Origin of the sequence: Psychrobacter sp. AOP3-A1-26 (assembly GCF_052378235.1) — a bacterium.
Classification (GTDB): Bacteria; Pseudomonadota; Gammaproteobacteria; order Pseudomonadales; family Moraxellaceae; genus Psychrobacter.
Genome location: NZ_JBQSXN010000001.1, coordinates 57,672 through 115,342, shown reverse-complemented (window position 1 = coordinate 115,342; position 57,671 = coordinate 57,672). Strand labels below are relative to the sequence as shown.

47 protein-coding genes and 2 riboswitches (2 of these 49 cut by a window edge) are annotated in these 57,671 nt (G+C 42.9%); of the genes, 22 read left to right on the top strand and 25 right to left on the bottom strand.

The features are described 5' to 3' along the window. Positions 1-335, bottom strand: partial view of a 7-cyano-7-deazaguanine synthase QueC gene (gene queC / locus ACT3TU_RS00465; protein ID WP_225735243.1) — the beginning only. 382 nt of this gene lie to the left of the window's left edge; 335 of the gene's 717 nt are visible here — the first part of the coding sequence; it begins with the start codon at positions 333-335; the stop codon falls past the left edge of the window. Positions 336-686: 351 nt separating this feature from the next. On the opposite strand from queC, the gene ttcA reads away from it, so the two are divergent. Beyond that, positions 687-1,805, top strand: coding sequence for a tRNA 2-thiocytidine(32) synthetase TtcA (gene ttcA / locus ACT3TU_RS00460; RefSeq protein ID WP_192523755.1), 1,119 nt, complete (start codon positions 687-689; stop codon positions 1,803-1,805). 218 nt (positions 1,806-2,023) lie between these two features. On the opposite strand, the gene ACT3TU_RS00455 is transcribed toward ttcA, so the two are convergent. The 6 genes from ACT3TU_RS00455 to ccoN form a co-directional block, all read right to left on the bottom strand. After that, on the bottom strand, positions 2,024-2,605 hold the full coding sequence (locus ACT3TU_RS00455) for a FixH family protein (protein ID WP_192523756.1): 582 nt from the start codon (positions 2,603-2,605) through the stop codon (positions 2,024-2,026). A 198-nt stretch (positions 2,606-2,803) separates the two neighbouring features. Further along, positions 2,804-4,213, bottom strand: a complete 1,410-nt coding sequence (gene ccoG / locus ACT3TU_RS00450) for a cytochrome c oxidase accessory protein CcoG (protein ID WP_192523757.1) — start codon at positions 4,211-4,213, stop codon at positions 2,804-2,806. A gap of 498 nt (positions 4,214-4,711) precedes the next feature. Then, positions 4,712-5,857, bottom strand: coding sequence for a cytochrome-c oxidase, cbb3-type subunit III (gene ccoP / locus ACT3TU_RS00445; protein ID WP_192523758.1), 1,146 nt, complete (start codon positions 5,855-5,857; stop codon positions 4,712-4,714). Further along, the gene (locus tag ACT3TU_RS00440; RefSeq protein WP_192523759.1) at positions 5,854-6,036 is read right to left on the bottom strand and encodes a cbb3-type cytochrome oxidase subunit 3; all 183 of its coding nucleotides are present in this window, start codon (positions 6,034-6,036) and stop codon (positions 5,854-5,856) included. The genes ccoP and ACT3TU_RS00440 overlap by 4 nt, the downstream gene beginning before the upstream one ends. Continuing rightward, positions 6,036-6,674 (bottom strand): cytochrome-c oxidase, cbb3-type subunit II, encoded by a 639-nt coding sequence (gene ccoO / locus ACT3TU_RS00435; RefSeq protein WP_192523760.1) that lies wholly within the window; start codon positions 6,672-6,674, stop codon positions 6,036-6,038. The genes ACT3TU_RS00440 and ccoO overlap by 1 nt, the downstream gene beginning before the upstream one ends. A 9-nt stretch (positions 6,675-6,683) precedes the next feature. Beyond that, the gene (ccoN, locus tag ACT3TU_RS00430; protein WP_192523761.1) at positions 6,684-8,168 is read right to left on the bottom strand and encodes a cytochrome-c oxidase, cbb3-type subunit I; all 1,485 of its coding nucleotides are present in this window, start codon (positions 8,166-8,168) and stop codon (positions 6,684-6,686) included. Between the two features lie 848 nt (positions 8,169-9,016). On the opposite strand from ccoN, the gene ACT3TU_RS00425 reads away from it, so the two are divergent. After that, positions 9,017-9,406 (top strand): SCP-2 sterol transfer family protein, encoded by a 390-nt coding sequence (locus ACT3TU_RS00425; protein WP_192523762.1) that lies wholly within the window; start codon positions 9,017-9,019, stop codon positions 9,404-9,406. 116 nt (positions 9,407-9,522) lie between these two features. Here the strand turns inward: ACT3TU_RS00425 and ACT3TU_RS00420 are convergent, their stop codons facing one another. Beyond that, positions 9,523-10,497 (bottom strand): hypothetical protein, encoded by a 975-nt coding sequence (locus ACT3TU_RS00420; RefSeq protein WP_192529172.1) that lies wholly within the window; start codon positions 10,495-10,497, stop codon positions 9,523-9,525. A gap of 450 nt (positions 10,498-10,947) precedes the next feature. On the opposite strand from ACT3TU_RS00420, the gene ACT3TU_RS00415 reads away from it, so the two are divergent. From ACT3TU_RS00415 to ACT3TU_RS00405, 3 genes are all read left to right on the top strand, one after another. Beyond that, the gene (locus ACT3TU_RS00415) at positions 10,948-12,183 is read left to right on the top strand and encodes a lipoprotein-releasing ABC transporter permease subunit (RefSeq protein WP_192523764.1); all 1,236 of its coding nucleotides are present in this window, start codon (positions 10,948-10,950) and stop codon (positions 12,181-12,183) included. Between the two features lie 43 nt (positions 12,184-12,226). After that, positions 12,227-12,907 carry a lipoprotein-releasing ABC transporter ATP-binding protein LolD gene (gene lolD, locus ACT3TU_RS00410; protein WP_192523765.1) on the top strand — a complete coding sequence of 227 codons (681 nt, stop codon included), beginning with the start codon at positions 12,227-12,229 and terminating at the stop codon, positions 12,905-12,907. A 90-nt stretch (positions 12,908-12,997) separates the two neighbouring features. Further along, the gene (locus ACT3TU_RS00405; protein WP_192523766.1) at positions 12,998-13,306 is read left to right on the top strand and encodes a hypothetical protein; all 309 of its coding nucleotides are present in this window, start codon (positions 12,998-13,000) and stop codon (positions 13,304-13,306) included. Between the two features lie 39 nt (positions 13,307-13,345). On the opposite strand, the gene ACT3TU_RS00400 is transcribed toward ACT3TU_RS00405, so the two are convergent. Then, entirely contained in the window at positions 13,346-13,924 is a 579-nt protein-coding gene (locus ACT3TU_RS00400) for a DUF2062 domain-containing protein (RefSeq protein ID WP_318779301.1), read from the bottom strand. Between the two features lie 189 nt (positions 13,925-14,113). On the opposite strand from ACT3TU_RS00400, the gene ACT3TU_RS00395 reads away from it, so the two are divergent. The 4 genes from ACT3TU_RS00395 (at position 14,114) to ACT3TU_RS00380 (ending at position 20,769) form a co-directional block, all read left to right on the top strand. Further along, on the top strand, positions 14,114-17,161 hold the full coding sequence (locus tag ACT3TU_RS00395; protein WP_444783897.1) for a ComEC/Rec2 family competence protein: 3,048 nt from the start codon (positions 14,114-14,116) through the stop codon (positions 17,159-17,161). A 525-nt stretch (positions 17,162-17,686) separates the two neighbouring features. Next, positions 17,687-18,742 carry a signal peptide peptidase SppA gene (gene sppA, locus ACT3TU_RS00390; protein WP_192524603.1) on the top strand — a complete coding sequence of 352 codons (1,056 nt, stop codon included), beginning with the start codon at positions 17,687-17,689 and terminating at the stop codon, positions 18,740-18,742. 135 nt (positions 18,743-18,877) lie between these two features. Then, positions 18,878-19,768 carry an alpha/beta fold hydrolase gene (locus tag ACT3TU_RS00385; protein WP_192524604.1) on the top strand — a complete coding sequence of 297 codons (891 nt, stop codon included), beginning with the start codon at positions 18,878-18,880 and terminating at the stop codon, positions 19,766-19,768. 188 nt (positions 19,769-19,956) lie between these two features. After that, positions 19,957-20,769 (top strand): CPBP family intramembrane glutamic endopeptidase, encoded by an 813-nt coding sequence (locus ACT3TU_RS00380; protein WP_263973713.1) that lies wholly within the window; start codon positions 19,957-19,959, stop codon positions 20,767-20,769. 95 nt (positions 20,770-20,864) lie between these two features. Here ACT3TU_RS00380 and dusA read toward each other — a convergent pair whose 3' ends face one another. The 3 genes from dusA to ACT3TU_RS00365 form a co-directional block, all read right to left on the bottom strand. Beyond that, positions 20,865-21,836 carry a tRNA dihydrouridine(20/20a) synthase DusA gene (gene dusA / locus ACT3TU_RS00375; protein WP_192529174.1) on the bottom strand — a complete coding sequence of 324 codons (972 nt, stop codon included), beginning with the start codon at positions 21,834-21,836 and terminating at the stop codon, positions 20,865-20,867. Positions 21,837-21,912: 76 nt separating this feature from the next. Further along, positions 21,913-23,091, bottom strand: a complete 1,179-nt coding sequence (locus tag ACT3TU_RS00370) for an MFS transporter (protein ID WP_444783896.1) — start codon at positions 23,089-23,091, stop codon at positions 21,913-21,915. 375 nt (positions 23,092-23,466) lie between these two features. After that, positions 23,467-25,125 (bottom strand): phospholipase D family protein, encoded by a 1,659-nt coding sequence (locus tag ACT3TU_RS00365; RefSeq protein ID WP_192524607.1) that lies wholly within the window; start codon positions 25,123-25,125, stop codon positions 23,467-23,469. A 376-nt stretch (positions 25,126-25,501) separates the two neighbouring features. Between ACT3TU_RS00365 and ACT3TU_RS00360 the strand changes: the two genes are divergently transcribed. From ACT3TU_RS00360 to ACT3TU_RS00340, 5 genes are all read left to right on the top strand, one after another. Then, the gene (locus ACT3TU_RS00360) at positions 25,502-26,152 is read left to right on the top strand and encodes a hypothetical protein (RefSeq protein ID WP_192524608.1); all 651 of its coding nucleotides are present in this window, start codon (positions 25,502-25,504) and stop codon (positions 26,150-26,152) included. A 243-nt stretch (positions 26,153-26,395) separates the two neighbouring features. Further along, positions 26,396-27,661, top strand: coding sequence for an O-succinylhomoserine sulfhydrylase (locus ACT3TU_RS00355; protein ID WP_192523221.1), 1,266 nt, complete (start codon positions 26,396-26,398; stop codon positions 27,659-27,661). An 81-nt stretch (positions 27,662-27,742) separates the two neighbouring features. After that, complete coding sequence (locus ACT3TU_RS00350; protein WP_192523222.1) at positions 27,743-28,072, top strand: YbaB/EbfC family nucleoid-associated protein; 330 nt, start codon at positions 27,743-27,745, stop codon at positions 28,070-28,072. Between the two features lie 263 nt (positions 28,073-28,335). Further along, the gene (recR, locus tag ACT3TU_RS00345; protein ID WP_192523223.1) at positions 28,336-28,929 is read left to right on the top strand and encodes a recombination mediator RecR; all 594 of its coding nucleotides are present in this window, start codon (positions 28,336-28,338) and stop codon (positions 28,927-28,929) included. Between the two features lie 159 nt (positions 28,930-29,088). Beyond that, a complete protein-coding gene (locus ACT3TU_RS00340; protein ID WP_444783895.1) occupies positions 29,089-30,405 on the top strand; it encodes a ribonuclease D in 1,317 nt (438 codons plus the stop codon). A gap of 39 nt (positions 30,406-30,444) precedes the next feature. Here ACT3TU_RS00340 and ACT3TU_RS00335 read toward each other — a convergent pair whose 3' ends face one another. The 5 genes from ACT3TU_RS00335 to gcvT all read right to left on the bottom strand — a co-directional run bounded on the left by ACT3TU_RS00335 (position 30,445) and on the right by gcvT (position 36,963). After that, positions 30,445-31,119 carry a lipase family alpha/beta hydrolase gene (locus tag ACT3TU_RS00335; protein WP_444783894.1) on the bottom strand — a complete coding sequence of 225 codons (675 nt, stop codon included), beginning with the start codon at positions 31,117-31,119 and terminating at the stop codon, positions 30,445-30,447. 230 nt (positions 31,120-31,349) lie between these two features. Further along, complete coding sequence (gene gcvP / locus ACT3TU_RS00330) at positions 31,350-34,247, bottom strand: aminomethyl-transferring glycine dehydrogenase (protein ID WP_192523225.1); 2,898 nt, start codon at positions 34,245-34,247, stop codon at positions 31,350-31,352. Positions 34,248-34,307: 60 nt separating this feature from the next. Then, entirely contained in the window at positions 34,308-35,066 is a 759-nt protein-coding gene (locus tag ACT3TU_RS00325; RefSeq protein ID WP_192523251.1) for a nitroreductase family protein, read from the bottom strand. Between the two features lie 283 nt (positions 35,067-35,349). After that, a complete protein-coding gene (gene gcvH, locus ACT3TU_RS00320) occupies positions 35,350-35,730 on the bottom strand; it encodes a glycine cleavage system protein GcvH (protein ID WP_192523226.1) in 381 nt (126 codons plus the stop codon). Positions 35,731-35,799: 69 nt separating this feature from the next. Next, a complete protein-coding gene (gcvT, locus tag ACT3TU_RS00315; RefSeq protein ID WP_444783893.1) occupies positions 35,800-36,963 on the bottom strand; it encodes a glycine cleavage system aminomethyltransferase GcvT in 1,164 nt (387 codons plus the stop codon). Positions 36,964-37,135: 172 nt separating this feature from the next. Further along, positions 37,136-37,254, bottom strand: a riboswitch (glycine riboswitch). 54 nt (positions 37,255-37,308) lie between these two features. Then, positions 37,309-37,447, bottom strand: a riboswitch (glycine riboswitch). 249 nt (positions 37,448-37,696) lie between these two features. On the opposite strand from gcvT, the gene ACT3TU_RS00310 reads away from it, so the two are divergent. The 6 genes from ACT3TU_RS00310 (at position 37,697) to ACT3TU_RS00285 (ending at position 45,176) form a co-directional block, all read left to right on the top strand. Continuing rightward, positions 37,697-38,017, top strand: a complete 321-nt coding sequence (locus tag ACT3TU_RS00310; RefSeq protein WP_444783892.1) for a YcgL domain-containing protein — start codon at positions 37,697-37,699, stop codon at positions 38,015-38,017. Positions 38,018-38,382: 365 nt separating this feature from the next. Then, complete coding sequence (locus ACT3TU_RS00305; RefSeq protein WP_192523229.1) at positions 38,383-39,060, top strand: hypothetical protein; 678 nt, start codon at positions 38,383-38,385, stop codon at positions 39,058-39,060. Between the two features lie 456 nt (positions 39,061-39,516). After that, positions 39,517-40,386 (top strand): AAA family ATPase, encoded by an 870-nt coding sequence (locus tag ACT3TU_RS00300; protein ID WP_444783891.1) that lies wholly within the window; start codon positions 39,517-39,519, stop codon positions 40,384-40,386. An 87-nt stretch (positions 40,387-40,473) separates the two neighbouring features. Then, a complete protein-coding gene (locus ACT3TU_RS00295) occupies positions 40,474-41,697 on the top strand; it encodes a vWA domain-containing protein (protein ID WP_444783890.1) in 1,224 nt (407 codons plus the stop codon). 339 nt (positions 41,698-42,036) lie between these two features. After that, positions 42,037-43,227, top strand: coding sequence for a globin domain-containing protein (locus ACT3TU_RS00290; protein ID WP_444783889.1), 1,191 nt, complete (start codon positions 42,037-42,039; stop codon positions 43,225-43,227). 179 nt (positions 43,228-43,406) lie between these two features. Continuing rightward, a complete protein-coding gene (locus ACT3TU_RS00285; protein ID WP_444783888.1) occupies positions 43,407-45,176 on the top strand; it encodes an FAD-dependent oxidoreductase in 1,770 nt (589 codons plus the stop codon). Between the two features lie 95 nt (positions 45,177-45,271). Here ACT3TU_RS00285 and ACT3TU_RS00280 read toward each other — a convergent pair whose 3' ends face one another. The 3 genes from ACT3TU_RS00280 to ACT3TU_RS00270 all read right to left on the bottom strand — a co-directional run bounded on the left by ACT3TU_RS00280 (position 45,272) and on the right by ACT3TU_RS00270 (position 49,001). Further along, positions 45,272-46,117, bottom strand: coding sequence for a phosphodiester glycosidase family protein (locus tag ACT3TU_RS00280; RefSeq protein WP_444783887.1), 846 nt, complete (start codon positions 46,115-46,117; stop codon positions 45,272-45,274). 58 nt (positions 46,118-46,175) lie between these two features. Beyond that, positions 46,176-47,978: an FMN-binding glutamate synthase family protein gene (locus tag ACT3TU_RS00275; RefSeq protein ID WP_444783886.1), complete on the bottom strand. Its 1,803-nt coding sequence runs from the start codon at positions 47,976-47,978 to the stop codon at positions 46,176-46,178. A 564-nt stretch (positions 47,979-48,542) separates the two neighbouring features. Beyond that, entirely contained in the window at positions 48,543-49,001 is a 459-nt protein-coding gene (locus tag ACT3TU_RS00270; protein WP_444783885.1) for a DIP1984 family protein, read from the bottom strand. 351 nt (positions 49,002-49,352) lie between these two features. Here ACT3TU_RS00270 and ACT3TU_RS00265 point away from each other — a divergent pair, with 351 nt between their 5' ends. Continuing rightward, positions 49,353-50,537 (top strand): acyl-CoA dehydrogenase, encoded by a 1,185-nt coding sequence (locus ACT3TU_RS00265; protein WP_444783884.1) that lies wholly within the window; start codon positions 49,353-49,355, stop codon positions 50,535-50,537. Between the two features lie 183 nt (positions 50,538-50,720). Next, the gene (locus tag ACT3TU_RS00260) at positions 50,721-52,199 is read left to right on the top strand and encodes an NAD-dependent succinate-semialdehyde dehydrogenase (protein ID WP_444783883.1); all 1,479 of its coding nucleotides are present in this window, start codon (positions 50,721-50,723) and stop codon (positions 52,197-52,199) included. A gap of 120 nt (positions 52,200-52,319) precedes the next feature. On the opposite strand, the gene ACT3TU_RS00255 is transcribed toward ACT3TU_RS00260, so the two are convergent. The 5 genes from ACT3TU_RS00255 to carB all read right to left on the bottom strand — a co-directional run. Then, positions 52,320-53,714 carry a glycosyltransferase gene (locus tag ACT3TU_RS00255; protein ID WP_444783882.1) on the bottom strand — a complete coding sequence of 465 codons (1,395 nt, stop codon included), beginning with the start codon at positions 53,712-53,714 and terminating at the stop codon, positions 52,320-52,322. 359 nt (positions 53,715-54,073) lie between these two features. Then, positions 54,074-54,688, bottom strand: a complete 615-nt coding sequence (locus ACT3TU_RS00250; protein ID WP_444783881.1) for a hypothetical protein — start codon at positions 54,686-54,688, stop codon at positions 54,074-54,076. A gap of 151 nt (positions 54,689-54,839) precedes the next feature. Further along, positions 54,840-55,727 (bottom strand): hypothetical protein, encoded by an 888-nt coding sequence (locus tag ACT3TU_RS00245; RefSeq protein WP_192523240.1) that lies wholly within the window; start codon positions 55,725-55,727, stop codon positions 54,840-54,842. A gap of 513 nt (positions 55,728-56,240) precedes the next feature. Then, positions 56,241-56,717, bottom strand: a complete 477-nt coding sequence (gene greA, locus ACT3TU_RS00240) for a transcription elongation factor GreA (RefSeq protein WP_192523241.1) — start codon at positions 56,715-56,717, stop codon at positions 56,241-56,243. A gap of 359 nt (positions 56,718-57,076) precedes the next feature. Continuing rightward, positions 57,077-57,671, bottom strand: partial view of a carbamoyl-phosphate synthase large subunit gene (gene carB, locus ACT3TU_RS00235; protein ID WP_444783880.1) — the end only. Its footprint extends 2,660 nt past the window's final position; 595 of the gene's 3,255 nt are visible here — the last part of the coding sequence; its start codon lies beyond the right edge, outside the window; its stop codon occupies positions 57,077-57,079.

Here is a 57,671-nt window from a genome sequence, read left to right as displayed (position 1 = left end):
TTACGCGCAGGCACATAAGTATTGGGAATGGCGTCGTTGTCGATCTCGTCACGTTTTTTATTAGGGAATTTATCCGCATCACCATCAGGGACGATCATGCTGTGATCCGTTAGTGAGGAGCCGCCCAACTGGGCAATATCAATATCGATAATTCGATGATTAACATCAGCTGTTTCAGCAATATTTTTTGCCGCGACAAGCTCACTATTGTGACGCTGACCATAATCGAAGCTAACCGCAGTCACAGACGCATAGCGAGCCTTAGCCCAATACAAACAAGTCACTGAATCGAGCCCGCCTGATAACAACACGACAGCATTTTGATTTTTATTCAGTGGGTTTGAGTCGGTATGGTTTGCCTGATTGGCAGAAGTGGGTTGCGGAGCAGTATTTGGCATAGTGTTGTCTATTATTGATTTATGAAAAACGCCTATTTTAACAAAAATATGGCTATTACAAAACTATAGAGACAGTATTAAAATAGTATTCAACTTATCGCTCTTTTATTTAGGATTGGCTATAGCAGAATATCCACTCTCAATCGTTGGTAGTTACTCATATATGGCATGGATTCGGGTGGGCTGTCGCATTTAGGGTGGTAATTTAATCTCATCTTTTCAATCTGTTAGCAAACTTTGTTATAATCGCTGCTTTTAAAGCACCCTTGTAAAGAAATTGAGTAACTTATGACCACCGCGACCGTGTTTACGCCAAAAACCATGCCTGAGTTTGATAATACTAACAATATAAAACATGATGATGTCGATATTGATAGTGAAAACGTCCGTAGTATTACGGGCCAGATTACGGAACAGTCAGCATCTGAAACGACATACCTGCGCAAACTACAGAAAAAGTTACGTAGACAAGTATCTTTGGCGATTCGTGATTTTAATATGATCGAAGATGGTGATGTGGTGATGGTTTGTGTCTCAGGAGGAAAGGACAGTTATACTTTGCTTGATATTTTGCTAGTGTTGAAGCGTATCGCCCCGATTAACTTTGATATCGTCGCGGTTAATCTCGACCAAAAGCAACCAGATTATCCAGAAGATGTGTTACCAGCATATCTAAACGAGCAGGGCATTGCTCACTACATCTTAGAAAAAGACACCTATAGTATTGTTAAAAGCGTGGTGCCAGAAGGTAAGACTTATTGCTCAGCCTGTTCACGTCTGCGCCGCGGCTCATTATACGGGTTTGCCAAGCAAATTGGTGCGACCAAAATTGCGCTTGGACATCACCGCGACGATATGCTGGCAACTTTCTTTTTAAATTTGTTTCATGGCGGCGCACTCAAGTCGATGCCACCTAAGCTACTGAGTGATGACAAGCAAAACCTGCTTATTCGCCCATTAGCATACGTCGAAGAAAAAGACATTATCGAATACGCCCGCTTAAAAAAATTCCCGATCATTCCTTGTAATTTGTGTGGCAGCCAAACCAATCTGCAACGTGCAATTATTAACGATATGTTGCGCGACTGGGATGATGCGCACCCGCAGCGCTTAGCGTCTATCTTTAAAGCCATGCAAAACGTCGCGCCGTCACAATTAGCGGATAGAGAGTTATTTGATTTTGAGACGTTGAGCCTTGATCGTGATAATAACGAACGTTTATTTGAAGGGGATAATATTCAATCTGGTCAAACCGAAAGTTTGGCTGAGATTGGTCTACCAGTATCGCCCAAAACCCAAACTTTTAATCCAGATTTTGCGGCGCAACAGCAAAAAATAGCATCAGATAAAGCGATGGGAAACAGTCGTACAACGCAAAAAATCCCAACGATTAATCCTGTGATTTAATATTAATTGGTATTGTTTCAAGCTTAGCTAAACTTATCACTCAGTTATAAAAAAACCAGCCATTGATTAATCATGGCTGGTTTTTTACTATTTATTCAAAGTTATATCATTCACAAAAATTAGAGTGGCAAGGAAAACGAGTGCAAGTACTACGCCTTGTAGACTAAACGAGTTTGACACAGCTAATCGTACTTTTTGGGTTTGGTATTAGTCAAAAATTAACTTTTAGCAAAGACTGGTAGAGGATCAAAACTCACCTCTGGTCGCGGTAGTTTTGCCACATCCTGCATACGCCAATCATCTTTTCCGTCATAACTGACTTGTAAATAATACTTGCCTTTCACTTCATCCAAATCTACTTGCGCAGTGTACTTATTACCTTGTTGATGCTTGAGCACCGCATCGCGATCTTTTTTGATATCAGTCGCATGTGAGATAGATAAATCTAGCGTATCAGGATAAGTGAGCGCCTCACCATTGAGCAGTGTGCCTGTTTGTAGGCTTTGCTCTGGGTAATTCAAATAAAAGGCAATATCCCCATCGTCTGAAAACTGCATCTTACCGTGCAAGTCCAAATCATAGGTTAGCTTATCACGGCCAACATCATGATATAGCGTTTTGCCATCCATATACCAGTCATCACGTACCACGCTATCGCGGATTTGATAAGAATAATAAACAAACCAAATGCAAGCGATCACAACTACCGCTGGCATGCCAATTACAAAGATAATCACCATATAGTTTTTGTACCATGGTTGACTATCTTGACGTTTAAAGTTTGGGGCTTGATTAGACATAAAATACCTATTAATCAGATATCTATTTGGCAGATATCTATGAACTGTATCAATGGATAAGCTGACGGCTCAATGCTGACAGCTTAATAACAATCAACAACTTGTTAGCTATCTACAATAACTAACAGGTAAAGCATATAACGCTATAATCAATAGTACGGTATCGTTTTTAAAGTGAACCCACTAAAGGGTTAGTTTTTATTGTCCTTGGGTGGTAAAGATATTTTGTTTGCTGACACTGTACTTATCATCTTCACTACGAACATTTAAAACAACGGGCGTTTGACCAAACTCAATCACATCAGGGTCACCATAAATACTGACTGGCATATCAAAGCTTTCACCCGCTTCTAATGGTACATCGTTGAAGCGCAGCTCTAAACTCAAGCCGTCTTGTGGTTCTAGCGTTATTTTATAAGTATGGGCATCTTGTGTTTTATTGGTTAGCTTAACGATATAACTGTTTTCAATCATGCCTTGAGCATTCAGCGAGGACAACTGATTTCGGTCACGGCGAATATCAATCTCCAATGGCACGCGATCGGTCAAGGCGTATATAACACCACCACACAGCACAGCCAGTAAGGTGAGGTAGGCAAAGAACCGCGGACTAAATACTCGCGTATCCTCTTTTTCAACTAACTGTCGTTCTGTGGTATAACGAATCAGTCCACGTGGGTAACCCACTTTATCCATAATGTCATTACAGGCGTCGACACAGGCAGCGCACTGAATACAAGCGACTTGCAAACCATCGCGAATATCAATCCCAGTCGGACAGACCTGCACACACATTTGGCATTCGATGCAATCGCCTAGATGTTCAGGATTGGTACCTTTTTTGCGTGCGCCGCGCGGTTCACCACGTTCATAGTCATAAGAAACAACCAGTGTATCTTTGTCAAACATGACGCTTTGGAAGCGGCCATAAGGACAGATTTGGATACACATCTGCTCACGCATGTAACCAGCATTCACGTAAGTAGAGAAAGCGAAGATAAATATTGATACCCATATCCATGTTGACCAATCAGGAAAAGGTATGAACCCTAGCATTTGCCAACTGCCATATAAGGCTTCTGTCCCTGATACGTAACTGACAAAAGTCGTGGCGGTAATCATCGAGAACACAAACCAAATAAAGTAGATTAAAAAACGCTTAAACGCTTTTTTTGGACCCATTGGTTCTTTATCAAATTTAATGCGTTTATTGCGGTCACCAATCACCAACTTTTCGACATATTGGAACATATGGGTCCAAATAGTCTGTGGGCAGGCATAACCGCACCATACTCGTCCTGCGTACACGGTCACCATAAATAGGGTAAAGGCAGCAATAAGCGCAAAGGCGGCAATAAAGTAAAAGTCTTGCGTTAAAAAGGTGAGACCAAAAATATAATAATGCTGCGAGGGCACATCAAACCATATTGCTTGCCGACCGTTATAACGTAACCACGGTAAAATCAGAAATAACGCCAAAAACGCATACATACTGACAATACGGATATTTTGATAAAATCCTGTGACAAACCTAGGGTGAATACGTTTTTTAGTGGCGTTAAGATCGACCTCAATAACAGGGATTTTATTGGGTTGTTGTGCTGACATAAACGTGCCTCTTTAAAAAAAGAATCAGTCTGCTGGCATGATGAACGAACACCTTGGTTGAAAAGGTGTATGAATGTACGGTGTTATCAATGTCAGTAAGTAGTGAGAGACGTTTGAACATTCAAAACGTATGAACTCGTCTACCAAATGAGCGATTGTAAGTAATTGATTAAAATCGAATAAAGACTGCTTAAATGGGTGGTTTCCAGTATTTCTAATACATTACTATTTTAGCATTCTCCCTCTTATAAATGGGGTAAGAATGTTAAAAAGCAATACTAATATAATATATTATTGTTATATAAACTATGTTATAGCAATCGACAGTGGCTAAAAATAAAACTTAAGTGTTTTTAGTAAAACGACTAAAATTACCATTCTATGTATGATGCATTAGCTTATTTATAAGTTTTAAAAAAGGGAGAACTGCAATAACAGTCCTCCCTTTATCTAACTTTACTTAGTTACGGTATAACTGCAAACCAAATAGCTTCTTGGTTAGTTAACCGTCGTTTCAGTTGTTGTCGCTGCTTTAGGAGCAGTGGCAGAAACAGTGGTTGCTTTAGCAGGCTTCGCGTTTCTATCAGAGAGTGAGTAAACATAGGCTGCAAGCAACATGATGCGCTCGTTACCTAGCTTGGTTTCCCACTCAGGCATTACACCTGCACGACCATAACGCAGGGTCTCACGGATAGTTTCGCGATCACCGCCATATAGCCAGATATTATCCGTCAAGTTTGGTGCGCCAGTCGAAATCATTCCTTTAGCATCTGCACCATGGCAAAGCACACAGTTAGTCGGTTCTTTAAAGATTTCCTCGCCTTTAGCAACCATAACCTTATCAAGATCATAACCTTCTTGGTTGCCAGAAATTGACAGTACATACTCAGATACTGCACGTACGCCATTTTCACCGATTTGGTCACGCCATGCCGCCATGCCACCCACTCGACCATTATGTAGGGTAGTCAAGATGTTTGTAGCTTCTCCACCATATAACCAATCGTTATCAGTCAGGTTAGGGTAGCCTGTCGCCCCTTTAGCATTCGAACCATGACAAACGGCACAGTTCTGTAAGAACAGGCGGCTGCCCACTTTTAATGCATTTGGGTTTTCAGAAAGCTTTTCAACAGCAGGCGAGAGCTCTGCAATTTTTTCATCAATTTGAGTTTGTAACCCTGCTGGCGGTGTTTCACTGCGACGCATAGTGGCCTGCATCTCAGAAAGCGTTGCTAAAGTTTTTGACGCATCGCTGGCATCCGCTTTTGCCAAAATGTTTTGCTCAAAGTTCTTAGTGAATACTTTATCATTCTCTTCAAGCTCACTATAAAGCTCGTTGTGAGAGGTCCAAGGAACGGTTTCACCATCAACTTCTACGGTTGTAATACCTTCCCAATGTTTTGGAAACATAGCAGGGAAGAATACCCAATATGCTACGGCCCAGATAATGGAGCCGAAAAATATCACTAACCACCATTTTGGGAGCGGTTTGTCATATTCTTTGATACCATCATAATCATGGCCTGTTGTGCCGTCTTCTTCAACTTCTGGCTTATATTTTAACACCATTAGTAAGACACCGAGGATACCCGCCCAGCACATAAAGCTCAGTACGGTGATCCAAGTACTCCAAAAAAATGTCATCGTTCATCCTTATTGCGCTGCTCTTCAGACACAGGTTTTTCGATCTCGTCATCGAGCGCAAGTTGTGCATCTTCTTCGAAGCGTTTTTTGTTTTTTGGCGAATACGCCCACCATGCAACGCCTACGAAGGCAATAAAGGCAGAAACGGTCGCAATTGTTTGTAATTCACCAATACCCATTAGCGCTGTCCTTCCATTGCGGTACCTAATTGTTGAAGATAGGCAACGACTGCATCAAGCTCAGTAGCACCAAGCACAGCATCGGGCGCTCCTTCAATATCTTCATCGGTATAAGGCACACCAAATTGATCACGGAATAAACGCATTCTAGTCTGTATGTCGCTACCGTTCACTTCGTTAGTCGCAAGCCAAGGAAAACCAGGCATTACAGACTCAGGTACTAATGAACGTGGATCGATAAGATGTTGCTTTTGCCAATCTTCAGAATAACGACCACCAACACGTGCCAAATCTGGCCCAGTACGCTTTGAACCCCATAAGAAAGGGTGATCCCACGTCGATTCAGCAGCACGTGAATACGGCCCATAACGCTCAACTTCAGCACGTAGTGGACGAATCATTTGAGTATGACAAACATGACACCCTTCACGAATATAGATGTCACGACCTTCAAACTCAAGTGCAGTCCAAGGCTCCATAGCAGGTAGGGGAGCGTTCACCCCACCTTCTTCAGCACCTCTATAATCATATATTAATGGTACGATCTCTACTAGTGTTGCAAAGCTAATAGCAATGACGATACCGATGACTAATAAGCCTGTGTTTTTTTCAATAATCTCATGCGGTGTACCAGCCATGATCGCTCCTTATACGTTAGCAGCTGTCGAGGTTTCATCGACACTAGGTTCATGATCAGTCGGGTCAGCGATATCAACAGGTTTGCCTTCTGGCATTTTAAGTGTTTTATACACGTTATATGCCATGACAAACATACCTGATACATATAGCAGACCACCGAACGCACGACCAATATATGGGAAATGCGAGAACTCAACGGTATCAACGAAACTATATACCAAAGTACCATCAGGGTTAGTGGCTAGCCACATCATACCTTGGCCAATACCTGAGATCCACATAGACACGATATAGAAGATAGTCCCTGCAGTAGCTAACCAGAAATGCGTGGTGATTAAGCTGATAGAATACATTTTTGGTTTATTATAAATACGTGGTAATAACACGTATAGCGAACCAATGGTAATCATACCAACCCAGCCAAGTGCCCCTGAGTGAACGTGACCTACTGTCCAATCCGTGTTATGCGATAGCGCATTCACAGTTTTGATGGACATCATTGGGCCTTCGAACGTCGACATGGCATAGAATGACAGTGCCACAATCATAAAGCGAATGATTGGATCGGTACGTAGTTTATCCCAACTGCCTGACAGTGTTAATACCCCGTTAATCATACCACCCCAAGAAGGTGCGAATAGAATAATAGAGAATACCATCGCCAATGACTGCGTCCAATCTGGAATCGCTGAATAATGCAAATGGTGACCACCAGCCCACATATATGAAGCAATCAATGCCCAAAAGTGAACGATAGACAAACGGTAAGAGTAAATAGGACGCCCAATCTGTACTGGAACGAAGTAATACATCATCCCAAGGAAGGCTGCTGTCAGGTAAAACCCTACTGCGTTATGCCCCCACCACCATTGCACCATCGCATCGGTCGCACCGCCAAATAATGAGTAAGACTTAAAGGCACTAACAGGGATGGCCATACTATTTACGATATGAAGTAGTGCAATCGTAATAATAAAGGCAGCAAAGAACCAGTTGGCCACATAAATATGTGAGGTTTTACGTTTGATGAGTGTACCGAAGAAAACGATGGCATAAGAAACCCATACCAAAGCAATCAAGATATCAATTGGCCACTCAAGCTCAGCGTATTCTTTAGTCGAAGTCAAACCTAAAGGTAGGGTAATAACGGCTGATACAATAACCGCTTGCCAACCCCAAAAGGTAAACCAAGCTAAATAAGGGGCAAATAGCCTTGTCTTACAGGTACGCTGGACAATATAGTAAGACGTTGCGAACAGGGCAGAGCCACCGAAAGCAAAAATAACGGCGTTGGTGTGTAGTGGTCTGAGGCGACCAAATGATAGCCATGCGATGTCAAAGTTCAGAGCTGGCCATGCCAACTGTGAAGCAATGAACACACCAATACTCATGCCGACGATGCCCCATATTACTGCCATGATCGTAAAAAATCGTACGATAGTGATTTCATACTCACGGTCAATTGGGGCGACTGCTGTGTTTTGTAAACTCATTGGATGATTCCTTTACAGCCCGAATTATCAACAGAATTAACTAATTCTCCGCGTCATCTGTATCATTAATTTTGATAAACAGATGGTGGTTGCGGCACATGCTATTTTTGATTTACTTATTACAGTCAGGTTATTAACTATCAATCGAAACTTTTATTGTCTATTAGTTGGTACTAATGAACAGAGAGAAGCGTTTCAAATACACGACACTCATAGCTAATCGATAGTAGGATTGTTAATAACACGTTAAAGTGAATAAGAAGATGCGCCGTTTTCGAGCATCAGACATCTAATGAGGCTAAGTATTTATCTTAATTATTACCAAAAACCCGTACTAATGAAGATAGATACCAATATCCATAGGGTCATAAAAAATACATTGACCATAGATGTATGCTAGCGGCGGCTGACAAAAAAACATGTTTACGTAATGTTTAGTTAAAACTCCCGACTCTGTTTAAGGGTATTGTAACGCAAACCTAATAAAATATCATTAAGACTATGCGCTAAAATACAAACTCTTTGGTAAAAATCTCTGCAAACAACTTATCGTTGCTGCGTTATTTGTCTATTTTATACCCAATTTCCCTACTATTCTAGGGGTTAAAAAAAGATACTGTTATCAAGGTAAATGCCCAATTCCTATAAAGGTTTTGTAACAGTATTAGCATTAGTGCTATAAATAGGTTTTACTTATCATTAAGTCGCATCTTATAATGAAGCTAAGTATGATTGATAATAGAGCTTTTATAACACTATTGTTAGTACGTATTTTATGATTCAACCTCTAATCAGGTAAGGCTATGACGTAGCTTTAGCCTTATATAATACCAATTAAGGATAACAATATGGCAGTTTTTTTGACAGACGAATGGTTTGAGCAAGTTGAGCAGATGGGTCAGGAAGCGGGTGAGCTTAACTTACCGCCAGCATTAGATAATATGATTGTTAATTTAAAAGTATCTGATACTGAGCAAGATATCGAAGCTAACTTTGCTAACGGTTTATTGCACCGCGGTCTGAATGATGCGGCGACTACCACACTCTTACTTGATCGCAGTATCTTACAATCTATCATTACTGATTTTGATACCAATGAAATTATGGGTGCCTTTATGAGTGGTAAAATTCGTGTCGAAGGCGATATGTCACAATTGATGGCGGTACAAACGGCTCGTCCAAGTAGCGAACAAAAAGAACTTTATAGCCGTATTAAGTCAGTAACGACCATGGCGTAATATTTTATTGCCTCGTTTATTCTTAGCTAATTTTAAAAAAGTAGCTAAATGCAAAAGAGCCTTTAATCTTAGATTAGAGGCTCTTTTTATCGATATAGATTTGAAGAATTTTTTAATTAACTGGCTTTTACTTGCTGGGTTATGTTTTCCTGGTTTTCTTTGTAAATGGCTGCTTGTAGCCAAACATTCGCTTGCACATAGTCATGTACCTTAATAGAGGCAGTCTCTGGGGTGTTGAGTGCGCCAATACGCATCACAAATGGGTCGGCATCTTGTTCGCGCAGTGCTACCACATCAAATAAGATGATTGATTTACCATTAAAGACGGTTTCTTGCTTGCCGAGCACCTGACCTTGACACCAAGCTTCATCCTCTTGACCCAAGGTATCGCCAAACAGATAAGCACACATATGACCCAAGTTAATTTCTACTGGTGCCATTTGCGCTTCGGTTTCAGGCTTCCACTCACTGATTTGTTGCTGTAGATCATCGGGGATTTGGCCGTCATTCGCGGCGACGATATCGTTAAAGGCACGATGGTAGCGAATCGACTCTTGGTCTTCTACCATAATTACCTCGTTTTGTTCGCTCAGCTTAAACTCATGGGCCCAAGCGCTAAAATTCACAAAATATGAGGTGTCGCGTTGGTATAAATGGCGATTGGTCGTATACAGCTGATCAAAGGCGTAAATAATACTGCCGTCCGCTGTACGCAAGCGTAATACCGCATCGTGGGAGTTGTCGTTGGCAATGACACGCTCAATTTTACAGTTGAGCCCATAAGGACTATCGACACAAGGGTAGGCGTTGATAAAGCATTCAGGCTTCCCCTCTTTCATGGCCAGGACTTGATTGATATGACAAGGCTGATCTTCAGATAATAACAAGCAGCTATCTTGGGCACTCACATTGGGGTTGAGGCCTTTGGGCATTGCCGCCTGTTCGATCATTTTTTGTAGCCATGCTGGCACGTCATTGCTCATATCATCGGTCAAGATGCGCCAATGATCGGCGTGACCGGCGGTCTGCTCATCGGTCAAAGTGATTTTTGTGGGAGATTGAATGTTTTTATATTGATAATTAATGGTCATGAAAATACTCAAAATTAAGTCAGCGTGAGGTTTAGACCAAAAACTGCTATTGCTGATATACCTTCCCATATTTAACGGTCTTGGTTTTTGATAGCCAGCAATTATTCATCAGTCAAGGGTCAACAAACAACAATGAATGGTTAATGACAATTGTCTTTAGCATACAATATATAGGTATTGACGCAAGCAATAGCAAGTCCTTCATAAAAAATAGTAACAAAACCCAGTTTTTTAGTAAAAAATAACCGCAGTTTTTGCTAATGACTGGCATATATTAGCTAAATTGTGTCAAACTAGCTCCCTTTTGACGGCTGTCTTTGGCTCGTCTGAAACCCTTTTTTTTGTTCGATTTATATGTGAGCGTATCAAGTGCCGCCGTATGAAGCACTTGATACGACTGGTTTTATAGCATATACAAAGTCGCACGTAGATAAGATAAAGAGTTTGAATATGTTTCGTCCTTTAGCGTTATTTATTGGCTTGCGATACACCCGCGCAGAGCGTAGTAATGGTTTTATCTCCTTTATATCGCTGATCTCGATGATTGGTCTGACTCTTGGGGTTGCCGTATTGATTACGGTGCTATCGGTCATGAATGGTTTCGACCGTGAACTAAAAACACGTATTTTGGGTATGGTGCCGCAAGCAACCGTGGTCTCGACTGAGATTATCGATGATTGGAAGCAATTGGCTGATGAAATTAAAGAAGACCCAGAAGTCGCCGCTGTAGCGCCTTTTATCCAGCTGCAAGGTATGCTGACCTCAAATGGTCAGGTCGCAGGGATTATGGTCACAGGCGTCGATCCTGAATACGAAAAAAATGTCTCAATCATCAACGAGCATATGGTCGAAGGTAGCATTGATACGTTGCATAACGGTGATTTCAGTATTGTGCTAGGCGAAGAGATGGTGCAATCTTTGGGGTTGCAGTTGGGTGATAAGGTGACTTTGGTGCTACCGGAAGCCTCTCCATCGCCTGCTGGCGTGATACCACGATTTAAGCGCTTCACCTTGACGGGTATATATACGATCAGTCCTGAGGTAGATAGTCTGATGGCGTTTATCCCGATGGGAGATGCAGCAAAACTGCTACGTCTGCCAGAAGGCGCACAGGGTGTACGTATGAAACTTGTGGATATTTTTAGTGCGCCAATAGCGGCAGAAAAAGCAGCAGCGATCGACCCTGGACGATTGTATCCTAGTAATTGGACACAGACGCATGGCAACTTATTTGGGGCGATTCAAATGGAAAAAGCAATGGTGGGTTTATTGCTATTCTTAATCATCTTGGTCGCCGCCTTTAACATTGTTTCAAGTTTGGTCATGCTGGTCACAGATAAAAAAGCAGACATCGCTATTCTAAAAACCTTTGGCGCCTCGCCGCGTTTGATTACTCAGGTGTTTATGGTGCAGGGTATCGTTATCGGCTTTATCGGTACGATTGCGGGCACGATATTGGGTGTGATATTTGCGCTGACGGTTAGTGATATTTTGGGCTTTATCAACCAGACCTTTGGCCTAAACTTATTTGATGCCTATTTTGTTAACTATCTGCCATCGCAGCTGCGCTTGACCGATGTGGTGTTGATTACGAGCGCCTCATTTATATTGAGCTTCTTGGCCACCATTTATCCAGCACGCCGAGCGGCTAAAATTCAGCCGGCGCAAACGCTACGTTACGAGTAATTAAAGGTATGAATGCCACTATAAATAAAATAAAGGAAGTGCTATGTCTGCGATTTTGAAGGCGACCAATATCAATAAGATATATGATGAAGGGGCGGTCAGTACTCAAGTATTGACCGGCTTAGATTTGAACGTCAATGCTGGGGAGCGCATTGCTATTGTTGGGACTAGTGGTTCAGGGAAAAGCACTTTGTTACACCTACTAGGTGGGCTTGATACGCCAACCAGCGGTGAAGTCTGGTTACATGGCCAGTTATTAAACAATATGAATGAGACTGAACGCGGTGCGATGCGCAATAAATACTTAGGGTTTATTTATCAATTTCACCATTTATTGGCAGAGTTTACCGCCATTGAAAACGTCGCCATGCCATTATTGATGCGCCCAAAAGTATCGACGACTGAAGCGCGTCAACAAGCCATTGATATTTTAACCAGTGTCGGTCTTGAGCATCGTTTGGCACATAGACCGGGTGAGCTATCAGGTGGTGAGCGTCAGCGTGTGGCGATAGCTCGTGCTCTGGTGACTAAGCCATCGCTTATTTTGGCAGATGAGCCAACAGGTAACTTGGATTATGATAACGCCCAAAGTGTTTTTGGGCTGTTAACAGAATTGCAAAACACCATGCAAACCGCTTTACTGATGGTGACTCATGATCGCAATTTAGCCGCACTTGCAGATCGGCAGTTATTATTGCGTAATGGTCATTGGGAACAGTATTAACAACGTTACGCAGCCAAAATAAATACACTGCTGACGGCATAAACAGCAGTGATGATATAGCAGTCTATCCATTGAATAGAGATGAGGATTATGGACAAAAACGAAGACCCGATTGCCGCCTTTGGTAGTGCCGAAGAAGGCAATGAGCCACTCAAGCCCTATATGGATCCGACGTTGTTCGATACGATTGATAAACAAGCACAAATAGATCTGCTTACGCCAGTTTTTGATGCGATCACCTTAGCCGGTGTTGATTACGATTTAAAGGCTCAAGACAGCGCGACGGGTAAGCGCTACACGTTACTCAAAAACGAAGAAGTGATTGGTGTGTTTATAATGGAAGAGAAGCTTACTGAACATATTCTTGAAGCGATGGAAAAAAATAGCGAAGACGATTGAGAGCGCTGTGCTGTGTTACATATTTTTTGGAGGAGTGTCTTAACGTTTAGGCGGTTTATCAGCTGCATTATTGGACTGGCGTTTTTGCCAGCTGGTGATGGTTTTATAGCGCCATATGGCTTTGAACGCTAAGCCGCATATAATGCTACTGATAACTGCCAAGATAGTTAAACCCAAACAAAAAGCAGTAATCGATACTGTGCCTTTATAAGTAATGAATGGATTGGCACCATCGGATACAATCCACAAACTAAAGTCAGAAATCATTCTACCGATAACCCGCAAGCTAATCATCGGCACGTCAAGAATTTTGGCGCCGATATAATACCCTGCATAAAACACAGGCAGTGTGGTTATCGGGTTGGTAATCCAAGTCAAACCAAGTGCCATTGGTACGTTAGCACGGAAAATAAGGGCGCCGATCAATGCCAATAACATCTGTCCAGGTAATGGGAAAAATGCACTAAGCACACCAATATATACCGCTTTATTTAGGCTATGACGATTAAAATGCCATAATCGTGGATCAGCCAAATGCGGTGCAAACAATTTTAAGGTGCGGCTTTCTAAGATTTTCTCTGGGGTAGGAAGCAGGTCTTTGAGACGTTTTTGGGGCACAGGATCGCCTTTAATCGTTAACTACAGTCCGCTCAAGCGCATTGATGGGCTGGTATAAAGTGAGGTTAGTAATAAAAAGCACTAATAAAAATATATGGAATGAGGATATTAGATAATCGTCGTTCAATATCTTTAATCAGTATAGGGTAATAATGATATAAATGCTATTGCACAAGGGGTGAGTTGCTAGTGTACTGGTTAATTGGTAGCTTAATTATTGTCGCTATGATGGGCGTTTTGGCAGTCGCGGATAATACGGCGTTGCCAACTCATTCGTTCCTGTTGGATATTAATAATAGCTTCTCTTTAGCATTAATTATTTTTGCCATTATATTGATCGTGATTGCCCAGTTTAAAATACCATCAGTACATATCAATAATACTGCTCAAAACCCTTCTAGCCATTGCCCTCGTAGCGCTAAACCTTCATTTCGCATTATATATTATTTGTCATTTTCTATATTAGCAATTGGGCTAATTATAGGAAGTGCAGTGCAAGCGTTGGTTAGCCATCAACATGCAGAAGCTGCAGCAATCTCTGAGCCTATGCGGGTACAAGCACTAGTGACTATCGAGGGGGTGAGTGATAGTGTCTATGATGCCAGCACAGAAAGTGGTTATCGACAAGTTGCTACTATTAGCCATATAACGCCCTTAGTGTCTAAGCTTACAGCGCAAGATTTAGATAATAGTAAGGTTAATTATTTAGAAGATGATAAAAATAGCCTAAGCAGTATCGACTTAAATAATCAAAACTCAGATACAAAAAAATTAAATACGGCCACTCTAACTCATAATAACAATCAAAACGTCAAATACCGTATATTGCTCAATGCTTATCCAAAGCATTCATCAAAGTCAGCTTCTCAAACTCCTTCTGGTAATAGCGAATTTACCAATTTAAATTATTTACAGCCTGGTGATCAGCTATTTATGAGTCTGACGCTGGCGCCGCTTGAGAGCTCTGAGCAAGCAATAAATAACCCGTCTGGCTTTGACAGCTATCGTTGGTTGCGAGGTCGTCATATCGATGGGGTCGCAAATATACTGGCTACCAGCGCATCGACTATTCCTAATACCGAGTCATTAGATCTGACCGCTTCTTCTGACTCATATTTTCAGCGTTTTCGTACCTATATTGACCAAGGACGTTGGCAGTTACGGCAGCATTTTCATAAGGGTTGGGAAGAAAAGACCACCGCACAGCAACAAGCTAAGGCAGTGACATTAAGCTTGCTTACAGGTGACCGCAGTTTAATCAACCGTGACACCAAAGATTTATACCAATTGGCGGGTATCTCACATCTACTTGCTATCTCAGGGACGCATGTATTGTTTTTAGCGATTATGCTATCCGGCACAGTCGTCTCGTTTTTTGATCGGCTATGGCCAGTATTTTACCGTCATATTCCGCGCTGGCAAGTACGCTGGTGGGTGATGATTGGTGCTGCTTTTATTTATGCGCTATTTACTGGCTTTGATGTGCCTGCTGCTCGTACCGCATGGATGTTATTAGCGATAGGTTTGGTGCGTTTAACGTTATTGCCTGTCGGTACGATGCGTGTATTGTTTGCGCTGGCTATACTGATGGCATGGCTCGATCCGTATGTATTATGGCAGGCTGGTTATTGGCTATCCTTTATTGCAGTGGCGCTATTACTCAAGTATGACGACAGCTCCTATCGGTATAGGCAATCCTCTTTACCTCATAAAAACAATTCTGATAAAGCGAGTGTGATCAATACTGTGTCACAGCACCTTTGGATAATAAGTAGACGGGTATTTAAACTCCAGTTTTGGCTATTTCTCACTTTATTACCTGTTACTTTATTACTGTTTGGCAAAGCATCATTGTGGGGTCTGGTTATTAACTTATTTGCCATTGGATTGTTTGGTTGGGTCATCGTGCCGCTTAATCTATTGGCAGGACTTTGTTATCTTTTATCACCTACTATCGCTGATAGTATTTGGCAGCTTGTCAGTGCACTCGTCGCCGGCTTGCATAAGCTGATGACGTGGTTGACCTCATTACCCGCATTGTCAGAAGCATGGCTTTATACACCAGTAAACATCGCCATATTGTTCATGGCCTTGCTGAGTATATTGCCGTGGTTATTACCCCGAGGGTTTGTCAACCGTTGGCTGGCACTTCCACCGTTAACCTTATTGATGATGACGGTATATGCCAATCAGCAGTCGCTAGCAGCGACACCGACTTTATATATTTTGCCAACGGGCGATCGATATATAAGTGCCGCTTTGTTGCAATATCCTGTTAATAATAAAGCCACTATTAAAAGTCATGATAATCCGTCGTCAGCGACAAATACAAACAAGGAAAATGTCAGTTGGCTACTGTTAACCGATCACAGAGATAGCTCCACAAGGACCATGCCAAGTCGTCTAACGGCCGCGCAGTTTTCTATAATGTTGGAACAGCAATTAGGCAGCTTATCCGTTGATAGGTTACAAGGCATCATCGTACAGAGCAGTAGTGCTGGTTTGACGGATACGCTCGCTGGTAATGATAACCAGAACCATGACTCTAATTTTAAACTCAAAAATTCTGAATTATTACCCATGACCGTGGCGCAGTTAAATCAGCGTTTACCCATTAGTCAATATTGGCAAGCAGGGCGTTCAGATCGTTGGCCTGCATTGCAGCGAGCGTATAAAGTCGCCAGCTCATCTACCAGTAAGGCAGACATAAGCGTGCAACGTTGTGAGCAAGGCAAACGCTGGCAGTTAACCAATGGTGAGTTGTCCATACAAGCGCTGACGGATTGGAGTAAAGTGGGCGACGCCAGCGTGTGGGACTGTACGGTGGTGATCGATAGCCGCTTACCCTTACGCGTGCTAACATACAATGCGGCTGATCCGCTCAAATCATTACCGGTATCTGGGCAGACCCTCACGTCGAATAGCCAATTACCCGTTCAACAAACTGACGCTGCAAAATCACGGATTATCTTAAATGCCGATACGCATCAGCGCCTTTGGCAAATGTGGGAATTGCTGTGTTCAGTACAGCCCTATAATACATCTAAGTCTGGTAGTGTCCTTGAGCAAGCGACCACATTTAATAATGTCACATGGCTTGGACATAGCACATCGCATATAACGGCTGATGTGCTCAATCGTCAAAAAGTAAACCAGACCATAACCTACGATGATAAGGGTTTAGAGGCGGCGTGGTCTTTCAATGCTACGGTCGATGCTGTCGATATTGAGCCCTAAAATTTTTGCTTATATTATAAGCGTTACAATATAGTGATATTTCACAGTTATACTAGGGGCTGTATAGAATTCAGCTAAGGAACTGACAGAGACTATTTTTTAGGCAATTCGACGCCAAAAATAGTAAGTTTAGTTATTCTAAGCGCGATAGTTTTGGCTATGAAGTGGCAAAAAATAGTCCTGTTCCTTCGGACTGATGCTAAAATCGCCCCAGACGTTGTTGTAAATCTAGCTAAGGTCTCGACATTACCTTCGATTTACGCCTAGTCTGGAATTATTTTAGCGATCAGCAGTCCTAATAGATGAATTCTATACAGCCCCTATTGAACCATGATTAAAATACCACCATACTTAGCAACCTATTAATATAGATGGCCGTTATGGTGTGAAAGTATTTCAATATATAAGCATTAAATATAAGCACTAAATATATAGATATCTAAAGTGAAAACCAGCGTCTTACGGCGTCTATATTTTATATCGTTTCTTTTATCGTTTTAGATTGTTTCTGACTTAGGAAGTTATATGCCCAACTGGCCACCAGACCCTAACAAACGTCCTGATAATTCGCCAAATCAGCCAGCGCCGATGCAGCCACCAAGCCAGCCAACTGGACAAGAATGGCGACTGCTAGAAAACACCTTATTGGCGAGCGTGGTCGAACAACGCCGCTCGCGTCGTTGGGGTATCTTTTTTAAACTTTTGACCTTTGGTTATATTTTATTGATATTTTTGACCCTTGGTCGTGGGTGCAGTACCAAAGCACCCACGGGTCTAGATGGTGTCGACACCAGTAAGCCTCATTTGGCAGTGGTTGAGCTTCAAGGGACGATTAGTAGCGGTGATGTTGCCAATGCTTATGATGTCAACGAAGCCTTAACGCGTGCTTTTAAAAATAAAAACTCAAAAGCGGTGGCGTTAGATATTAACTCACCTGGCGGCTCGCCCGTACAGTCTGATGAAATTTGGCAGACGATGATAGATTTGCGCCAAGAGTATCCAGACAAAAAGCTTTACGCAGTGATTGGTGATATTGGTGCATCGGGTGCTTATTATATTGCTTCTGCAGCGGATGAGATTTATGTCAATCCATCAAGTTTGGTCGGCTCTATTGGTGTGATTATGCCAAGCTATAATATCAAAGGCTTAATGGACAAGGTTGGTGTCGAAGATCGCACCATTACTGCTGGTGAGTATAAAGACATCTTAAGCTTGTCACGTCCATTGACTGATTATGAAGAAAGTCATGTCGAAAAAGTACTGGCCAATACGCATAAACACTTTATCGATGCAGTCAAAGAAGGTCGCGGTGACCGTTTAAAAAACCCTGAACAAAACAAATTGTTTTCAGGATTGTTCTGGACAGGTGAGCAGTCTATTGAATTAGGGCTGGCAGATAAAAAAGGCAGTATCGCAAGCCTAGAGAAGCAATTAGAGCTTAATAGTGTGGTGAATTATAGCCCAACAGATCCGTTCCAGTTATTTATGGACCGCTTTGCCGTTAAGTTGGGTGCAGGCGTTGGCTCAAGCATCAATCTCGATGTGTTGCCCCAAGAAGAGGGTAACGCGCAGATGCGTTAAGTGTTTTATGTTTTAGATTTACTGTGTATGATTGTTAAGGCTGAGTATATGACTATGCTCAGCCTTAACTATATGTAAGATTCAATGATTATAAAAAACGTCCTAAATAACTATTTAAATCGATGAGAGCCTGTTATGAGTGATGAAATCAATTTGAACACCTTTGCTGCTTTGCCTGTTTCTAAAATAACAAATAAGCCTGTCCTACATTTTGCCCATGCTAATGGTATGCCAAGTGCAGTCTACCAGCCATTTTTTGAGAGGTTAGCAGAATTTTTTACTATTGAATATATTGCAATGTTGGGTGCGACACCTGATTATCCAGTGGATGACCATTGGCGTCGTCTCACACAACAGATTATTGATAGTGTGAGGAATGCCTGCGAAAAGCATGGTGTAAAGCAAGTAGTAGCAGTGGGGCACTCGCTTGGTGCGATGTGTACTTTACAGGCGCTGTATCGCGCACCAGAGTGTTTTTCCCAAGCGGTGCTCATGGATCCACCTTGGATTTATGGCAAGGTCAGCTTATTTTGGCACCTTGCCAAAACGGTAGACAGATTACCTATGATGAATAACCGCTTGATGGACAAACTATCACCAGCTGGTATCTCTAAACATCGCCGTGACGTTTGGGATAGTCGCTCAGATGCGTATGAAAAGATGCGGCATAAAGGATTTTTCAAAAACTTTGATGAGCGCAGTTTTCAAGGCTATATCGAGCACGGGTTACATGAACGTGCGGATGGCAAAGTGACATTGGCCATCCCGAAAGCCAGTGAGGTGGAAGTTTTTCGAACCAATCCCTCTTGGTATTGGCTCGCACCGAACCGTGGCCCTAAGGTTCCTGTGACCTTGATCATAGGTCAAGACAGTGTGTTTTTAAAACGCCAGTTTCCGCAACAAATACAGTCGCGTTTGGGTATTCCTTATAAGACTCATGCAGGTGGCCATATGTTCCCGCTCGAGCATCCAGAATCGGTCGCGTTGCAAGTGTTGACCTTGATTGAGCAGCAATTGCCAAAATAACCACTGATTATTATTTATACCAAACCCAAAAAGTACGATTAGCCGTGTCAAACTTGTTTAGTCTACAGTGCGTAGCACTTGCACTCGTTTTCCTTGCTACTCTAATTTTTGTGAATGGTATTACTTCAGTGTTATCTATATCCACGACAGATGTGAGCTGACAGAATATCCGTTTGAGTAACGACTCTATGCTAAAAAATGCTACTGGTTCGCACCATTTTACTCCGCAGCCTAAGCGCACCCCGCTGTTTTCACGATTGGGTGCGTTTCTACTGATCATCGGAATGCTGATAGCGTTTTTTATCAGCCAGTTGCTCGGCGTTTATGTCGCTGGCAAGCTAGTATTACCCGCTGCTAAAAACGCTACCGTAGGCGATATCTTCTTTTTTGGCAGTAGTGATGGCACGGTTGTAAGCCTGTCTATTATCATAGGCTGCGTGCTATTAGTAGCTATCAGCGTTTTAATTATTGGTTTAAAAGGGGGCAATAGCCGCCGGTATTTAGCGCTAAAGCCGTTCTCATTTACTGTAGGCATGGGGATGCTTGGGCTGCTATTAATATTTATGATTGGCAGTCAGGCGTTGACGTATTTACTGGATGAAGCACCGCTGTTGTTCGTAGATCCATTGTATGAATCTGTCAGCTCAGTATGGCTGCTGGTCTTCGCGATGGTGATTGTTGCGCCTTTATATGAAGAGTTGATATTTCGCGGACTATTGTGGTCAGCGATTGCCGAGCAATTCGCCTCGCCATCTGACTCTTCATCTAAATTGCCACTTAAATCAAAGCATCGAGGCGCAATAGTAGCAAGTGTCGTCACCAGTTTGATATTTGCGGTGATTCATGTGCAGTATGGTATCTATGAGATTAGCACCATTGTGGTATTGGCATTGATATTCTGTTACGCACGTTTCAAATCAGGCTCGTTATTACTGCCGATATTATTACACATCATTAATAATGGCGCGGCGATGGCGCAGTATCTTGCGCAAGTGGCTTAAATAAATAACGACTATTTCTAACTTTCAGCATATTACTATAGCCGTTGTCATGATGAGCAGGGCTGACTATTATTTGGGACGGACTATAGATTCAATTATGCATCAGGATTTAATAGTAGAACTTCATCCGCCGCGCGTTTGATATCGTCAATCGTTAACTGAGGCTTGCCACTCAAAGCCTGTCGCCATTTACGGGCGCCCATCAATCCCTGAAACAATCCTAAATAGTGCCTAGTCATTGTGGGTAGTGCCTCACCTTTAGCCATTTGCTCTTCTAAGTAGGGATAAAGTTGCGTTAGGATTTCTGAGCGCTTAGGAGCGGGTTTACCCCATAAACTATTAGACTCTGCCAATAGGTAAGGGTTGTGATAAAACGCGCGTCCAATCATCACGCCGTCGATATGCTGTAAGTGGGCTTCAATATCAGCAATGGTTTCTATGCCGCCATTAATCTCGATATCAAGCGCGGGAAAATCTTGCTTGAGGCGGTAAACGTCATTATAACGTAACGGTGGTATGTCGCGATTTTGTTTGGGACTCAATCCCTGCAACCATGCCGTACGTGCATGAACAATAAAGCGCGTGCATCCAGCAGCAGCGACTTTCTGTACAAAGTCTACCATAAACTCATAGCTGTCAAAGTCATCGATTCCGATGCGGTGTTTGACTGTGACGGGAATATCGACTGCCGCTTGCATGTGTTTGACCAAGTCAGCGACAGTATTGGGCTCTGCCATTAAGCAAGCGCCTATTTTATTGTGCTGCACGCGATCAGAGGGGCAGCCAACATTGATATTGACTTCGTCATAGCCGTACTGCTGAGCGAATTCAGCGCACTGGGTCATCTCTGTAATATCTGCACCACCGAGTTGCAGCACCAGTGGATGCTCGAGCGTATCAAAACGCAGATGCCGCGCGCGATTGCCATGAATGAGCGCGCCAGTACTAATCATCTCGGTATATAAATAGACATACGGATTAAATAACCGTGCGAAATAACGGTAATCCGTCGTTGTCCAATCGATCATGGGGGCTACAGAGAGTCTTTTGTTGGTCATATCAACCATGGTGGTTAAGCCTTAATCTTTGAGGTTTTTTAGAGAAAGTATTTTAATCTGTCAGGGTGCTAGTTGGTGACACATCCTAAATGACATGATCGATTTTTTTAAATTCGGGTAAGTTGTAAAAATATATCCCCATGATGATACCGATAAAGCCAATGAAAGCGATATACAAAGCGGGTGAGAAACTTACATATAACGTGGCATAACCAAGTCCAAAAGGTACTAACACCCCCACAATACCATAGGCCACATTATAACAAAATGCCATTCCCGTTAATCGTACGTTAGTCGGAAATAACTGCACGATGATGGCAGGTATCATGCCAACGATGCCCGCACAAAAACCTAAAAGCGCGTACATAATGAGGATATAGTCAGCGCCTGACTGTAGATGGTAAAAAAAGGCAAGCATCTGCGCAATCAGTAAGATAGAACCTATTGTTAAAATCTTACCAAAATTTTGATGATTGGATATGATGCCATAAAACACACAGCCAAAAATCATAAATACGACACCCAGACTGTGTGAAAATCCAAATAAATCATTGTTTAAATTAAATTGTAATTCAATCAAATCAGGCAGTAAAAGCACGATCACGGTCGTTATGCTAGAAATAATTAGGGTAAGTAGCATACCGATAAATAGTGAATGCTTACAGTGCTTAAAAAGCAGAGTAAATGGCTTGATAACATACTCACTCGGTTTTACATTTTTCATCTCAATAAAAAATGGCGATTCCTCTATCCATCGCCAGGTCAATAACGGCAAAAGACTCAATATGGCCGCGATGAAAAACGGTATGCGGCAACCATAGTCAGCCAACTGCCCCGTGCTCATAGAGTTGCTTAGCCACAGAAAAAAAGCATTAGAGAATAGGACGCCAACATAGAAACTGGCAGTGACATAGCTACAGCCCACAGATAAGTACAGCCGTGGCACATGCTCTGCCACAAACACCCAAGCGAGTGGTACATAAACTCCAAACGCCATCCCTTGTATCAGCCGTAACACAATAAATAATACTGGCGCCATCAATCCCCATTGTGCGTAAGTCGGCAAGCAAGCCATCGCTAATAAGCTGGCTGCAGTGACCAGTATGCTAAATAATAGCATGGGTTTTCGGCCCTTAATATCTCCATAACGACCAAATATAATGCCACCAACAGGACGTGCCAAATAACCAATCACAAAAAGCCCAAGCCCTTGCATTTTTGTCATAGCAGGGTTGATATTCGCGGGGAAAAAATTTGCAGCCACAATATCCGAAAGATATAGATAGATCAAAAAATCAAAAAATGCGACAGCGCTGCTAAAACAGATAAACAGTACAGTGTTTCTGTCTTTAGAAGACATGAGTGCGTATTGGGAGCGAGAGGGCATAATAGGTTGCACATCCACATATGAAAGTGTTCATTAAAACGGTTGGTATTTCAAGAGCCGTTTATAATAGAAAACGACAAATCAGTATCAACTAATACTGATTTGTCGGAACAGTAAATTTAAGTATTTAGATTTAAAAGGGTGTTGATATAAGCTGTTTGGCTTATTAGAGTTTGCATTAAACATCCGAGCGCATTGAGTGTTGCTTAGTACCGCCAATAGCGCTGGGTTTATTTTATATGGGACTGTCTATTATAACAGCCAGTCAATCGGTAGCCATGACATAATGGTAAGCCAAACATGGTCGCTCATATCGACCCGTGGTTCAGAGTCATAAACCACTTTTTTATTATCTTCTACGGTATGCCATTGCAATTTACCATTGTCTGACAATTTAACTTCATAAGCCTGAGTCAACAAATCATCGCTGAGCGCATTATGCAACTGTCCTGCCAGCTCATCATCATTGATAATCACACCCATTTCGGTATTAATATTAGCGGAGCGAGGGTCGACATTATATGAGCCAATGAATACTTGGTAGTCATCAACGGCAAATGCTTTCGCATGTAGACTGGTTGAAGACTGACTACGGGCTTTCCATAGCTTGTTTTCGCGCTTTTCTTCAGAAGCGGTCGATTTTAACTCGTATATTTTTACCCCTGCGCGCAGTAGGTAAGGACGCCATTGACTATAGCCAGAATGCACCGCGGTCACATCGGTGGCATCAAACGAGTTGGTCAAGATTTTGATGTCGATACCAGATTCTGCCAATGCTACTAGTGTATTGACACCGTCTTTGGTCGGTACAAAGTAAGAGGAGATAATAGTCAGTTTTTTTGACGGACTACCTAACAAAGTACGTAGTTGATGTACCAAGTTGGTGTCAGATGGCACGGTTTTGGTTAATTTGCCCACATCATCACTCAAAAACTGCATGTCTGTCCAGCGGAAGGGCACGCGTTTATGGACTAGATCGCTGTCTATCGTAGAATCTTCAACAGCGGCTTTATAGACAGTCAGACTGCTGTTGTCATTATTTTTTTCGTCCTGTCCAAGCTTATCTAATGCCTCTAAGAAGTCAGGATTTTCTTCATTCTCAAGGGTCACTAAGGTTTCGATGTCGAATGACAAGGGTGATGACCAATAGCTTGCAAAGCTATTGTCGATGTCTGCGACTACTTTACCAATAAGTAAAACATCCAAATCTGCAAATTGGCTATTTTTATCGTTACTTAGGTATTCATTACCAATATTGCGCCCACCAATGATGGTGATTTGCTTATCAAAGGTCATACTTTTATTGTGCATACGGCGATTGATACGCGGCAAGCCTGTGAGGTAGTTCAACGTTTGAAACCGACGGTGCATCAAAGGGTTGATGATACGCACGGCGATATTGGGATGGCTTGCAAAGCGTAATAAATGCTGATCAAATTTGGCATTGTTATTAAAATCATCCAATAACAGTCGCACGATAATCCCGCGCTCAGCAGCTTCCCACAAGTCTTTCAATAGTAGCTGACCAGCTTGGTCGTCATGCCAAATATAATACTGTGCATCGATATTGCGTGTGGCCATATCTGTCAAGATACTGCGCGAAGCAAAGGCGTTGGCTCCAGTCACGATTGGATGATAGCCTGACAAATCAGGGTGGATATCGTTTTGTTCGCTTATGGCCGCTACCAAATCAATATTATTGATCTTGGATTTTTTACTTTGTCCGGTTTTTTGGCTGTTTTCTGATTGAGTGCTTTCTGAATTATATAATGCATTTACTCGCGCTGATAACGCTTGGCTCTCAGGCAGATGTGGCTGCTTGGGTAAAATTTGACAGCCAGTCATTCCTAAGGAAAGTCCAATCGCTAGAGTTAGCGATAGTTTTCTAGGGTTTAGAGTCAATGTCGACATAACGCGGTTACCTCAAAGAGTATCAGCAGTGCTTATTAATGGATATTCAACACACCCTAGTGTTTGTGTCGTTTTTTATTATAGATATAAGAGGTATAATAAAACTGCCTGCAGAGAAAATCAGTGCTGGCAAGCTTAGCAGGTGTTGGCACATCTGCCTATTATAAATACGTTAATTTTATTATGGACAGCTTTAGGTTTTCGCTTTAAGCTAATCCTGATTTATTAATAGTTCGCATAGTGACTCAACAAAATAACACTCTGTATTTAAAAATAAATTAGGGTAATCACACGATCACTGCATTTTAGATGACAATGCTAGGTTAGGAAAATAGCTAATTTGCGGCTTAATAAATTATGATTGAAGGATAAGGGGATGATGGCTTATCAATTAGACGGAGGTTTATCTGCAATCAAGTTATGTTTAGCGGTTCTTCCAGTAGTGTTGATATCGGCGTGCGCTTTAAAAACGGAGGTGCCTCCGGTCAATCCTAATCCTACTGACGAAATAATTATTTATGGCTCTCTACCCTCAGATGAAACGTTAGACTTACAGATGACAATGCGCTTTGAATCGGAAAGTAGATTTTGTGGAAACTACGTAGACATTTCACATGTGTATCAACTTAGCGAAATGTTGAAGATCAATGTAGAAAAGACTGCAAATCAATACCAAGCACATTTCTTTCGCGATGCCCTTAGTAAAGGTAAGTGTGATTGGTCATTGATCTATGTGACAGCCGAGTTGACCCATAAGGATGGTGGAAGCGATACGCGCAGGTTTTACAACGCCACTCCTAAGGACTTGGCTACTAAGCATTATGCCAGTAACATGCATAACGAAGAAGACTACCTGCTCGAAATAGAGTGTGATGCCAAACCTAGTAACCCATCAGGCAGCAACAGCGAGGGTGAAGCGGCAGCTCAGAAAGTTTTAGATTGCAGCAATGGTCGAGGAATGTTCTTGATGCCTGGAATCCAAAAGTACCACGTCGATTATAATTACACTGGTCACGGAGCTTTTTGAATTCGGGCAGTGAACTCAGGCCTTGAATTCAGAAATAGCATAAAGCTAGGATGTTTTGTTTCGATCAATTATTTCGGAGTACAAATCTAAAGATAACAAAATATCAGTTAATATTAAGCCTAATGAGGTTTATAAATAGCGACATGATATTATAAAACAGCATTCAATTCCCTAAATTAATTATTGGTAAAAAGAAATAAAAATATTTTTAATGCAGTTAAAATTAACGGTAATGGATTAGTTATGAGTAAGTCGCAAGTGCAAGAAGATAGCAGTTTAGATCCAAACTGGCGCAACGATGCCCTAGATTTAGGGCTTGATTATGGCATGCAAACCATCGCCGTACGGGCAGGACAGCATCGTACTGATGAAGGTGAGCATTCAGAGCCTATTTTTACCACCAGCTCTTATGTTTACCATTCGGCGGCTGATGCCGCAGCGCATTTTGATGGCACCAAAACGGGCAACGTCTACTCGCGTCATACCAATCCCAGTGTACGCACCTTTGAGCGTCGCTTAGCTGCCCTTGAAAATGGTGCACGCGCGGTGGCGACAGCTTCGGGTATGGGTGCGATTTTGACCATGTGTTTGGCGTATCTAAAAGCAGGCGACCATCTGCTTGCAGCCAATCAGCTATTTGGCTCATCTATCGGTCTGTTTAACAATTACATGGCCAAATTTGACGTTGAGGTCAGTTATGTTGATTGCTTCGATAATGAGGCATGGGCAAATGCAGTTCAGCCCAATACCAAAGTGATTTATTGCGAAAGCCCCAGCAATCCGTTGGCGCAGATTTGTGACATCGGTTATCTAAGCGAGCTGTGTAAAGCCAATGACATACTACTGGTAGTCGATAATTGCTTTGCTACGCCAGCCTTGCAGCGTCCGCTTGATTTGGGTGCAGATGTAGTGATTCACTCTGCGACCAAGTATTTAGACGGGCAAGGGCGAGTATTAGGCGGTGCGTTGGTCGGCAGTGACAAGCTGATGCAAGAGGCATTTACCGTTGTCCGCTCAGGTGGCATCAGTATGAGCCCCTTTAATGCTTGGGTCTTCACCAAGGGGCTAGAAACGCTCAAGTTACGTATGCAAGCGCATTGTCAAAATGCCAATCAAGTGGCGGAGTTTTTGGTCAATCATCCCAAGGTCAGTACGGTGCATTTCTCAGGGTTGAGCGACCATCCTTCTCATAATCTTGCTACCCGCCAGCATCATATGAAAGGGGGTTATGGTGCTATCATGGGTTTTGAAGTGAAATCGTCTGCCAGTCTTGATTCAAAAGCCGCTGCTTGGCATGTGATTGATTCGACGCAAATGGTTTCTATCACCAATAATTTGGGTGATGCCAAAACCACGGTTACTCATCCTGCGACCACCACTCACTTTCGCCTGACGCCTGAAGCGCGAGCTGAGGCAGGCGTTAAAGATGGGCTTATCCGTCTATCGGTCGGTTTGGAAGATGTAGAGGATATCATTAAAGATTTGGCGCGCGGTTTAGACAGTTTGTAAAGATAACGGTATAATCACTACCAACGCATACATTTTACGTTGTCAAACACCACTTACCATTATAAAGACAAAGAGGCAGTTATGAATATTCAAGCATTAATGCAACAAGCCCAAACGATGCAAAAGAAAGTCGAAACAAACGTCGAAAATGCCAAAAAAGAGCTGGGCAATAAAGAAGTGCAAGCCGAAGCGGGCAGTGGTCTGGTCAAAGTGACTATGACAGGTCGCCATGTGGTCAAGCGTTTGACTATCGATCCAAGCTTATTGGAAGATGAGCCTGACATGATCGAAGATTTAATCGCAGCCGCTATCAATGATGCTGTGCGCCAGGCAGACGAGCTTTATGAAGAAACGATGGCTGGTGCTACCTCGGGTATGGGTCTGCCACCAGGTATGCAAGGTATGTTCTAATATCTGCCATAATATCTGTCCCAAAAATAAGTTAACGCTTAGCTATTCAGACTGGTCAGACTCGTTAGACCTACGAAGATAAAACTAGCACTCGTCTTTCTCGTTATCTTGAACTTTTGGCATTGATATACAGCTGGTTTTATATTTAGTTGACTGTATGTTATCTGACTGTAAGATCTAATGAATGGGGTTGTTATCAACACGATACGACCCCATTTTTATAGCTACTGTTTTTTAAATTAAGTTAAATAAAGGAAGACACTTTGCTGACAGCCAAATTTGATCAGCTGGTCAAACAGCTGCGTATTTTGCCGGGTGTGGGACAAAAGAGCGCCCAACGGATGGCGCTTCATCTGCTAAGTAAAAAGCGCCCTCAGGGCATGGCGCTCGCGCAAGCGCTTGATGAAGCGATGCGTGATATCGTTGAATGCCAGCGTTGCCATAGCTTTAGCGATGACGCTGTCTGCCCGCTGTGTCAAGATCCAAGGCGTGATGATAGGTTATTATGCGTGGTTGAAACCGCAGCAGACGTCATGGCTATTGAACAAACTGCGGGTTACCGTGGACGCTATTTTGTCTTAGGTGGCCATTTATCACCGATTGATGGGATTAGTGCCGACGACTTAAATATCGATCAGCTGGTTTGGCGAGTGAAGCAAGAGCCCGTTGAAGAGTTGATACTGGCAACGGGTACCACCGTCGAAGGGCAAACTACCGCACACTTTATCAGTGAAGCGGTCAATCGTCATGTCAATAAAGTGACGCGCTTAGCACAAGGTGTGCCGATGGGTGGTGAGCTTGAATACCTCGATAGTATGACCCTTGGGCAAGCCATGCAAAACCGCTCCTTTTTATAGCTTTGTTATAACTTGCTTATAAAAGCCAAGTCTTGCCCATTTTTTTATGGGATTGTTATAATTGTTTTAGTAGTGTTTTATCATTATTATTTTCGTCTCTCATTTTATTAAGACGCGGTTTAGCGTTTTATTTTCTCTTATTTATGCAGGTATCTGCCCGTGTCAAACATTGCTTCAAATGCTTCCACCGATTCAAACCCTCAAAATAGTTCTGCGGTTACTGATGGTGTGTCAACGCACTCAGTCAATCATGCTATGGCGTCAGCGGAGTTGCCGTCCGAACCAGATATCGATGCACTATTAGATAGTGCCGATGAGGTTGCTGTTACTTGGGTACGTGAGCAAAGTAGCTTGGACGAAGTGATTGCAGCATTAGCCGCTTGCGGGCGTGTGGCATTAGATACCGAGTTTATCAAGCGCGATACTTATTATCCACGTTTGGCGCTGGTGCAGCTGAATACTGGCGATCATGTATATCTATTAGATGCACCGCAGCTGCAACTGGCTGAACTGTGGCAAGCGCTCAGTGAAGTGGATGTGGCCATTTGGCATGCATGTGGTGAAGATTTGGGTATTTTTTATCTGTTGTCTGGTTGTCCGCCCTTGACCAATATTTTTGATACCCAAATCGCCCTGTCGTATTTGACGGGACAATTGCAAATGGGCTATCAGCAAGCGCTTGATGACCAATTGGACATGCATATCGATAAAGAGCAAAGCCAGTCAGATTGGCTAAAGCGTCCGCTATCAGACGAACAAGAGCAATACGCGATAGACGATGTGCGTTTTTTGCCAGCACTCTATTTAAGTCTTGAGTACGAGCTAAAAAAGCAAGGTTTGTACGATTATATATGGGCGGACTGCCAGCTTTATGCCAGTGATTTATATGATGCTCAGCATGTTGAAGACGACGCAATGTATCTTACAATGGCAGATTATCGTTATACTTCTGAGCAAATGGCGATATTGCAAGCGGTGGCAACATGGCGAGAGGCGCTGGCACGTGCGACCAATCAGCCACGTACTTTTGTGATTAAAAAACAAGCGGTACGCGAAATCATCACTGAAAAACCAAATAGCATGCGAGAGTTGGCACATAAAACCACGATGCACCGTAGTATGTTGCGACTGTATGGTGAAGAATTGCTCAAGGTCATAAAAGATGCCAAAAACCTTCACCCTGCTGAACATCCAGCTTGTTTATTACCACCGTATCGTTCGAAAAACAAAGTCCTATCAAAAGCCGTGCAACAAGCGATCGATGAGCAAGCAGAAGTTATTGGCGTACCTGCCAACGTATTGATGCGTAAAAAATGGCTGGGGCAGCTTTATGAGATTATTGCATTTGATAAAGACTTAAGCGAGATGCCAGAGGGCTTAAAAGGCTGGCGCAACGACTGGGTTATGCATACCTTGATTCCTGTTATCACAGCCCATAAAATCGAGTTACAACAAGGCATGGGGATTAACGTTTAAAATAATATATAGTGAGTTTTCAATAAAAATCTGACTATATTAACGTCGAAACTGTCCATGTTGTAAAAAGTGAGCCGTTTGCTTGGCCACTGTTTTATCGACCAGCATCCCAGTATGCGAGACTGGTAAAATAATGTGATCAGTGGCTGACTTTATTTTAGTTTCTTCTACATATACCGTGCCATCGTGTAGCAGGTGTTCTGCTGATGGTATGTTATCTGCCTTACGTAGTTTGCGGTTATGATACTGTAAAAAAAATTGCCCTAAACCCTTGGGGTGATTCCCCGCAATCACGCCCAGAGTAATATGCTCAGGTAATGGTGCTACCGTACCATCTAGTGCATCGACGTAGGAGCGGCCCACAACAGCTGGGGTCAAGCGCCAAATATAATCAGCACAGACACTGCCTATATGCGGCGTTCCGAGTGTCACACAGCGTCCAATCTGCCATTTCGGATATTCAGTGATAAAATCACGAATAATTAACCCACCCAAACTATGACCGACCAAATCTATCGGCTGGTCTGGATGGTGGTTTTCTTCTAGCCAGCTATTTAGATGTGCGCTATTGGTCTTGATGCCATCACGCATACTGCGATAGCCAAATTGATGGGTATCAAACCCTGCTGCTTGCAAGCATTTGGCCAGCGGACGCATAATCCAAGCCGTTTGATGCAGACCATGAATCAGAATAACGTGGTTTTTTTGTTGCATGTTTGGTTCCAAGGCAGTGATTGAATAGATGTTATTTTAGTAAATTAAGTGGATATATATCTGTACTACTATAGTAGGTTGTTCTTAATGATTTAAATAGCAGTGACTTAAGTATTAAGAGTGTTACCTGTTGAGATGCTGCTGAAAAGACAGCCAAAATAAAAACCTCCAAATCAGCTGATTTGGAGGTTTTTTATATCATGATAATGAATGTTTATCGACAATGATGATTACATATAGTTTTCGATACTTGGGCAAGAACACATGAGATTTTTATCACCATAAGCGTCATCGACACGTGCCACACTTGGCCAGAACTTATTGTTACGGATGTAAGGCAGTGGGAACGCCGCTGTCTCACGGCTGTATGGATACGTCCATTCACCATCAGTAATCATCGCCGCGGTATGCGGGGCATTGACCAATGGGTTGTTTTCTGGCGTCCAGTTATCTTCGCCAGCTTTGGCTTTTAAGGCCTCTGCTTTGATAGATTTTAGCGCACTGATAAAGCGGTCTAGCTCTTCTTTAGATTCAGACTCGGTCGGCTCAATCATCAAGGTGCCCGCAACTGGGAAGCTCATAGTAGGTGAGTGGAAGCCATAATCCATCAAGCGCTTGGCGATATCACTTTCTGTGACGCCTGTTTCTTCTTTTAATGGACGAATATCGATGATGCATTCGTGGGCCACGCGGCCGTTTTTGCCAGCATATAACACCGGGTAGTGGTCTTTTAATTCCGCAGCAACATAGTTGGCATTTAATAGTGCCAATTCAGTGGCTTTTAATAAACCATCACGTCCCATCATGGCAATATACATCCATGAGATTGGCAAAATACTTGCTGAGCCATAAGGGGCTGCCGATACCGCTGAGCAGTCTTTTTGCGCATTGTGTACAGGGCTTAAAGTATGGTTGGCCATATATGGTGCTAAATGTGCCTTCATACCGATAGGACCCATGCCTGGACCGCCGCCGCCGTGTGGAATACAGAAAGTTTTGTGCAAGTTCATGTGTAGTACGTCTGCGCCAACGTCTGCAGGCTGCATCATGCCGACCTGAGCGTTCATATTGGCGCCATCCATATAGACTTGGGCACCATGTTTATGAATAAGGTCACAAATATCACGGATACCTTCTTCAAAAACACCATGCGTCGATGGATAAGTAATCATCAATGCGCCCAGCTTCGCGCTATGCTCTTCACATTTCGCCGTTAAGTCATCGATATCTACGTTACCATTGTCATCGGTTTTGACCACGACTACTTTCATACCCATCATAATGGCCGTAGCAGGGTTGGTGCCGTGCGCTGACATTGGAATCAAGCAAACGTCACGATCGGTCTCGCCCAGTGATTCGTGATAACGACGGATAGCAAGTAGACCTGCATACTCACCTGAGGCGCCAGAGTTTGGCTGCATAGACACATCATCAAAACCTGTGATGGCTTTGAGTTGGTCTTGTAGGCTATCAATCATCGCCACATAACCAGTTACTTGATCGCGCGGTGCAAACGGATGCACATTGGCAAATTCAGGCCATGTAATCGGTAACATCTCACTGGTGGCATTCAATTTCATGGTACAGCTACCGAGTGAAATCATGCTACGGTTCATCGCCAAATCTTTGTCTTCGAGCGATTTTAAATAACGTAGCATTTCGTGTTCGGTGTGATGCGAGTTGAATACTGGATGCGTTAAGATATCGTCAGTACGCAAGTGAGTGCTATCAAGAGAGACGCGCGCGTCTTTTGGTAGGTCGTGCGACTTACTAACGAATAGCTGGGTTAGTACTTTAAAGTCCTGTTCGTCACTGGTCTCACTAAAAGAAACGGCAAGTTTGCTGTCGCCAAGACGCCATAAGTTGTAGCCAACATTGTCTGCATTTTCAAAAATTTGAGTGGCCAGTTTTTCTGAACCGCAATCAACCACGACGGTATCAAAGAATTGATCATGTGCCACGTTCAAATTGCTATCGTTAGCGCCTTTAATGACATCAGCAAAGGCAGTAGCAAACGCATGGATACGCGTGGCAATACGCTTAACACCATTTGGACCATGGTAGACGGCATACATACCCGCTAAGTTGGCCAGCAATACTTGTGAGGTACAGATGTTTGAGTTGGCTTTTTCGCGGCGGATATGTTGCTCACGGGTTTGTAGTGCCATACGTAGAGCAGTATTGCCTTGCGCGTCTTTTGAGACACCGATGATACGACCAGGCGCTGAGCGTTTGGCTTTATCTGAAAAAGCGAAGTAGGCGGCATGTGGACCACCAAAGCCCATTGGGATACCAAAACGCTGCGTGCTACCCAAAGCCACGTCTGCACCCATATCTGCTGGTGATTTTAGCAGTACCAAGCTCATGATGTCACTGACGACGCTCACATAGGTTTTATTTTCCTTCACAGCCGCGATGACGTCTGTTAAGTCTTTAACATCGCCTTCGACACCGACGTATTGGAATAATGCCCCAAAATAATCGCCAGACTTGGCCGTTTCAAAATCACCAACCACCACTTCCCAACCAAAGTACTTGGCGCGGGTATTGATAACATCAAGTGTTTGTGGATAGATGCGATCATCGACGAAAAATTTTGTTGATTTGCTTTTGCTCACGCGCTTAGACATTGACATCGCTTCAGCGGCAGCGGTTGCTTCATCAAGCAATGAAGCACCAGCCATCTCAAGACCCGTCAAATCAATACAAACTTGTTGGAAGTTAAGTAGCGCTTCTAGACGACCTTGGGCAATTTCTGCTTGATAAGGGGTGTAAGCAGTATACCAGCCTGGATTTTCAAGGACGTTGCGCTGAATAACAGCAGGCATGCGTACAGGTGAGTAACCTTGGCCGATATAGCTTTTATTAACGGTGATGTCATCAGCCATCACGCGCAATCTGGCGAGCGCAGCGTGTTCACTCATCGCGGCTGGCAAGTCCAATTCTTTGTGCAGGCGTACAGGTTCAGGCACCGTATCATTGATAAAGCTTGCCATATCTTTATAACCAACCGCACTGAGTAGATCCGCTTGCTTGGTTTCATTAGAGCCTAAATGACGATAGACAAATTCGGCTTCGTTGAATAAGCCTTGAAAGGTATCAAACGTCGGGTTTTGAGAGATAGTCATGACAATCCTTGGAAAAGAGTGAAAAGGAGCGTTCTATAATAAAAGTAGTGGTTCAACTAACTATACATAATGTACAAATTGATTTTGCTCAAAGCGGAACTGGGTATTATAGATACCATTATCAGCACGCTCGCCAGCACCAATCATCATAACGATATGATGATCATCGCCTAGCTCTAACAAGCGCTTCATGGCAGGTTCGTCGAAACCACCCATCGGACAGCTATCAAAGCCATACGCTCGCAATGCCAGCATTAGATTTCCAGCGGCTAACGAGGTATTATTGGTTGCCCAGTTTTTGGTATCTTCAAAGGTATAATAAGGCGATTTGATAGGACCTTTGACGCGTCTGACCACTTGAGTTGCACCCCATTTAGCGACGGATACAATGTTGGCAGGCCCACGTAAAAAGTCCAACGCGACGACTTTGTTGTAGTAGTCTTTTACCTTTTTTGGCACCGGTGTATCAGGGAATTCACGTAGAACTTGCTGGGCGTGATCATGCCAAACGTCGGTACGAGCAACCACAGCGATTAAGCGTGCGGATGTTTTTGCGGCGTTTTGGTTCATGCAGTTTTTGACCGCGCGCTTACGACTATCCACATTATCGATAACATAAAACTCCCACGGCTGTAGGTTGCTAGAGTTTGGAGCTAACATGGCCAAACGCAAACAGTCGGATAATACGTCATCGGGTATCGGCGTGTCGGTAAAACGGCGTACTGATCGGCGTGACTCTACGACCTCACAAAACGCTTGTCGCTGCGGAGTATGAGTAGGCGTAGCAATGCTGTCTTTATTATCGGTATTGGCGTTCATATTAGGATCCATACTGGGAGTTGAGTGCTCAATTTGGCTCATTGTTGCGGCATATTTAAGAAATATGTCAAATGAGTAATACGAATAAACTAGCTAGCAATTGGGGATAATCAATTGGACGATGATTGTTTTTTAACGCTGATTTTTAAAGAAAATCGCTTTAAGCCAAAGAGGATAGATACCGACTGACGCCGGTACCTACAATAATGAAACCTGCTTGCTTTGTTATAAGTAGCGAGATTTAAGCTTAATATCGCTTGTAGAGTGAAGCGTGTAGCAGATATTACAGCTCATTTTCGTACTCGTCAGCAGTCAGTAATGCTTCATAGTCAGCCATGTTTTCAGGCTTCATTCTAAAGAACCAACCTTCGCCATATGGGTCAGAGTTGATGATTTCAGGGTCGTCTTCTAGCGCTTCGTTGATGGCAACGACTTCGCCTGAGATTGGAGCATAGACGTCAGAAGCGGCTTTAACAGATTCAACCACTGAGATTTCGTCATCAAGAGTGATGACGTCACCAACATCTGGTAATTCAACAAATACCACGTCACCCAATAATTCTTGAGCATGGTCAGTGATACCAACAGTAATTGTACCGTCGTCCTCTAGGCGTAGCCACTCGTGGCTGGCGATGTATTTTAATTCTGCTGGGATGTTACTCATGGTCTCTCTCCTAAGTGATAGAGGTTAATTAACAAAAATAATGCAAGCTAATAATAGAATTTATAACGGCTACGAGTCAAACTGCTGCTTGCCATTACGGACAAATGGTAATTTCAGGACGCGTACATCGACGAACTTACCTTTGCCGCGCAGATCAACTTGCACGCTATCCTCTTCTGACAAGCTGGTAGGAACGCGAGCGATAGCAATCGAGTTTTTGAGGCTAGGGGAGAATGTGCCACTGGTGATAACCCCTGTTTGCTCGTTGTCTGTGCCTTGATTGATGGTCACAGTCATACCTTCACGTAACACACCGCGTGTGGTCAGTAGTAGACCCACTTGCTTCATCGCTGTATTGTCATCTTTTGACTGTTTGCGTTTGCTTACAAGCGCCTCACGACCCACAAAATCTCGCTCGTCTTTTAGCGCCAGTGTCCAGCCCATATTCGATTCGTAAGGGCTGGTCTCTTCATTCATGTCATGACCATAAAGGTTCATGCCGGCTTCCATACGCAAGGTATCACGTGCGCCAAGACCAGCAGGTTTGACACCATTGGCTTTTAACTGTTCAAAGAAGGCAGGTGCTTCATCGGCATGCATAATCACTTCAACGCCATCTTCACCAGTATAACCAGTGCGAGCGACGAACCAATCTGACCCTTCGATATCGGTTAAATCGGCACCAACGAAAGGCTTAAGGCCTGCTAGGGTGTCTGCCCAGCTAGGTTTGATTTTCGCCAGTTTTTCAACGGCGTTTGGTCCTTGGACGGCAAGCATTGCCAAATCATTACGTTCCGTTAAGGTAACGTCAAAGTCTTTGGCTACTTTTTCAAACTGTGCCATGTCTTTATCACGGGTCGCCGCGTTAGAGACGATGCGATATTCAGTTTCTTCGCTATTTGATAAATAAACGATTAAATCGTCGATGATGCCGCCCATGTCATTCAACATAGGTGAATATAGGGCTTTACCGACAGTTTTTAATTTAGCAACGTCGTTGGCCAATAGCTTTTGTAGCCATGCTTTGGCATCGCTACCTTTAACATCAACGATAACCATATGAGAGACATCAAACATCCCTGCATCGGTACGCACAGCTTCGTGCTCTTCGATTTGTGAGCCGTAATGAATCGGCAGCTCCCAACCAGAAAAGTCCACCAGTTTGCCTTCACTATCGACGTGAGACTGGTAAAGGGGAGTGCGTTTGGGAGCTTGGGTGTGGGTATCAGTCATAACAAATCCTTATGTGAACATCAGCCTTTGTACTTAATTTAAGTACAAAGGCTGATGTTCATGATCATAGTGGCGAGCAGCAATATTGCAGGGTGCAAACATTGCAACCAAGGGTAGCACAGAAAAAATATAAAGCCGTCAGCCAAACAGACGCTGAACGTCAGTTTAAGCAAAAGCCCTATCTGTCCTGTAACCTGAGATTTTCAACACGAAGCATCATTTGATGTCGTATTTTCTCCCCTTCGGTGGGTAGGGCGTCGTCCGTCCTTACCGCTCTCCAGATTTGTTATGCCTTATATGTGTGGGCAATGCACCATCGATGGCGTACTGCTAAACAATAATGACATGTGTTTTTCAGTCCTGTTACCTGAGCGATTGGCAGGGTGTATGCGCCTTCGGTGGTCAATCAGCAATAAGTCATATCGTATGAACAATATAGTGCATTACGAGGTGTCTGCTAAAGACTCTCTCCTGAAAAACGCTTTTATTATGAAAGGTTCAGGCTGTTTTTACAAGTCATCAAATCGATTAAAATGCATAAACATGGAAAGTACGGAGTTTTATCAGCATAATTGCTCAAAATATCAGGAAGATAAGTACTTCTATGGTTTTTGTGACGGTTATATAGCCCGTAATTATCGAAGGAGATTTACCATACCTGAACGTAAAGACGCTACTGGTATGGGTTTAAAATATGCTAATCTATGAGGATAGTTTTTGATAGGTGGTTTTTATGCATTGTGATATTTATAAGTTTCCCAAACATGATGATATGTATATTTATATTGCGCGCCCTGATTATCCTGATGATACCGAAGAGATTCAGGATTGGCTTGGTGTGCTGCCCAAAGATTTTCGTGCAGGCTTAGGTCGTAGTAAGTTTGTCATGCATTTAGATTTGGCAACCACACCGACCCTTGCCCGTGTTGATAAAGAACAGGTGTTAGCAAAGCTACAATCGCAAGGGTATTTTGTGCAACTACCACCGCAAGATGTCATGCGCCGCCAAGCAGAACTGCGCGCCCGTGAAGCTCAGGATAGTATTTACAACTAGGGCATGGGTTTAAAAGTTTGGTAGAGGGCCGCCTGCATTTTATGAGAAAATCGTGATAAACTAGCGACCTCTTATATCTTCAGTGCTTATATCGATAACACAGTTGGTGTCGATAATGTAGTCGGTCTTATTTTAGTATAGTCGGTTCAAAACAAAAGCGATACGGTTGTCGTAGTGTGCTATTGCTATAAATTTTCTTTGCTTGCTGTTCGCAGGTGTAGCAGAGTCGGCAAAAATTTTATAGCCAATAGTTTTTATAACCAATAGTATCGTTTTCAAAGTGAATTCACTATATGACAGCACGTACCATATACCGCTAAACACGTAGTGTCGCATCGGTTATAAATCTAGGTAACTAAACACGTATGGACTGGTTAAAAGGTATTATAAAAAGCTTACCACTGGAAACCATCAGCGATATTCTTGGTGAGATTGCGATTTGGTGGAGTCAGATGGTAAAAGATGTTCCGCCCGCCGATTTGCCCATGTATGCTTATCTTGGTGGTGCTATTGTAGTGCTAGTACTATGGGTGCTGGTCGCTCGTGTATTGCCACGTCCGCTGGGCGGCATGAGCTGGATGATGTTGTTTGCGATTTTATTGGCTCCAGGTAGTGCACTTGGTGACCCAAGCGTGATTGCACCGGCTAGTATTAGCGTGGTTTATGCCGTTATGATGAAAGACTTCACCGGTGCCGTTGCCAATATGCTGCCCATAATGGTGGTATTGGTCGTGGGCTTGTTTGTCGGCTTTGTTTGGCAGCTGATTCGCGGTGCGTTTGAATCAAGCTTGGATAAAGCACGCAGCCGCACGGCAGAAGATACGCAAGCGACAATGCAGCTGACGACAGGAAGTTATTTGTCAGCAGATGCTACTGCAACTGAGCCAGCTGATTTAGATAACAAGTCGAGTTTAGTTGAGCCGTCTAGTAGTAAGCCTTTATCGGCTAAACCTGAAGCAGCAGTCAGCTTAAAAAAAGGCAACTCGAAAATAGATAGTGTTTTAGCTAAGAAACGCGGTACAAAAAAAACTGATAAACGCTAGGGCGTGTCCTCATTTTAAAAATGTTGATAAAAATAGTTAAGTTTTTTCTTAAGTCATAAGTAAAGTAAAAGACACCATTAGCGTGTCTTTTTTTATGTGTGTTTATTGATCACTGTGCTCGTTAGTCATTTTGAGACCACTATAGTTAAAATACTTTAAAAACGCTACGATACTGCTGGTATAGTTTTTTTGTAGCCTCTGTCTGCGTAGGCACAGCAAGCAAGAAAAAACGGTACCTGCAGTACGTGATGTAGCGATATTACTTCTCACTGACTATGAATCTATCAGTGCGCCCGTTGATGGCAGACCCTAGATCTGAGTAATTGCGAACGCATGAGTATTTTGGCAATATGCGCCGCTATGCTAACCTAAATGATTGTTTTTCTTGTATCGACTGCTTCTGAACCTTTTACACGCTTAAAACCCCTAATGTATAACAATAATTGAGATTGAATTATGACGACCACCACGACCGATAAAACCAAAAAAACTTTTACCGGCACGCAAAGCTATATTGCCACTGACGATTTGCAGTTGGCAGTCAACGCTGCCATGACCTTACAGAAACCGTTACTCATTAAAGGTGAGCCAGGTACAGGCAAAACGTTACTGGCAGAAGAAGTCGCCGAAAGTTTAGGCATGCCACTGATTACGTGGCATGTCAAATCGACCACCAAAGCAGAACAGGGTCTGTATGAGTATGATGCAGTGTCGCGTCTGCGTGATTCGCAACTGGGTGATGATAAGGTCTATGAGATTGGCAATTATATCAAGCCGGGTAAATTGTGGGATGCCTTTACCAGTAAAGAGCGTAGCGTGCTATTGATTGATGAGATTGATAAAGCCGATATCGAGTTCCCAAATGATTTGCTACACGAGCTGGATAAGATGTCTTTTTATGTCTACGAGACGGGTGAGACCATCACCGCCGAGCAGCGTCCTGTAGTGATTATCACCTCGAACAATGAAAAAGAGCTACCAGATGCGTTTTTGCGTCGTTGCTTTTTCCATTATATTGATTTCCCAGAAGAGGAAACCATGCGCCAAATTATTGAGGTGCATTTTCCTGATATTCAAGAAAAACTGGTCAATGATGCGCTCGATATTTTTTATAAATTGCGCAATGTTCAAGGGCTTAAAAAACCGCCATCAACCTCAGAGTTGGTCGATTGGTTAACGTTATTGCTTGCTGATGATATGGCACAAGCGGAGCTAGAAGAAAACTTGCGCGGCGAAAAATCCATCCCGCCATTATACGGTGCGCTACTTAAAAACGAAGCGGATGTCAGTTTATTGCAGCGTTTTGCCAATATGATGCGTCGTTAAGCGTATAGATTTCTAGTGATGTTTTGACAACAACCCATGCCAACGCCCAAATCATAACCATATTAGCCAATAAGTGGTGCGTACCCTATGTTTATTAAACTGTTCTACACCTTGCGTACATACGGCGTGCCCGTCAGTACGCGTGAGTTGCTCGATCTCAATGCCGCGTTAGATCAAGGCCTGATGATGCAGCCACACCCTGAGAGTCCAGAACTGCCTACCTTTGCCAGCCGCGAAGACATGTATCGGCTGATTCGACTGTGCATGGTCAAAGACGAGCGCCATTTTGATAAGTTCGACCGCGCCATGGCAGATTATTTTGAAGGTGTCGACAGTCTCGATATGGATGAATTATTATCCAAGCTGACTGATGTCCCTAAAGAGTGGCTCGATTTAAAATTAGATCCCAAAAATCTGACCGATGAGCAGCGTCGATTGCTTAAAAAGTACGGCTCGCTTGAAGAGTTGATGAAAGCCTTAGAAGAACGCCTCAAAGAACAAAAAGAGCGTCATCAGGGCGGCAGTAAGTGGGTCGGTACGGGTGGTACGTCACCGTTTGGGGCCTATGGTGATCATCCAGAAGGTGTACGGGTCGGCGGTGAGTCGCGTAAACGCAGCGCCGCCAAAGTTTGGGAGCAGCGTAAATACCGCAACCTCGATGACGACAGTCAACTTGGTACGCGTCAAATTCAAATGGCATTGCGCAATCTTCGTCAGTTTGCACGCACAGGTAGCGCTGATGAGCTTGATATTCATGAAACCATTAAACGCACCGCTAAAAAAGGTGTGCTTGATATTCATATGCAGGCTGAGCGCCGTAACCGTGTCAAAGTGCTGATGCTATTTGATGTCGGCGGTAGTATGGATATCCATGTCGAAGCGTTAGAAAAGCTATTTTCTGCCGCTAAAAATGAATTTAAAACCTTAGAGTTCTTTTACTTTCATAATTGTCTGTATGATTATGTGTGGAAAGACAATGACCGTCGCCATAGCGCGCCGATGCCAACCTTTGAGTTACTTAATAAGTATGGCCGCGAGTATCGGGTCATATTTGTCGGCGATGCCTCGATGTCGCCTTATGAGCTGATGACGGTCGGCGGCAGCGTGGAGTATATGAATAACGAAGCAGGTATTGTCTGGTTAAAAAGGGTATTAGCACATTTTGATAAAGTTGCTTGGCTCAACCCTGAAAATCATGCCTATTGGCAATATACTCAGACCATCGTTGAGATTAAAAAGCTATTCGATAATAAAATGTATCCCATGACGCTGCACGGTGTGGAAGAGATGACCAATTATATGGCGCGGTAATTTTATAATGACGCGTTTATATTCAAACTAATTTATCAGTCAAGCTGATTGAATGTTCTGTTAAGGCAGCGGCGATGTTTTCATAGCCGCTGCCTTTTTTGGTCTAAATAAATCAAATTTATAACGATAGGGCATTGGTATGCCCCGTTAAATATGATAACATTCATCCTAAATGAATCTTATAGTGATATTCCGATTGGATGGGCTAAAAAAGTTTGATTACAGTGTTTGACCACGAGAGTTCGACAGCTGTTTAAACCCAGTCATTGTTGCTAGTGTAAACCTTTCATTTTTAATCCTTTTAATTAATCCTTATAGTAATCCACTGAGAGAGATAACATGGCTTCACCAAAAACATTAGAAATTGTAAAATCAACCGTTCCCGTACTCGAGGAGCATGGAACGGCAATTACCACCGTATTTTATAAAAACATGTTCAACGAGCATCCTGAGCTGTTGGACATATTTAACGAAACCAATCAAAAATTGGGCCGTCAACAAACCGCATTAGCGACGACGGTACTAGCAGCCGCTAAGCATTTGGATAAATTGGCGACTTTATTGCCACAAGTCACGCAGATTAGCCACAAGCATAGAGCGTTACAAATCCTACCTGAGCATTATCCCATCGTTGGTCACCATCTAATTGGGGCGATAAAAGAAGTGCTAGGCGAAGCTGCTAACGATGACATCATCGGTGCTTGGACTGAAGCGTATGATGAGATTGCCTCGGTATTTATCCAAATAGAACATGGCATGTATGAAGCAGAAATGTGGCAAGGTTTTGCGCCATTTACTATTACCGAAAAATACGAAGCCGCTACTGATATTGCTGCTTTTACCGTCGTTCCAGCAGAGGGTAGTACAGTTGATCTAAGCAAATTGAATTTAACCGCTGGTCAATATATCACCGTAAAAACAGATCCAAAAGATAGTAGCCATACTGCACTGCGTCATTATTCTTTATACTCAGCCAGTACCGAAAAAGGTATTCAGTTCGCGGTAAGACGCGACAATCGCAATGAACACAATGGTTTAGTATCTAACCATTTACATAACAACCTCACAGTTGGTGATACTATTTCACTATCTGCGCCTGCTGGTGACTTTTTGTTAAATCAGGATTTGGTACAACAAAATGACATTCCACTGGTATTGATGAGTGCGGGTGTAGGGGTGACACCTATCCTAGCCATGCTAGAGGCGCAAGTGACTGCCAATCCAAAGCGCCCTATCACTTGGGTTTATGCCTGTCAAAATGAGCAGCATCATGCCTTTAATGAGCAAGTTGATAAGCTGTTAGAAAAAGCAGAAAACGTAGAAAAACATATTTTCTATTTTGACGAAGGGCAAATTCTTGATGAAGCATGGCTGGCCAATCTACCTAAGCCTGCTGATATCTATGTTTGTGGCTCGATGATGTTTATGGACAGTATGATTGATGGCTTGATGGCATTGGATCATGGTGTCGATAGCGTGCATTATGAACCGTTTGGTCCTAAAATGAGTCTAGAGCTGAAAGCTGGCTAATAAAGTTAAAACGATATACAACAATAGATGAACACATAAGGCAAAGTTATGATATAACTTTGCCTTATTCTTTTATAGTGCACTTGAGATTAAACATATTTGAAACTGGAATATTTAATAGACTCTTAATTAATCATAAAAAAACATTATAAAAATTAGCATAATAACAAGGAAACACCATGGCTGACTCAAATCCCCAAATAATGACCTCTAACAATAATAATCCGCCCGTTAAAACACCCATTAAAACGCTCGCTGAAAATAGGCATGCTAAGAAAAAAGTACTCGTCGCTGGTGGTGGTATTTCAGGGTTAAGTGCGGCGTTTGAGCTGTCCGAAGACCCAAATATCGATATTACCATTGTAGAATCAAGCGCCACATGTGGTGGCAAAATGATTGGCTACTTTAATGCTGATGAGCAACGCTTTGAAGAGCATTCCATTCGCGCGCTAAGCTCTACCTATTTCTCTTTATTTAATATCTTTGATCGTGCTGGTCTGTTGCATATGCTGACAGCGGTTGAAGATTATCAGTTTTATCAAAGTGGTCACGGTAACACTGAAGACAGCGATAATCACACTAATAATAGTGAGCAAAAAGATGAACAAAAAGGTAAACGCGTCGCAATCGATAGACGTGCGGCGATAGATTTGCAGACGATTGAGGCGATGGTTGATACCTTTGATTTAAATAAAAAGAACATGCTGCAACTGGTACAACGCATTGTTCATCATGTCAATGCCAGTGACGAAGAGCGCGCCGCGATGGCATTTAAAACAGCAGGTGAGGTCATCGGTATTGATGATTTTGATGCCCATACTAAGCAATTTATTACCAATTGGTTTGGCATCTTGACTGGTGCCAGAATGCACAGTAAAGCCGTCGATATTATGGACAGCTTTGTACTGATGTTTTTACCGATGACCGAAGCACCCGTACTGCCAGAAGGTGAGACGTCTAAATCGTATTGCTTTAATCGTCCGACTTCTGAGGTAATCGAGGCGCTAGTAGAGAAGCTAAAAGCGCGCGGGGTAACCATCGTCACTCAAGCGCGTGTACTCAATATGCATCATCATGATGATGGACAGGTTAGTGTTGATATTAGTGGTGATAATGGCACCACAGACGGTTTGCCACAACAGCACTATGATGCTGCCGTGATGGCGCTGCCGCACGAAGTATTATGGAAAATGGGGCTATTACCACAGGTTAAGAAACCTTTTAACGATGAATGGTCCTTTGGCAGCCAGTTTCCTTTAGCCGAAATACCCGCTATTTTTGAGCCGTTCTTGGGTAAGTCTTATAACTTATGCTTTGATGCGCCGTGGAATATTGTCTTTCAAATCCAGCACCGTGGCGGCTTTTGGCAAGACGTCGAGTTCCCTGATAGCTTTGACTATAATCTATCGGCAACTTGTAGCTCACCGTTTAATAGAGGGTCGCTATTTGGCAAGCGTTTTATGGAGTGTACACCTGCAGAGGCCAAAGAAGAGATTCTATACCAGCTGGGTATTACCGATGCAGAGCAGCGTCAAGCTATCGCGCAAGGCGGCGTGATTGATCCGGTTAATTTGCTGTATACCGATAATTGGCAGCCGTATACTGATATTGAGACCGCTGAGATGGGTATCTTGCAAGATAATGGAAAGCGCTGGGTGGATTTGGCACAAATCTATGTGCGCAATGCTGATGATGAGCTGATTGAAACCACTACGCAGTGGAATAATGTTGTGGTGGCAGGCGAGATTGTCTCGGTCACTGGACGTTGGAAAATACCCACCATGGAGCAAGCAGCAACGTCTGGTAAGCAAGCAGCGCAAGCATTATTCACAGTTATGGAACGAGAACAAACTGTGAGCATAGAAACATCAACACTCATGCACCAAGCACGTTATAAATATCTTGATCCAATAGTATCGGCGCTAAGTGCCGTAACCAAAAGATTGTAATAAGCTGCTATATGTTTTACGAGTTACAGCACGAATTGGTAAAAGGGATGTGGGTAAAGGGTTTAGGGTAATATTAAGATAGATTGAGAGTGATGCTATTGATTCAAATCAACCAGCCCAATCATCACACCCATCTCTTTTTTATCATGTTTATCAATACTAGGCGCATATAATGCTGAAGCAATCCCGCCATCTAAAAATAAAGCATTTGGACAGTTTAAGTCATCCTTAAAAAGCTCGGCAAACTGATAAAAGGTCACAGGCTCTTCACTATTGACAAACTGCACGCTGCCATCACTACAAACACCGGCACCATTGCGCGGTTTAATAGAGGTGCTATCACGGTTAAACTGCGGATGAATCTCGTTATTAATAACCAGCATAGGTCCTGATTGAGTTGCATACCAGGGCTGCGCTTTACCATTTTTAAGCTGCTCATTTAAGGCGTTGCTTTCGGTGATTTTGACGTCGCCAGATTTATCCCACCACATTACCCCATTGGGCAATAGATGAAAATTGCCGCCACCTTCTTTGATATTTAACGCACGAATCTCTTCGCCTTCGATGACGGTATAGCCAATAGGCGCGTAACTCTCGTTATACATACCAGCATTCATGGCAAAATTCAGCGTCTGATCTTTGGGCATGGTCGTCAATAACTTATCAAAAGTCAGTAACGGCTTCGTACTATCGGGTGGTTGCCAAAATAGTTGCAACGAGTAACGATCACCCATCAGCGCCTGAGCCTTAATACTGCACGCGCTATAAGTAAATGGTGAGGCATGCGATTGGCAAGACCAGTTTTCTGTATCACTGATAATCGCATCTTTGTTTAGGTCATCTGCTGGCTGGCAGGCGCTGATGCTTAAAGCGAGCAGCGCTACTGTCAGTAAAGAAGAAGGTAATGTGAAAATAGAGCTTAGCTTCATAGAATTTAGCATCGATGGCTTGTCTTTGTTATGGCGTTGGAACTTCTCTGTTTGAATGACTCATTCATACTTAGTCGTCTATAGAGGGAATCTCGCGAAAAGTGTTATTAACATTACCGATTAATCGTCCACCGTCAGTAATGTTTGCGAAACTCCCCAGACCTTGCTCCGTTGGCGCACTGGTTTCTTTGCCTTTATCACGCGAGTCTTTATTATAAGCAATCAGGGCATCGTTGTTGGCTAAGAAGCTATCAGGGGTTGCCATGACCCACATTTGATTGAATACGTCTGCGCGGGCGCTACTATTAAGTAGTGCTTCATTATCGGCGAAATAGAAGAATTTGGATAAAAGTTTTATTTGTCCATCGTCTAGACGACGAGCAATATGATACGGTTGCAACTGGCTGGGATGTTGTAGACCAACCGCGCCAACAATACTGGCCAGTGATTTAAGCGTGTTTTTATGAAAACTTGCGACGCGCTCAGCCTTACTAGGTACATCTAAGGCTTTTTGACGATAAGGGTCTTGGGTAGCAACCCCAGTTGGGCAAGTATTGGTATGACATGAGCGCGACTGAATACAGCCAACCGCAAACATAAAGCCACGTGCCGAGTTACACCAGTCAGCACCCAAGGCAATCATACGAGCGATATCAAAACCAGAAACGATTTTACCGCTGACGCCAAGCTTAATCTTGTCACGAATGCCTGCACCGACTAAGGTATTGTGAACCAACATAAACCCTTCTACCATCGGCATGCCGACGTTATCCATAAACTCAACTGGCGCTGCACCAGTCCCGCCTTCCGCGCCATCAATGACAATAAAGTCAGGGTAATTATCAGTCTCTATCATGGCTTTGACAATCGCCATAAACTGCCAAGGTTGACCGATACAGAGTTTAAAACCAACAGGTTTACCCTCTGATAATTCACGCAGCTGCTGCCAAAAAGCGACCAGCTCAAGCGGCGTACTAAAAGCGGTATGAGAAGAGGGTGAAACGCAATCCTGCCCGAGTGGCACTTGACGCGTTTCCGCAATTTCTACCGTTATTTTTTCTGATGGTAGCACACCGCCTTGACCAGGTTTAGCGCCTTGTGATAGTTTAATCTCAATCATTTTCACTTGTGGATCGACGGCTTTTTCGGCAAAAGACTGCGGGTCAAAATTACCGTGTTCGTCGCGGCAACCAAAATAACCCGTACCCAGTTCCCAAATTAAATCGCCACCAAACTTACGATGGTAAGGACTGATAGCCCCTTCACCGGTATCATGAGTAAAACCGCCCAACTTTGCACCTTGGTTAAGTGCCATAATGGCATTGGCAGATAAACTACCAAAGCTCATTGCTGAGATATTAAATACCGACATATCATACGGCTGTTGACACTGCTCGCCACCAACCATGATACGAAAGTCTTTATTTTCTAAAGGCTGACTGACGGCCGATTGCAAAAACCATTCTTTGCCATGCGCATATAAATTATCTAACGTACCAAAGGCATTGGTGTCACTGACATTTTTGGCACGCTGATAAACCAACGCACGCTGCTGGCGTGAAAAAGGTACCTGTTCTTTGTCGTTTTCTAGTAAATATTGACGAATCTCAGGCCGAAAATCCTCAAGTACATAACGAATATGTCCAGCAACGGGATAGTTTCTCAATATGGCATGTTTTGATTGTAGAAGGTCATAAATCCCCAGACATACCCCCAATCCACTAAGAATGATTAGCCACCATTTCATCAATAGCAGCCCTGCTAAAAATATCAATATAGCAGCGCCAAAGGTACTATAGCGCAGTAATAGACCGACGAGGTAAGGAGCGTCAAGTGTGGGCTTAGGGTTTAGATTGGTACGAGATTGGGGCATAGTATCGCTCAACTATAAAACATAGAAAGTAGAAATATATAATAAAGTAGAAATATAAAAATCAAAAAACGCGATAATTATTAATGATAGAAAAAGCAGCGTCCTCAAGCATTGATATAGAGGACGACTGGTTTTATCTTAACTTATAATTAACGCGCATATTGTACGCTTATAATATCACGGCTTAGAGATAATTGAGTAACGGTATGCTAATGTAGGTTTTGTAACGAAGGGATTTTTACGCTTACTGATAACCAACGCAGCCATTTATCTTTCGAAAGCTGGCTTTGTAGAAATATATATGATGGACGATATTAAAAATAAAATTGAAACCGACTGTCAGTGTCTGGTGGTAAGGTTTAAATAGTGCTTTGTGACCAGTGACGTGTAGGGGCATGAGGTGTAAAAAAAGCGTCTGCCCGCAACGCGTAGTCGACACTACAGTATATTTTCAACCCCCTGCTGTGTAAGTTTGGGGTCTGACACTCGCCCAGTCGGCCCCAAAGGGGTCGTCTATGCACTTAGAGTAAGTACATAGAAAATACTAACATTATGGGTTTATCGTTATTCCACAAGGTCAATTTGCCAGTTATTGGCTTGAATAACAATGTTAATTTTGCGAAGTTTCATTGCGATGTCGTCGGCTTGTTTTTGTAACCCTGCAACTGAGACCATAATATTCCATTTAATTTCACGATGGCTGTAACGGTCGCTCTCAGTGTCAGTTGCCTCAATCGCTTCATTCAAAAGCTTATGGCGCATCTCTAACGTATCACGCTCGACCAATAATATCAGCATCGATTGATCTTTATCTGTCTTAGCGATGGCATTGGTACGATGAATACGCTCAATCAAAACGCTCAACTCAGTAATGATTTGGCTAGCATCGATCATCAGTGCATTTGGATCTTCGCTTGGCGTATCGCCTTCTTGAACTTTAACGTTGCTGCGAATACGCCCTTTGAGCTGGGCGAGCTTTTTTTGCATGTCGCTACGGGTCAGTAGGGCTTCTGCGAGTTTCATTTTGGTTTCCTGTTATTTTTAATCATTATTTATTTTGCTTTGACAATATTGCTGGTACGCCTTTTTTATTTGACTCTCATTTTCTAATATTGTTTTGTGAGTGGGCGTCATAGAGATTCATTTATGAAAAGTGGTAACATCAGTGGTAATCATTAACTGATTGAGCCGCTCATTACCATCATTATTTAGTTGTAGTAAATACTAATACTGTACGAGTTAGGATATGACGTTATCATTAACGGTTCTAATTTTGCGGATAGCTTTTTACTCTCTATACTAGAAGTTTCTGTATCGAAATAATAGCAGAAACTTCTAGTATAGAGAGTAGTCTAACAAATCAAGGAGAAACATATGGCAAATTCTACCAGCGCACGTTTTGATTGGGAAGATCCTTTTTTACTACGTGACCAGCTCACCGAAGAAGAGCGTATGGTAGCGGATAGCGCGCGTCAGTTTTTTCAAAAAGAGTTGATGCCGAGCATTATCAGTGCCAACCGTCATGAGCATTTTGATCGCAATATCATGCGCCAGATGGGTGATATGGGCTTACTTGGCATGACGATTAATGGCTATGGCTGTGCGGGTCTATCCAGCGTTGCTTATGGTTTGGTTGCTAAGGAAATAGAAGCAGTAGATTCAGGCTACCGCTCAGCGATGAGTGTGCAATCAAGTTTGGTCATGCATCCGATTTGGGCGTATGGCACTGAAGAACAGAAAGAAAAATATCTCCCTAAACTTGCGACTGGCGAATATGTCGGCTGTTTTGGTTTGACCGAGCCAGACTCAGGTTCAGATCCCTCATCGATGTTGACGCGTGCGCGCGCAGTCGAAGGCGGCTATGAGTTGACGGGTAATAAAATGTGGATCACCAACAGCCCTATCGCTGATGTGTTTATCATTTGGGCAAAAGACGACGAAGGTAAGATACGAGGTTTTATCTTAGACAAAGGCATGAAAGGGCTGTCAGCGCCAAAGATTGAAGGTAAGTTCTCGCTACGTGCATCCGTTACTGGTGAGATTGTGATGGATAAAGTGTTCGTACCTGAAACCAATGCTTTCCCAGATATACGCGGTCTAAAAGGCCCGTTTGGCTGTCTAAATAAAGCCCGTTATGGTATCGCTTGGGGTTCGATGGGTGCGGCTGAATTCTGCTGGAAAGCAGCTCGTCAATATACCCTTGAGCGTATTCAGTTTGACCGTCCACTCGCGGCAACACAATTGGTACAGTTAAAGCTTGCCGATATGCAAACAGAAATTGCGCTAGGTCTTCAAGCTGCGTTACGTGTCGGTCGTTTAATGGATGATAACCAAGCCACGCCTGAAATGATTTCGCTGATTAAGCGTAATAACTGTGGTAAGGCGCTTGATATTGCTCGCGTGGCCCGTGATATGCATGGTGGTAATGGTATCTCTGACGAATATCACGTCATTCGCCATGTGATGAATTTAGAAGCGGTGAACACTTATGAAGGTACACATGATATTCATGCGCTTATCTTAGGCCGTGCACAGACTGGCATTCAAGCGTTTTCATAGTTTTTAGGTCGAGTTTATCTGGAGTGTCACTAGGGCGTGTCCTCATTTTAAAATGGTGAGAGAAGTGTTAGTGAGGGTTGCGAATGGCGTCTGATGCTTCCTATAATAATGGTTGTGATTGATAATTGCTTTACCAATATTTCACCAATAACTATAAATAAGATCAACGCCAAGGAGCGTTTTATGTCTAAAAATACATTAAAATTATCGAACCCAAGTTTGCTCAAACAGCAGTGTTTTATTAAGGATGGCTGGCACGATTCCAGTGCCAGTAATAATGACAGTAAAACTATCGAGGTCAGCAATCCCTTTACTGGGGAGGTTATTGGCACTGTGCCAAGCTTGAGCAAAGAGGATGTCAATGAAGCGGTTGCGTATTCTCATGATGCTCAAATAGCTTGGGCGGCAAAAACAGCACAAGAGCGTAGCGAGCTGCTACAAAAGTGGGCAGACCTCATCGATGCCAATAAAGAAGATTTAGCGATTATTATGACTGCTGAACAAGGAAAGCCTTTGACTGAGTCACGCGGCGAAATTGGCTATGCCAATAGCTTTATTCGTTGGTTTAGCGAGGAAGGCAAACGCGTTTATGGCGACACCATTCCTGCTAATAAATCGCAACTGCGCCATGTTATTTTAAAGCAGCCAATTGGTGTTTGTGCGGCGATTACTCCTTGGAACTTTCCAGCAGCGATGATTACACGTAAAGCTGCGCCTGCACTCGCATCAGGCTGTACCATGATTATCAAGCCTGCCTCCGAAACACCATTTTCTGCCTTGGCATTGGGTGTATTAGCAGAGCAAGCCGGCATTCCAGCAGGTGTTATTCAGGTGGTGACTGGGAAATCATCAGTCATCGGTGATATTTTAACCAGTGACGTCCGTATCCAAAAACTCTCCTTTACTGGCTCGACGGAAGTGGGGCGTACATTAATGGCGCAATGTGCACCAACTGTCAAAAAACTGTCATTAGAGCTTGGTGGTAACGCACCATTTATTGTCTTTGATGACGCTGATTTGGAAAAGGCGGCTGAAGGCTTAATCGCTTCTAAGTACCGTAATGCGGGTCAAACCTGTGTCTGTGCCAACCGAGTCTATGTCCAAGATAGCATTAAAGATAAGTTTTTAGAGATCTTTGTTAAAAAAGTAGAAGCGCTTAAAGTCGGTAATGGTATGGAAGAAGGTGTCGATATTGGACCGCTTATCAATAAAGATGGCCTAGAAAAGGTTCAAGCACTATTAAACGATGCACTTGATAAAGGCGCAAAAATTGTCACTGGTGGCGATACAAATCCTGCCTCGGCACTGAGTTTTAACCCGACGGTCATTACGGATTTGAGTACCGACATGGAGATTGCCAGCGAAGAAATATTTGGCCCTATCGCAACGATATTTATCTTCTCAGACGAAGAAGAAGTGATTCGTAAAGCCAATGATACCATCTATGGTCTTGCCGCTTACTTCTATAGTAGCGATTATGCCCGCTCATGGCGCGTGACTGAAGGTCTTGAGTACGGCATCGTCGGCCATAACACAGGTTTAATCTCTACAGAAGTAGCGCCTTTTGGCGGGGTAAAACAATCAGGCTTTGGTCGTGAAGGCTCAAAATATGGTATTGAAGAATATGTTGTAACTAAATACTGGTGTTCTGAGATTAGTTAAGCTGTTTTAGCCTAAAAAATAACCGTTTATTTTAAAATGGCATATAAAACTAAGTTAATAAAAAAGCCTAGCGTCAAACGTTAGGCTTTTTTTACAGTCAGTGAAAAGTAATATTGAAAGCTATTCTTCAAGATTTTTATCTTTTGTTACTAACGAGTCGGCATGTTTCAGCAGTGATTTTTTAGCCTCAATAGGTTTGGGTTCTAAAGTTTTAGTCGCTGGCGTAGGCTTATCTTTGTCAACCGTCTTTTTTTTACTAAGAACAATCGGTTTAATAGGTTCTTTATGAACCAGACGATCAGAAGGCTTATCAAAAGGTTGGATGGTTGGTTTAAGGCTCTTTTTGATTCTTTTTTCCGCTAGAACATCTGCGGCTGTTTGTTCTTCTGCTAATGACAAATCATACAAACCTTGGTACACAGCAAGCGTTTCTTCAATCATCTCACGCATGGTAAATTGAGTGGTTATCTCAGGGCGTGTCACGCTTTCTAGCTGATTTCTCACTGATTTACATAGCGCTTTGGCATTGTATTTTTTTACCAATCCTTGCGGGTAGAGCGGCTGTAAAATTTCACTAAACGCCGCTTGGTCCCAACCAATTACTGGCGTTCCCAAGTGAATGGCTTGCAGGGCATTGATGCCGATAGATTCAGGTTCGTTGGCAAGCGCCATCACGATATTGGCCGCTGATAACCACTCACGCATGTCGTTGCGTTTGCTGCCCACATAAGTAATACGCTCAGCCAAGCCTAGTGTATTGGTGCGTTGACGGAAGTCTTCATGCGCCACATCACCATCTCTATAATCCTCGTCCATAATAATGACATGGATATTAGGGAATTGCTCTTGCAAGTTACCCAAAATATCAATCAACCATTCTTGACCGTATTCATTGCCAATAATGGTTGGAAATACCAGCCACTTTTTATGCTCAAGCTCAGGGTATTCAGCAAAGGTATGCCGCAGCCAATAAACAGAAGGATTGTGCCGATAAGGATAGCGGCGGGTATCGATGCCACGGTAGATGCGCTTAATCACTTTAGGCTCAAGCTCTTCGCGGCGCAGTCCTTTTTTTAGATAGTTGGTCACACTATCAGAGACTGTGATAATCGTATCGACATCGAGCAGGGCTTGCGAGTATTTATTGATGGGGTAAAAGCCATACATGGTCGAGATCAGTTTTGGCATACGTTTGACACGTGCGCGGCGTAGTGCCAAGTGTAGTATCCATGCAGGCGTGCGCGAGTGCACATGAATGATGTCAGGATTGTATTTTTCAATCAGACGGCGCAATGCCGCGACTTGCAATAAAGACAACCAGGATTTTTTATTCATATATAACTGGTGGTAGTTATTGCCATCACGCTTCAGGCGTATGACCAATTCATTGTCTTCATCAGCACTAGAGACAATAATTGAAGTATGATCATTTTTGACCAATGCGCGGCCAAGATGAAAAATGCCGCGCTCGGATTCATCATGCTTTAAAGACGACAGTAAGCGCATAACTTTCATAGTGGCATTGATGACCAGTTAATAATATCAAGTTGCTATTGTCAGTTAAAAGCGGTCAAAACTCAACCATCAAGATAAAAAGATAGGATTAGGTTATTGGTTTCTGCCCTCTTTGATGTTAACGATCATAAAGTAGCCTTACCAAAAATGCTGATAGCGCTGCTCGCTCATGCTCACTATGAATATTAGCGGGATGTTGAGTTTCCCTTGTAGTCGTTCGTAATTGATGGTTGCCATAAGCGCAGATTACCAATTCATTTATAAGCTATTATTTTAGAAAAATGGCTTGCAAGTCACTGTAATTATTAGAGAAATATTGATTTTATGCGACAACTGTTGTCGTGCTATTTATGAGGTTTTTAATTAAAGGAGCAGGGGTTAGGCAAGGTTTGAACCACTTCTTCTGAGAAGTGTTTTTTGACAATTAGATGTCCTTTTTTATCAAACTCAACATTGTACTTGGGATAAATCGCAGATTCACTATTGCTATGAGTTGAAGGTAAAGCCATCTCTTTATCCGAGAAAAAATGACGGGCAATCCAGAGTTTTTGATCATTGTCATATTCAACACTACACCGACTTTTTAGATCAAAATCAAAGTATAGATCAAAATTTTGTTTTTTATCCCCACGACCAAATAGTATATTAGCTCCGCATGAACTACCACAGCCGATATAGACATGATAAGTATCTTTATCGACTCTTTTGAGCGAAGTATGGTTCCAGCCGTAACCACCCATGTCATCCATAATTACAGTTTCTATTATGGTGCCATCATTTAACGTTTCGCTTTTAAGGATATAACCATCATCACAATATTCATGACCGTCTTTACTCATATATGCAGTACAAATTTTCGACATATAAAAGCTATCGTCAAATTTTGGTTCGGTGGCTTCAGCCCAAGATGTAGAACTTAAGAGACAGCCGTAAATGATAAAAATCAATGAATAAAGAAAAGAAGGTTTATACATGCAAACAACAACCAGATATTTGTTTTGGATTAAAAGCACTATAGCAAAAGGTTGGCTGTTAAGGAATAAAGTGCACGTATAAAAAAGGCCTTGCTCACTAGAAAAATAGCGCGCAAGACCTTTTATTGATTTTTAAGATTTTATGCTGTATTTATTGCACTTTGGCGCGTATGACCACAGTCTGTGCAGCATTTGGACTCAGGTCAACCAAGTTCCACTTAAGGCCAGAGTAGTTCTCTTTGACAACCACTGTATTACCTACTTGCTGAATGGTTTGGTATGTATCGCCGCCAGTGGTTGCAAGCGTTGGTAGCGGGCTATTCAACGATACTAATCTCACGCCATTTGGCAACGAAACCATGGCATTAATATCAGTCACAGGCTGCGCGGTGGTATTGGTATAAGTCGTATGATATTCAATAATATCACCAGGCGCGATATGGTTGGCAGGAACTGCTACCTCACGTCCATCGCTGTTTTTAAGGATTTTCATCACTTTGGTTTGAGCGTTGACGATATCAGGCATATTAAAGGTGGGTGTGAGTTGTATGGTGTCTATAGTAGTTGTCGTCGATACATTAGCATTAATAACGGGCAATTGGCTAGCAGGCGTGACAGGCAATACTTGCGTTACTGTACTCGCCGTCGGCACGGCTATCACATCGACTCTGTTGGTTTGATTGGTCGCCTTATTTGTTACAGGTACGCTCGTGACAGTGGTGCTACCTTGAGAGATGACTGTATTGTCGTTAGTACCTTGACGAACGACATAACGCGGCACATTGCTGACTTGAGTGATCGAAAAAGGCATACCGTCTTGCATGGTAATACCGTTAGACGTCGCATTAATAGTGGTGTTTTTGCCGTCAGAGTACTGTTCAACCACGGTGGTACTATCGCCAGCAGACGGATTAATGGCTACTTCAGTAGCGGCATTTGCTGATGACAGAGCCAGTACTGTACCGGCCAAAATCGCCGATACTGCCGTGAATGTGGCTGTTTTTTGCAAACCAGTTGAGCGATTCATAGTAGTGGTCATAATAAAGTCCTTTAAAGGTACCGTCAGTAAAGCAGGTATAAGTATACTTATACCATTCACAAAAATTAGAATGGCAAGGAAAACGAGTTCAAGTACTACGCCTTGTAGACTAAACGAGTCTGACACAGCCAATCTTACTTTTTGGGTTTGGTATTAGATAAACAAAACCCCCGTTAAATGACACTACAGAGCAGGCCAAATAACGAGGGTCGAGGGGATAGTGATAACAGTAATAAACAGCCAAACGATACAAGCTGTTTATCAAAGCATGCTATCAAACTATAAAATTACCGATTTATCCGTCATTATTTTAATGAATAGCTAAGCATGCGCCATGCGCCTAATTATTTAGCCATTTCAACTCAACAATTATGCGCTAAAACGGATTAAATAGAACAGCTGCATTGTGTAACTGCCGTCCTATAAACAATGATTTTTTGTGTGCTTTACTTTATTTACTTCTTAAAAGAATTACTATTTTACTGACTATAAAAGCTAAAAAATCCAATTAAATTAATCGTATATGACTTTCATAATTTCGTATTCGACCACGCCTTTTGGGGTTTCGATACGTACTTCATCGCCTTCGAATTTGCCAATTAAACCACGGGCAATCGGTGAGTTGACAGAGATTTTACCCGCTTTAAAGTCAGCTTCATCGTCGCCAACGATTTTATATTGTTTCTCTTCTTCGGTGTCCATATTTTCGATAACGACGCTCACGCCGAATATGATACGACCGTCTTTTGGCAAAGTCGCAGTATCGATGACTTGAGCACCGCCTAATTTGGCTTCGATATCGCGGATACGTGCTTCACAAAACCCTTGCTGTTCACGGGCAGCATGGTATTCAGCATTTTCTTTTAAGTCGCCGTGTTCGCGAGCTTCAGCGATAGCGGCTGTGATACGAGGACGGTCGACACTTTTTAACTGTTTGAGTTCAGTTTCTAAAGCAGCATGTCCTTGTGGAGTCATGGGGTAACGTTGCATATTTTTTCCTTAAACCAATAACACCACACCACCTCCTACTCTTAGCGAATAGTGAGATGGTGTCAGCGTTGTAGCAATGAGTATGAAGTATAAAAAGAGTAAGGTTTAGACTGCGTAATAGGCAAAGGTAGAGTCATGCTTGAGCGTACGACGCTTAAGCTGAGGTGCACTTAACCTTACGTAATAAAAAGCATAGTCGCAGTTCAGCCACTATGCTTTTTAGGTCTATTTCTTTAAAAGTGTCGTTTTTTTAAAGCATTATTATCATATCAAAATCAATAACAAGTTTCGCATTGGCTTTTAATTTAGCCTAGCGATTAGGCTTAATCTACTGAAATTATGCAGCCAAGTCAATAGAGTTAAACGATAGTCTTCGCTTGTTCATGCAAATCTTGCAGCTTATAAACGTCAAATGGCAAGTCAATCGCGTAAGATTTACAAACCGCATCCGCCGCGCCTAGGGTGGTGACATAGAATACCTTGCCTTGTAGCGCGCTACGGCGAATAGAGAAAGAATCCTCTTGTGCCTGCTTGCCTTCGGTGGTGTTGATAATCATGTCGATTTTGCCATTTTTTAAGGCATCAACGATGTGTGGGCGACCTTCGGTAACTTTATTGATTTGCTTACATTCGATACCATTTTCTGCCAATACTTTTTGGGTACCAGTAGTAGCAACGATATTAAAGCCAAAGTCGATAAGCTGACGGGCGATAGGCGCCACTTGCTCTTTATCGCTATCACGTACTGAGATAAAGATGGTTTTGTTTTCGCCTTCGGTTGGCAAACCTGGCAGACGCTCATTACTACCGATGACGGCCTTGTAAAAAGCTTCGCCAAAAGTTTTACCAACGCCCATGACTTCACCGGTTGATTTCATCTCAGGGCTTAAGATTGGGTCAACACCTGGGAATTTGGCAAATGGGAATACCGCTTCTTTGACCGCATAGAATGCA

What these genes read in the sequence shown, in the direction of transcription:
- ACT3TU_RS00355 (WP_192523221.1), top strand. Translation starts at nt 26,396, where the DNA reads ATGAGTAAGTCGCAAGTGCAAGAAGATAGCAGTTTAGATCCAAACTGG.
- ACT3TU_RS00425 (WP_192523762.1), top strand. Translation starts at nt 9,017, where the DNA reads ATGGCAGTTTTTTTGACAGACGAATGGTTTGAGCAAGTTGAGCAGATG.
- ACT3TU_RS00265 (WP_444783884.1), top strand. Translation starts at nt 49,353, where the DNA reads ATGGCAAATTCTACCAGCGCACGTTTTGATTGGGAAGATCCTTTTTTA.
- gcvH (WP_192523226.1), bottom strand. Translation starts at nt 35,730, where the DNA reads ATGAGTAACATCCCAGCAGAATTAAAATACATCGCCAGCCACGAGTGG.
- ACT3TU_RS00270 (WP_444783885.1), bottom strand. Translation starts at nt 49,001, where the DNA reads ATGAAACTCGCAGAAGCCCTACTGACCCGTAGCGACATGCAAAAAAAG.
- ACT3TU_RS00325 (WP_192523251.1), bottom strand. Translation starts at nt 35,066, where the DNA reads ATGAACGCCAATACCGATAATAAAGACAGCATTGCTACGCCTACTCAT.
- greA (WP_192523241.1), bottom strand. Translation starts at nt 56,717, where the DNA reads ATGCAACGTTACCCCATGACTCCACAAGGACATGCTGCTTTAGAAACT.
- ccoG (WP_192523757.1), bottom strand. Translation starts at nt 4,213, where the DNA reads ATGTCAGCACAACAACCCAATAAAATCCCTGTTATTGAGGTCGATCTT.
- gcvP (WP_192523225.1), bottom strand. Translation starts at nt 34,247, where the DNA reads ATGACTATCTCTCAAAACCCGACGTTTGATACCTTTCAAGGCTTATTC.
- ccoN (WP_192523761.1), bottom strand. Translation starts at nt 8,168, where the DNA reads ATGAGTTTACAAAACACAGCAGTCGCCCCAATTGACCGTGAGTATGAA.
- gcvT (WP_444783893.1), bottom strand. Translation starts at nt 36,963, where the DNA reads ATGACTGATACCCACACCCAAGCTCCCAAACGCACTCCCCTTTACCAG.
- ACT3TU_RS00305 (WP_192523229.1), top strand. Translation starts at nt 38,383, where the DNA reads ATGGACTGGTTAAAAGGTATTATAAAAAGCTTACCACTGGAAACCATC.
- dusA (WP_192529174.1), bottom strand. Translation starts at nt 21,836, where the DNA reads ATGGTTGATATGACCAACAAAAGACTCTCTGTAGCCCCCATGATCGAT.
- ACT3TU_RS00310 (WP_444783892.1), top strand. Translation starts at nt 37,697, where the DNA reads ATGCATTGTGATATTTATAAGTTTCCCAAACATGATGATATGTATATT.
- ccoO (WP_192523760.1), bottom strand. Translation starts at nt 6,674, where the DNA reads ATGGCTGGTACACCGCATGAGATTATTGAAAAAAACACAGGCTTATTA.
- ACT3TU_RS00280 (WP_444783887.1), bottom strand. Translation starts at nt 46,117, where the DNA reads ATGCTAAATTCTATGAAGCTAAGCTCTATTTTCACATTACCTTCTTCT.
- ACT3TU_RS00405 (WP_192523766.1), top strand. Translation starts at nt 12,998, where the DNA reads ATGGACAAAAACGAAGACCCGATTGCCGCCTTTGGTAGTGCCGAAGAA.
- ACT3TU_RS00260 (WP_444783883.1), top strand. Translation starts at nt 50,721, where the DNA reads ATGTCTAAAAATACATTAAAATTATCGAACCCAAGTTTGCTCAAACAG.
- ACT3TU_RS00275 (WP_444783886.1), bottom strand. Translation starts at nt 47,978, where the DNA reads ATGCCCCAATCTCGTACCAATCTAAACCCTAAGCCCACACTTGACGCT.
- ccoP (WP_192523758.1), bottom strand. Translation starts at nt 5,857, where the DNA reads ATGACATTTTTTTGGAGTACTTGGATCACCGTACTGAGCTTTATGTGC.
- ACT3TU_RS00250 (WP_444783881.1), bottom strand. Translation starts at nt 54,688, where the DNA reads ATGTATAAACCTTCTTTTCTTTATTCATTGATTTTTATCATTTACGGC.
- ACT3TU_RS00360 (WP_192524608.1), top strand. Translation starts at nt 25,502, where the DNA reads ATGATGGCTTATCAATTAGACGGAGGTTTATCTGCAATCAAGTTATGT.
- ACT3TU_RS00440 (WP_192523759.1), bottom strand. Translation starts at nt 6,036, where the DNA reads ATGGGTATTGGTGAATTACAAACAATTGCGACCGTTTCTGCCTTTATT.
- ACT3TU_RS00415 (WP_192523764.1), top strand. Translation starts at nt 10,948, where the DNA reads ATGTTTCGTCCTTTAGCGTTATTTATTGGCTTGCGATACACCCGCGCA.
- ACT3TU_RS00385 (WP_192524604.1), top strand. Translation starts at nt 18,878, where the DNA reads ATGAGTGATGAAATCAATTTGAACACCTTTGCTGCTTTGCCTGTTTCT.
- ACT3TU_RS00420 (WP_192529172.1), bottom strand. Translation starts at nt 10,497, where the DNA reads ATGACCATTAATTATCAATATAAAAACATTCAATCTCCCACAAAAATC.
- ACT3TU_RS00350 (WP_192523222.1), top strand. Translation starts at nt 27,743, where the DNA reads ATGAATATTCAAGCATTAATGCAACAAGCCCAAACGATGCAAAAGAAA.
- ACT3TU_RS00295 (WP_444783890.1), top strand. Translation starts at nt 40,474, where the DNA reads ATGTTTATTAAACTGTTCTACACCTTGCGTACATACGGCGTGCCCGTC.
- ACT3TU_RS00290 (WP_444783889.1), top strand. Translation starts at nt 42,037, where the DNA reads ATGGCTTCACCAAAAACATTAGAAATTGTAAAATCAACCGTTCCCGTA.
- ACT3TU_RS00380 (WP_263973713.1), top strand. Translation starts at nt 19,957, where the DNA reads ATGCTAAAAAATGCTACTGGTTCGCACCATTTTACTCCGCAGCCTAAG.
- ACT3TU_RS00300 (WP_444783891.1), top strand. Translation starts at nt 39,517, where the DNA reads ATGACGACCACCACGACCGATAAAACCAAAAAAACTTTTACCGGCACG.
- ACT3TU_RS00255 (WP_444783882.1), bottom strand. Translation starts at nt 53,714, where the DNA reads ATGAAAGTTATGCGCTTACTGTCGTCTTTAAAGCATGATGAATCCGAG.
- ACT3TU_RS00335 (WP_444783894.1), bottom strand. Translation starts at nt 31,119, where the DNA reads ATGCAACAAAAAAACCACGTTATTCTGATTCATGGTCTGCATCAAACG.
- ACT3TU_RS00455 (WP_192523756.1), bottom strand. Translation starts at nt 2,605, where the DNA reads ATGTCTAATCAAGCCCCAAACTTTAAACGTCAAGATAGTCAACCATGG.
- sppA (WP_192524603.1), top strand. Translation starts at nt 17,687, where the DNA reads ATGCCCAACTGGCCACCAGACCCTAACAAACGTCCTGATAATTCGCCA.
- ACT3TU_RS00245 (WP_192523240.1), bottom strand. Translation starts at nt 55,727, where the DNA reads ATGACCACTACTATGAATCGCTCAACTGGTTTGCAAAAAACAGCCACA.
- lolD (WP_192523765.1), top strand. Translation starts at nt 12,227, where the DNA reads ATGTCTGCGATTTTGAAGGCGACCAATATCAATAAGATATATGATGAA.
- ACT3TU_RS00285 (WP_444783888.1), top strand. Translation starts at nt 43,407, where the DNA reads ATGGCTGACTCAAATCCCCAAATAATGACCTCTAACAATAATAATCCG.
- ttcA (WP_192523755.1), top strand. Translation starts at nt 687, where the DNA reads ATGACCACCGCGACCGTGTTTACGCCAAAAACCATGCCTGAGTTTGAT.
- ACT3TU_RS00365 (WP_192524607.1), bottom strand. Translation starts at nt 25,125, where the DNA reads ATGTCGACATTGACTCTAAACCCTAGAAAACTATCGCTAACTCTAGCG.